This window comes from Streptomyces sp. NPDC054794 (genome assembly GCF_053611585.1).
The window spans coordinates 16,068-73,475 of the sequence record NZ_JBSHAQ010000006.1; the positions used below are offsets into that span (position 1 = coordinate 16,068).

Below are 57,408 nucleotides of genomic sequence, written 5' to 3' on the forward strand. Positions count from 1 at the left end.
CACCGCCTCCCTCTTGTGTTTCCTCACCCCTCAGCCATGGGGGGGGTCCCCCGCCACCACCCCCCCCCCCCCGCCACCGTCCTGTCCGCATACCTTCGTCCCGCTGCGAGCCGCCGGGCAACGGTGGCTCCCCATATGGGAGATCGGGGGTGCACTCGTGCGCATCGGACTGCTTACGGAGGGTGGCTATCCGCATGTGAGCGGTGACGCCAGGCTCTGGTGCGACCGGCTCGTGCGCGGGCTCGGGCAGCACGATTTCGACATCTACGCGCTCAGCCGCAGCCGGCAGCAGGAGGACGAGGGCTGGATCCCGCTCCCGCCGCAGGTCAGCCGGGTGCGTACGGCCCCGCTGTGGACGGCCGAGGACGACGCCGTGGTGTACGGGCGGCACACACGCCGGCGCTTCGCCGACTGCTACGGGGAACTCGCCGGGGCGGTGTGCTCCAGGTCGGACGATCAGGCGGACCGTTTCACCTCCGCGGTGTACGGACTCGCGGAACTGGCCCGCGAGGAGGGCGGCCTGGTCGGCGCGCTCCGCTCCGACACCGCCGTACGCGCGCTGGAGCGCGCCTGCCGTGCGCCGGGAGCGCTCCGCGCGGCGCGAGAGGCACGGGTGCCCGAACTGCTCACCGTGGCCGCGCACCTCGAACGCACCCTGCGCCCCCTCTCCCTCGACTGGTACACGGAAGAGGGCCTCGGTTCGGCCGACCTGTGCCACGCGGCGGCCGGCGGACCGGCGGCCCTGCCCGGACTGCTGGCCCGTCACTTCTTCGGCGTACCGCTGCTGGTGACCGAGTACGGCGTGCAACTGCGCGCCCACTACCTGGCCTCCGGGGACGCCGCCCCCGCCGTGCGGGCCCTGCTCGCCTCCTTCCACGGCAGGCTCGCCGCCGAGGTCTACGCCCGTGCCGCCGCCGTCACGCCCGGCAACGCGCACGCCCGCCGCTGGCAGGAGCGCTGCGGTGCGGATCGCGCCAAGATCCGCACGGTCTACCCGGGCATGGAGGCCTCCCGCTTCGCGGAAGTGGGCGAGTCCGAGGACCGGGCCGACCTGGACACCCTCGTGTGGGTCGGCCGGGTCGAGCCCGCCAAGGACCTGGTGTCCCTGCTGCACGCCTTCGCGGAGGTCCGCAAGGACGAACCCAAGGCGCGCCTGCGGGTCGTCGGCGCGCCGGCGGGCCCCGAGGGCGAGGTGTATCTGGGGCACTGCAGAGCCCTCGCCGCGCAGCTCTTCCCGGACGAGGCCGACGGCGTGCACGCCGTCGGTGACAACCCGGTGTCCTTCGAGGAGATCGGCGGCCCGGAGTGCCCGAGCCTCGCCGACGCCTATGCCTCCGGCGCCGTGATCGTCCTCTCCAGCGTCGTCGAGGGGTTCCCGATCAGCCTGGTCGAGGCCATGTTCTGCGGCCGCGCGACCGTGTCCACGGACGTCGGCGCGGTGGTGGAGGTCATCGGCGGCACGGGACTGGTCGTGCCGCCGCGCAATCCACGGGCGCTCGCCGAGGCGTGCGTGGCGCTGCTGCGCAGTCCCGAGCGCCGTGAGCGCCTCGGCGCCGCCGCGCGCGCCCGAGCGCTCGAACTGTTCACCGTCGAGCAGAACATCGCGGCATTTCACGGCATTTACCTGGAGATCGTCGTGCACTGCCCCGTCCTCTACGCGGTCGACGACGCCCGCGAGCCCCGCCCCTTCGCCGTCCCGGCCGAGGCCCACATCCCCGGCCGCTGGACCGGCCCCGCCTCCCGCGTCCTCGCCCGCGGCGGACCCGGCTGGGCCACCACCACACCGGCATGCGCCACACCCGTCACAGCCCCGGAGGCGGCCCGATGAGCGACCTGGGTGAACTGGACCGTCCCGGCACCCCCAGCAGCCCCGGCGCCTGGGACGCCCCGTCGGAGGGGTGGCGCCGACGGGGGACGGAGGACGTGGGAGAGCCGGAGGCGGACGACGCTGACGCATGGGGCGCCGACGCCTCCGGCCGACGGGACGCGTACGGCTCCATCGAGGCGGAGCCGGAACGCTCCGGCGCGCGCGAGCCGGACGGCTTCGACATGGGCGAGGCGGACGACTTCGGCACGGGCGACTCCGGTGCTCCGGACCGGAGCGGCGCCGCTCCCGTCGAGGTACCCGAGTGGGACTCCCCGCGTGCGGTCGCCTCGTCGTCGACGGCGGCGGCGGGCGGGAGCCGAGTCGGGGCCGAGGCGGGCAGGGGGCGCAGACCCGCCGCCCGCAGGGGTGCCGCCGACCCCGTGAAGGCGCTGATGCACCGTCACCGCGAGTTGTGCGAGCGGGCTGTCGACCCGCTGGAGATCGCGGCGGGCCTGGAGGCGCACGGCATCACCGACCGCACCGCCGCCCGCTTCCGGCACCGCGACGTGTTCTCGCTCGCCGAGGAGATGTACGCGCGCGTGTCCCGCGACGGCGACGGCCTCCCGCACGCCGAGACCGCCACCACTGTCAGGGCCCGCGCCGACTGGGCCCTGCTCACCCTCCTCCCCGGAGCCCTGAGCGCGGCGGTCGTCGCCGCCCTGCATCTCACCCACGGCCGCACACGACTCCTGGCGGCCGCCGTCGGCGTCCTCGCCGTGGTCCTCGCCCTGCGCGCGGCACTCCGCCGGGGCCCGCTGAGCACGCCGCCCGGCACGCACGCGTGGGCGACCGCGGCACGCACCCGCGCATGCGTCCACTGGCTCCTCGCCTACGCCCTCCTCGGCGACGGCCTCCTCCTCGCCGTCCTGCGCGGCGGCCCCGACAGCCCGCCCACCGGCGCACCGGACGGATCCTGGCCCCTGTCCACGGCTCCCGTCCTCGCGCTCGTCCTGGCCTGCGCCCCGGCGGCCTGGACGGCCCACCTCTTCGCCGCACGCGCCCGCCGCCGGCTCGCGGCCAGCCGCGGCCTGGAGGAGTTCACCGCCGCGGCACGGCCCCTGCTGTTCGGCGCCGTGACCCTGTTCCTGGGCGCGCTCACCGTCCTGGCCGTCCTGTGCGGCACGGCGCTGCACGAGCCCGCCGCCTACCCCGAGGTCCTCACCCTGGGCGCCCTCCTCCTGGTGGCCCGCCTCCTCGCCGTCCACCACCACCCGCACGCCGCCGCCCACGCCCTCGCCGCGGCGGTCGCGACCGAGGCGGCGGCCCCGGCCCTGGTCCTCGGCGGGCGCCTCCCGGGGTGCGCCTTCCTGTCGACACCCGTCGAAACGCTCGTGGACGCCTGGGGCGTGGGCAGCGTCCCGGCCCTCGCCTGCGGAGCGGCCGCCCTCGCCCTGCTGGGCCACGCCACCCGCACGCTGACCCGCGCGTCGGCACACGCGGCGACGGGGGAGGCCCAGTGACCGACGCGACCCACCTCCCCGCGCGGCACATCCGCCCGCGCGACCACGGATCAGCCCCCGCCGCAGGTGCCGGGCCGGGCCACCAGAGGCAACCGCATCATCCCTTCGAAGGAGAACACCAGATGACCACCTCCCGACCCGGAGCGTCCGGAGCCACCGGAACAGCCGGAGCGCACACCCCGGGAGCCGAACGATGAGGGTCCTGCTGATCGGAGCCAACGGCTACCTCGGCCGCTTCGTCGCCGACCGTCTGCTCGCCGACCCGGCCGTCCAGCTCACCGCACTCGGCCGCGGCGACGACGCCGACGTCCGCTTCGACCTCGCCACCGGCAGCCCCGGGGCGCTCACCCGCTTCCTCGACGCGGTCCACCCCGGCGTCGTCGTCAACTGCGCCGGCGCGACCCGCGGCGGAGCCCGCGAACTCACCCGGCACAACACCGTCGCCGTCGCGACCATCTGCGAAGCCCTGCGCCGCAGCGGCTGCGGCGCCCGCCTGGTGCAGGTCGGCTGCAGCTCCGAGTACGGCCCGAGCCAGCCCGGCTCCTCCACGGCCGAGGACGCGGTCCCGCGCCCCGGCGGCCCGTACGGCGTCAGCAAACTCGCCGCCACCGAACTGGTCCTGGGCTCCGGCCTGGACGCCGTGGTCCTGCGCGTCTTCTCGCCCGCCGGACCCGGCACCCCGGCCGGCTCCCCGCTCGGCCGCCTCGCCGAGGCCATGCGCCGCGCCATGCAGTCCGGCGACGGCGAACTCAAGCTCGGCGGGCTGGGCGCCCAGCGCGACTTCATCGACGTCCGCGATGTGGCACGCGCCGTCCACGCCGCCTCGCTCTCCGCGGCCCAGGGCGTCATCAACATCGGTTCCGGCCGCGCCGTCCGCCTCCGTGACGCCGCCGCCGTCCTCGCCCGGGTCGCCGGGTACGGCGGCGCCCTGCACGAACTCGACGGCCCGCCCGGCCCCCTGCGGATGGCCATCGGCCACCCCCGCTCCGAAGCCGACCACGCGGGCCCGGTCGCGTACCCGTACCCGGACGGCTGCGGCAGTTGGCAGCAGGCCGACGTGCGCACCGCACGCGACCGGCTCGGCTGGCGGCCACGGATCAACCTCGAAGAGTCCCTGGCCGACATCTGGATGGAGGCGGCATGCCGCATCTGACCAGCGCCGCGGTCGGTACGGCGCACACCGGCGTCCGTACCGGCTTCGGCGTCCCCGGCTATGCGCACCCGCTCGTCGCCCCGGCCGAGTGGGCCGAACTCACCCGGCCGGGCACGCCCCTGCACTGGGTCGTCCTCAACGTCGCGGGCGGCCCCGGCACTCGCCCCGATCCGCACTGCCTGGCGGCGGTGGCCCGGCTGCGCACCGCGGGCGTCCGCGTCCTCGGCCACCTGGACACCACCTTCGGCGCCCGGGCCCGCGCCGACCTGCTCGGCGACGCGCACCGCTATCGCGACTGGTACCGGGTGGACGGCTTCCTCCTCGACCGCTGCCCGACCGAGCGCACCGCGCTCCCCGACATCCGCCACACCGTCACCGCGCTCCGCGCGAGCGGTGACGATCCCCACATCGTCCTCGGCCACGGCACCCATCCCCACCCGGGCTACGCCGAGAACGCCGACCAACTGGTGACCTTCTCCGGCTCCTGGTCGGACTACCGCTGGTCGCAGGTCGCCGAGTGGACCGCCGACTATCCGCCCGACCGCTTCTGCCACTGCGTGCACAGCGTGCCCCGCGGTCACCTCGACGAGGCGCTGCGCATCGCCCGCTGGCAGGGCGCGGCGACGATCTACTTCACGGACCGCACCGACCAGGGCGGCCGCGCCGACCCGTGGGAGACCATGCCCGGTTACTGGGACGAAATCGTCTCGCGGATCGGAACAGGTGTCTCGGAATGAAGGAGCCCATGGCAGTGTTACAGCGAGAACAACCGTAGTGATCGACCGACCAACGGAGTCCCCGTGTCGCTGCCACCCCTGGTCGAGCCGGCTTCCGAGCTCACCGTAGACGAGGTCCGCAGGTACTCCCGCCACCTGATCATCCCCGACGTCGGGATGGACGGGCAGAAGCGGCTGAAGAACGCCAAGGTGCTCTGTGTGGGCGCCGGCGGCCTGGGCTCGCCGGCGCTGATGTACCTGGCCGCCGCGGGCGTCGGCACGCTCGGCATCGTGGAGTTCGACGAGGTCGACGAGTCGAACCTGCAGCGCCAGATCATCCACAGCCAGTCGGACATCGGCCGCTCCAAGGCCGAGTCCGCCCGTGACTCCGTCAAGGGCATCAACCCGTACGTGAACGTGATCCTTCACGAGGAGCGGCTCGAAGCCGACAACGTGATGGACATCTTCAGCCAGTACGACCTGATCGTCGACGGCACGGACAACTTCGCGACCCGCTACCTGGTCAACGACGCCTGCGTGCTGCTGAACAAGCCGTACGTGTGGGGCTCGATCTACCGCTTCGACGGTCAGGCCTCGGTCTTCTGGTCCGAGCACGGTCCCTGCTACCGCTGCCTGTACCCGGAGCCCCCGCCGCCCGGCATGGTTCCGTCCTGCGCCGAGGGCGGTGTGCTCGGCGTGCTGTGCGCCTCCATCGGCTCCATCCAGGTCACCGAGGCCATCAAGGTCCTCACCGGCACCGGTGAGCCCCTGGTCGGCCGACTGATGATCTACGACGCCCTGGAGATGCAGTACCGCCAGGTCAAGGTCCGCAAGGACCCCGACTGCGCGCTCTGCGGCGAGAACCCGACCGTCACCGAGCTCATCGACTACGAGGCCTTCTGCGGCGTCGTGTCCGAGGAGGCCCAGGAGGCGGCGCTCGGCTCGACGATCACTCCGAAGCAGCTCAAGGAGTGGATCGACGACGGCGAGAACATCGAGATCATCGACGTCCGCGAGATCAACGAGTACGAGATCGTCTCGATCCCCGGCGCCAAGCTGATCCCGAAGAACGAGTTCCTCATGGGCACCGCCCTGGCGACACTCCCGCAGGACAAGAAGATCGTCCTGCACTGCAAGACGGGTGTCCGCAGCGCCGAGGTCCTCGCCGTGCTGAAGTCCGCGGGCTTCGCGGACGCCGTGCACGTCGGCGGCGGCGTGATCGGCTGGGTCAACCAGATCGAGCCGGACAAGCCGATCTACTAGGCCCGCGCCCTTCAGGCCCGCGCCTTCCCCGGTCCCGGAGGGGCTCGGCACCACGAGTGCCGGGCCCCTTTCCGGTGTCCGGGGCGCTGCGTCCGGCGCCGGCGCTACGAGCAGACCTTGCCGTCCTTCGGCACCGTGCCCTTGAGCAGGTACGCGTTCACCGTGGAGTCCACGCAGTCACTCCCGTTGCCGTACGCGCCGTGCCCCTCTCCCTTCCAGGTGAGCTCCACACCGACACCCTTGCCCAGTTCGTCCGCCATCCTGCGGGCGCCCTCGTAGGGAGTCGCCGGGTCGCCGGTGTTGCCGACCAGCAGGATCGGTGCCGCGCCCGGCGCGCCGACCTCCGGGCTGTCGTACTGCCCGGCCACCGGCCAGTCGTGGCACCAGCCGGCCGTGTCCCAGCCCAGGAAGTCGCCGAACACCGGCGAGATCTTCTCGAACTTCGGCAGCCGCTTCTTCGTCTCCTCCAGCGTCGGTCGCTGCTTGTCGTCCAGGCACGATATGACCCGTTGGGCGTGGGTCGTCGTGCCGTAGTGGCCGGAGGAATCCCGCTCGTTGTAGTTGTCGGCGAGCGAGAGCAGCTGCGAACCGTCGCCCCGCTCCGCCGACTTCAGGGCGTTGGTCAGCGTCGGCCAGCTGGCCTCGCTGTACAGCGGCAGGACGATGCCGGTGACCGCGAGCGTCTGCGTGAGCTTGCGCCCGGAGGAGGCCGGGAGGGGCTTGGCGTCGATCCGCTTCAGCAGGTCCGTGATCTTCTGCGACCCCTGCTTCGGGTCCTGGCCGGTGGACTTCAGGTAGTCGTCCAGGGCCCGCTGGAAGCCCCGCGCCTGGTTCTCGGCGTGGCCCATCGCGTCCGCGCTCGGATCGACCACCGCGTCGAGGATGAGCCGCCCCACGTTCTTCGGGAACAGATGGGCGTACACACCGCCGAGTTCGGTGCCGTACGAGATGCCGAAGTAGTGCATCTTCCTGTCACCGAGGACCTGGCGCATCAGGTCCATGTCCCGGGCGGTGTCGGTCGTCGACACGTGCGCGATCAGCTTCCCGGCGGCCTTCTCGCAGCCCTTGCCGAAGTCGGCGGCGTCCTGGAAGTAGGCCTTTTCCTCGGCCGGGGTGTCAGGGGTGGCGTCCACCGTCTCGGCGGCCCGGATCTCGCGGTCGCCGCGGCAGCGGATGCCCTCGCTCGCCCCGACCCCGCGCGGGTCCCAGCTCACCAGGTCGTACCGCTCGCGGAGCTTGGCGGCCGTGGCCGCGTAGTACGGCATCATCGAGACGCCCGAGCCGCCCGGTCCGCCGAAGTTGAACAGCAGCGAACCGATCCGCTGGTCGGCGTCGCCACTGGACTTGGCCCGGATCAGCGCGAGGCCGATCGTCGAGCCGTCCGGCTTCGCCCAGTCCAGCGGCGCCTTGAGGGTGGCGCACTGCCAGTCGGCGCCGGGCGCGGCCGAGTCCCCCGTGGCCTTGCAGCGGCCCCAGTCGGGCTTCTGCCCCGTGAGCGAGGCGGGCAGGTCGGCTGCTGCCGTGGTGGCCGGCGACGCCGACGGCGGGCCGGACCTTCCGCCCTCGTCCGAGGATCCGCTGCTGCAACCGGCCACCAGCGCGGCCGCGGCGACCGTGGCCGCCCAGCGTGGAAAACGCGACATGTGCACCCCCTCAAGAGCTCTCCGCATCGAGCAGCGGGGAGCGGTCAGGCCATCGTAGGCGGATCAAGCAAAGCGCGCTTCGGCCTGTGGATAACCATCTGACCTGCGGTTTTTCTGGAGTGCATGTGAGGAGAGCGCGTGCGTCAGGCGCAGACCGTGCCGGCCCGAGGCACTTTCCCGTCCAGCAGGTAGCCGTTCACCGTGTCCTGCACGCACTTGTTCTTGCTGTCGTAGGCCCCGTGCCCCTGTCCCTTGTAGGTCAGCTGGACACCGACGCCCTTGCCCAGCGCCTCCACCATCTTCCGCGCGCCCTCGTACGGCGTCGCCGGGTCGCCGGTGTTGCCCACGACGAGGATCGGCGCCGATCCGGGCGCGCTCACGTCGGGATGGTAGGCGGCGCCCGGCACCGCCCAGTTGGTGCAGCTGATCATGCCCCAGGCCAGGAAGTCCCCGAACAGCGGGGACGCGGCGCGGAACACCGGCAGCCTCTCCTGGACGTAGTCGGCGGTGTACCGCGGCTTGTCGTCGGCGCAGTTGATGGCGACGTTGGCCGCGGTGATGTTGCTGTACTCGCCGTTCTCGTTGCGCCCGTTCATCGAGTCGGAGAGCAGCAGCAGGATCCTGCCGTCACCGTCGTACGCCTCCTCCAGTCCCTCGGTGAGGTACTCCCAGAAGTCCTTGGAGTACAGGGACTGCGCGATGCCGTTCGTCGCGGCGGTCTGGGTCAGCTCGCGCGGGAAGATGCCCGGGATCGGCTTCTTCTCAAGGTCGTTGAGCAGCTTGGCGATCCGGTCCTTGACGTCCTGGGCGGTGTCGCCGATCGGGCACTCGGTCGCCTTCGACACACAGTCCTGGGCGAAGTTCTCGAGCGCCAGCTGGAAGCCCTTGGCCTGCCCGAGGGAGCCCTGTTCGGGGTTCTGCGTGGGGTCGACGACCCCGTCGAAGACGGCCCTGCCCACGTGCTTGGGGAACAGATGGGCGTAGACACCGCCGAGTTCGGTGCCGTAGGAGATGCCGAAGTAGTGGAGCTTCTTGTCGCCGAGGACCTGGCGCATCAGGTCCATGTCACGGGCGGCATCTGTGGTGCGGACATGCGGCAGGACCTTCTTGGAGCGCTTTTCGCAGGCCCCGTTGAACTGCTTGGTGCGGTCGACGAGCTGGGCGCGCTCGGCCGCGTCGTCGGGCGTCGCGTCCTGCTGGAAGAACTCGTCGAGCTGGGCGTCGTCCTCGCACTCGACGGGGGCGCTGCGGCCGACCCCGCGCGGGTCGAAGCTCACCAGGTCGTAGCGGGTGCGCAGTTTCGCGTAGTCCTCGCCGAAGGCCGGCAGGGTGGTGACGCCGGAGCCGCCGGGGCCGCCGAAGTTGAAGATCAGCGAGCTGATCCGCTTGCTCGGGTCGCCGCTGGCCTTGGCCCGGATCAGCGCGAGGTCGATGGTGGGGCCCTTGGGATCGTTCCAGTCGAGGGGCGCCTTCATGGTGGCGCACTGCCAGGTGCCGCCGTTCGGCAGCGGTGACGGGGCGCTGCCGCCGCCCTCCGCCTCGGAGGGGGCGGGGCAGTCCTTCCATTGCAGTTTCTGTGCCGTCAGATCCCGGTTCGCGGAGTCGCCGCCGCAGCCCGCGAGCAGGGCAGGCAGCAGGACGGCTGCGGAGAGGGCGACGAGGATCCGGGAGGGGTGCATACGTCCATCCTGGATCCGTGGACGCCGGAGCGCTCGGGGCGCGGGCCGTAAGAGGTACGCCCCGGCCGGTGCCCACGGGGCGCCCCCGCAGGTCAGGTCGCCCCGCGTCTAGAGAGCGCCCTTGCGTGACAGGTGGTTGAACGCCAGCCAGCCGGGCAGCACCGGCAGCCACAGGGTCAGCAGCCGGAACAGCAGGACGGCGGGGGCGGCGACCTCCTTGGGGAGGCCCACGGCGATCAGGCCGACCGTCAGGGTCGCCTCGACCGCGCCGACGCCGCCCGGGGTCGGCGCCGCGGAGCCGAGCGCGTTTCCGGCGAGGAAGACGACGGCGACGCTGGCGATGCTGAGCGAGGTCGAGCTGTCGCCGAACGCCCGGATCGACGCGTCCAGGCACATCACGAAGCAGGCGGTCAGCAGCAGCATGCCGCCGATGCCGGTGACCAGCTTCTGGGGCCGCTGCAGCACGTCGAGCATGCGCGGCACGACACCCGCGAACAGCGTCTTCACGCGCGTGACGACGAATTTCCGCAGGAAGGGCACCGACGTCACCACGAGCACCAGGACCGCCACCGTCAGCAGACCCGCGATGACCGTCCGGGACGGCGACAGCGACGGGGTCTTCTCGGTGCCGGTCAGATAGCCGAAGGACAGCAGCATCAAGATGTGGCAGCCGAGCCCGAACAGCTGCGAGGCGCCGACACTGGCCACCGCGAGCCCGGGCCGGACACCCGCGCGCTGCAGGAACCGGGTGTTCAGGGCGACACCGCCGACCGCGGCCGGTGCCACGATCTTCACGAAGGACCCGGCGACCTGCGCAGCCACGGTCCGCACGAACGGGACCCGCTCCGGCACGAAGCCGAGCAGGGCCATGGCCGCGGCGACGTAGCTGAGCGCCGAGAACAGCACCGCGGCGGCCACCCAGCCCCACTGGGCCTGCGCGAAGAGGGTGCCGAACTCGATGTGGGTGAGCTGCGTCAGCAGGTAGTAGGCGCCGATGGCCCCCGCGATGAAACTGATCAGCGTGCGCGGCCGCACCCGCTCCAGACGGGCCGGCTCCACGGGCGCCTGCGGCCGGATCCGCAGGACCTCGTGCCGGATCTGGGTGAGCAGATCCTCCTCGCGGGCCTCTTCCAGAGCCTCGTCGATGGCCCGCTTCTCGGCCCGCTGCTCGGCGCGCACCGTCTTCTTGTCGGGCTTTTCGAGTTCGGGTCTGGTGTCTTCCGAGGCTGCCTCCAGGCGGGCCAGCTTGTCCTGCCGGGAGGCCTCCAGGACCGCCTCGCGTTCTCGCTCCGCCCGTTCGCGGGCCAGTTTGCGCAGCGTCGCGCGCGTGGAGCGGGTCAGCGCGATCGGCTGGAGCATCGGAAGGCAGTCCGCGACCGCGTCCGGGCCGAGGACGCCGACCGCCGAGGCCACCGCCCGCTCGGCGCCCACCCGCAGGCCGAGCGTGGTGACCAGCTGGGCGACGTCCATGCGCAGCAGCAGGTCACCGGCCGCGATCTCGCCGCCGCGCAGGTCGGTGAGGATCACCTTGCCGGAACGATCCACCAGGATCGCGTCGCCCGCCAGCCTGCGGTGCGCGATACGCCGCGACTGCAGCGCCCGCACCTGGTGCCAGGTGTGGCGCAGCAGTTCGTCGGTGATCTCCTCGTCGGCCAGTGTGTCGAGCGTGCGGCCGCCGGTGTGCTCATAGACGAGCATGACGGCGTCGGGGCCGAGCTCGGAGGTCGCGATCAGCTTGGGCGCGTTGGCGCCGGCCGCGATGGCCGCGTACGCGAGCAGCGCCTCCTGCTCCAGTGCCTGGCGCAGCGACTGGAGGCTGGAGCGGGTGGCGAAGCCGCGTAGGGTCAGGTTGCGCCAGGCGCGGTAGAAGAAGCCCTGCGCCTGCTGCTCCCGGTCGACCACCGTGACGTCCAGGGGCCGACCGTCCTCCAGGGTGACGAAGTAGCGTCGGCCGCGGTCGCCGTTCTCGGTGTCCGCGGCCTCCTCGCGGGCCGCTCCGACGGGGTGGAAACCGACGTGCCGCAGGCCGGCCATCAGGGTCTGTCCCGTGGGGCGGACGTTGGGGGAGCCGACCGCGTACAGCGTCCCGTAGGCCACGGTCCAGCCGATCAGCACCGTCAGGATGATCGAGAACGGTGTGGTGTAGCCGGTGACCAGCATCGAGAAGGCGTCGAGCAGCAGCACGATCCACAGCACGGCACGCCATCGTGGCCGCCGGGACATGCCGACCGCCGTCATGTACGCGATGACCGGCGCGAGGTAGCCGTGCACCGGGTCGGTCAGGGCGTGGATGTCACCGGGGGAGGGCTGGGTGAGCGCCTCCTGGATCGAGTCGGGGGCGGCCCTGGCGACCCACAGGTCCGTGGCGAGGGTCACTCCGTGCGCGAGGACCGCCGCGAGCACGCCGTCGGCGATGCGCAGCCCGTCCCGTTTGATCAGCCGCTCGATCGCGAACGCGACCGGTACCAGGAGGATCGCGATGCTGGACGCCAGCCCCGCGATCTTGATCAGCAGGTCGGGTGCCTGGCCGGTGCCCTTGTTGATGTCCTGTTCGAGCCCCGAGGTCGTTCCGTGCGCGAACGCGGCGATCGCGAGCAGGACGGCGATGGCGAGCACGCCCACCAGGAGCCGCATGAGGTCGGAGGGACGGTGCACGCGCGCGGGGAGCAGCGGTTCGTCGCCCTCGACCTCGTCGATGTGCGCGTCGTCCGGGCAGTCCCCGTCGTCCGCGCGTACTCTCCCGCGTACGTCCTGGTCAGGGCCCTTCTTCGGAGTGTCGGCGGGGTCCGGGCGCGACGGATCGTCAGAGGTGCCCTCCGCGCCTTCGGGGTGCACGCCCTGCTGCTTCATCGTCTCTTCTTGATCTCGTATCACCAGTCACCGCCCGCACGATGGTGGCATGCTCCACCGACACACGGGGGCCTCAGGGTGCAAATGCGGGGCCGCACAGTCTGCCGGACCCGCCGCTTCGGGGCGAGGGATGCGCTCGGTACCGATCGCGTCACGTTGTCGGTGCGGTGGGGCAGGATGGGACGAATGAGCGAGGAGAGCCTTCCAGGGGCCCGGGCGGAGGACGCGCTGCCGGAGTACGCGGAGCGGGTCCTCGATGTCGCCGAGCGGATTCCTCCGGGGCGCGTCATGACGTACGGCGACGTGGCCGAATGGCTGGAAGCGGGAGGCCCCCGCCAGGTCGGCCGGGTGATGGCTCTCTACGGGGGAGCCGTTCCGTGGTGGCGCGTCGTGCGCTCCGACGGGGCCCTGCTCCCGGGGCACGAGCTGCGGGCGCTCGATCACTATCGCGCGGAGGGCACCCCGCTGAAGGAGGCGAGCAGGGCCGCCGAGGGCCACCTGCCGCGGCTCGACATGAAGCGGGCGCGGTGGGACGGCGGCGAGGACGCGGACGGTCACACCTGACAGCTTCCGCCATCGGACGCCCTCGGGGGGAACCTGTGGCCCGTACGAGGGACACGGGGGACGCCCGCGGCATGCCGTACGTTCGTGAGGCATGGGGTGCGCGTGTCGCGAGAGCCGGGAGGGAAGAAGCGGAAGCCCTGCTTCCGTCCTGATGCCCGGCGTAGCGTCGGCTGCACGTGTCCCTCTCACCCCGCGGCCACCGCCCCGCACGCGCGGCGGCCTGCCAACCAGCACAGACACCAGGACCGGCGAACCACGTGAGCTCCTCTTCCTCCACCAGGCGCCTGTCGCACCCCCAGGTGCGACAGGGGAACCGTGGCGCTTACCGACTGGTGCGTACCCCGCCGACCGAACAGGATCCCCCTCGACTGGACGCGGCGCAGCGCGCCGTGGTTGACCACCGGGCCGGTCCGCTGCTCGTGCTCGCGGGTCCCGGCACGGGCAAGACCACCACGCTGGTCGAGTCCGTGGCGGCACGGATCGAGCGAGGTGGGGACCCAGCGAGGATCCTCGTCCTGACGTTCAGCCGCAAGGCCGCCGTCGAACTGCGCGACCGCATGGCCCTGCGCATGGGGGCGGCCCGCGCGCCCCGGGCGACCACCTTCCACTCGTACTGCTACGCGCTGGTCCGCGCCCATCAGGACAACGACCTGTTCGTGGAGCCGTTGCGTCTGCTCTCCGGCCCCGAGCAGGACGTCACCGTCCGTGAGCTGCTCGCGGGGCAGCCGGAACTGGAGCGGCTCGGCCTCCAGCACGTGCGCTGGCCGGACGAGCTGCGTGCCTGCCTGACCACCCGGGGCTTCGCCGACGAGGTCCGCGCCGTCCTCGCCCGCAGCCGTGAACTGGGCCTCGGCCCCGGCGCCCTGGACGCCTTCGCGCGCCGCACAGGCCGCCCCGACTGGCGGGCCGCGGCCGCCTTCCTCGCCGAGTACCTGGACGTGCTCGACATGCAGGGCGTGCTCGATTACGCGGAACTCGTCCACCGCGCCGTGCTGTTGGCCCGCCGCCCCGAGGTCGCGGCCCGGCTCGCCACCCAGTACGACGCCGTGTACGTCGACGAGTACCAGGACACCGACCCCGCCCAGGTGCGCCTGCTGCACGCGCTGGCCGGCGGCGGCCGCACCCTGGTCGCCTTCGGCGACCCCGACCAGTCGATCTACGCGTTCCGGGGCGCCGACGTGAACGGCATCCTGGAATTCCCGGCGGCCTTCCCGCGCGCGGACGGCCGCCCGGCCCCCGTCGAAGTGCTGCGGACCTCCCGCCGCTCCGCCTCCGGGCTGCTGACCGCGACCCGCCTGCTGACCCAGCGCATGCCGCTGACCCGCCTGCCGGCCGACAAGGTCCGCGCCCATCGCGAGCTCGCCGCGGTACGGGACGGCGGCCGCGTCGAGGTCTACACGTACCCGACGTCCGGTACGGAACTCGACAACATCGCCGACATCCTGCGCAGAGCGCACCTCGAGGACGGGGTCGCCTGGAGCGACATGGCCGTCCTGGTGCGCGCCGGCTCCCGCTCCATCCCGACGGTCCGCCGCGCCCTCACGGCGGCCGGCGTTCCCCTGGACATCGACGGCGACGACCTCCCCCTGCGCCACGAGCCGGCGGTGGCACCCCTGCTGACGGCACTCAGGGCGGTGGCCATGGCGGAGGCCGCGGATCGGTCTCAGGGTGCGGCTGATCGGTCCGGGGATGCCGCGGGCCGGTCTGAGGGTGCGGTGGATCGGTCCGGGGATGCCGCGGGCCGGTCTGAGGGTGCGGTGGATCGGTCCGGGGATGCCGCGGGCCGGTCTGAGGGTGCGGTGGATCGGTCCGAGGATGCCGCGGACCGGCCTCAGGACGTCGCGGACTTGCCTCAGGGGCCGGCGGACCGGCCCGAGGACATCGCGGATCGGCCCGAGGACGTCTGCTGGCTCGACACCGAGACCGCCCTGACGCTGCTCGCCTCTCCGCTCGCCGGCATGGACACGTCCGACCTGCGCCGTCTCGGGCGGGCGTTGCGCGAGGAGGAGCGGGCGGGCGGCAACCCGGTGCCGCCGCCCTCGGACGAACTGCTCGCGCGGGCCCTCGCCGAGCCGGAACGCCTGGTCGCGCACGACCCGGCGTACGCCCGGGGAGCCCAGCGCCTCGGCGCGCTGCTCAGGAAGGCCCGGCAGCGCCTGGCCGACGGCGGAACCGCCGAGGAGGCGCTGTGGGACCTGTGGGAGGGCACACCGTGGCCCGGACGTCTGGAGCGGGCCGCCCGGCGTGGCGGCGCGGCCGGCCGTAACGCCGACCGTGACCTGGACGCCGTGTGCGCGCTGTTCGCGACCTCCGCGCGCGCGGAGGAGCGCACCGGTGGCCGGGGCGCCCTGAACTTCCTGGAGGAGATCGAGGCCGAGGACATCGCCGCCGACACGCTCACCCGGCGTGCCGTACGCCCCGACGCCGTCCGCCTGATGACCGCGCACCGCGCCAAGGGCCTTCAGTGGCGCCTGGTCGTCGTCGCCGGCGTCCAAGAGGGACTGTGGCCGGACCTGCGCCGCCGCGGCTCCCTGCTGGAGGCCGACCGCATCGGCCGCGACGGACTCGCCGAACCGCTCACCCCGGGCGCGCTGCTGGCCGAGGAGCGCCGCCTGTTCTACGTCGCCGCCACGCGCGCGCGTGAACGCCTCGTCGTCACCGCGGTGAAGGCACCCGCCGACGACGGCGACCAGCCCTCCCGGTTCCTCACGGAACTCGGCGTCGAGGCCCAGGACGTCACGGGCCGCCCGCGTCGCCCGCTGTCCGTGGCCGCGCTCGTCGCCGAACTGCGCGCCACCACCGTCGACCCGCGCGTCTCGGGCACCCTGCGGGAGGCCGCCGCCCGCCGACTGGCCCGGCTCGCCGCGCTCGCCGACGAGGAGGGCCGCCCGCTGGTCCCCTCGGCGCACCCCTACCGCTGGTGGGGCATGTTCGAGCCGACCGAGAGCAAGGTGCCGCTGCGCAACCGCGACCAGCCCGTCGTGCTGTCCGGCAGCGCCCTGGACCAGCTCGCCAACACCTGCTCCCTGCAGTGGTTCCTGGGCCGCGAGGTGAAGGCCGACGCGCCCGCCACCGCCGCCCAGGGCTTCGGCAACGTCGTGCACGTCCTCGCCGACGAGGTGGCCTCCGGCCGCACCCCCGCCGACCTCGCCGTCCTCATGGAGCGCCTGGAGTCGGTGTGGAACGCGCTCGCCTTCGACGCGCCCTGGAAGTCGACGCAGGAGAAGCAGAACGCGCGCGTGGCGCTCGAACGGTTCCTGAAGTGGCATGTCCTGGAGCGCACCGGGCGTACACCGGTGGCCAGCGAGCACGACTTCGACGTCACCCTCGAAGCGGGCGACTACGAAGTGCGCATCCGCGGCCAGCTGGACCGTGTCGAGGCGGACGGCGAGGGACGCGCGTACGTCGTCGACTTCAAGACCGGCAAGCAGGCACCCAGCGCCGCGGAGGTGGCCCGCCATCCCCAGCTCGCCGTCTACCAGCTCGCCGTCCGCGAGGGCGCCGTCGACGACGCCTTCGACGGCGTACGCCCCGAGTCGGGCGGTGCCGAACTGGTGCACCTCAGGCAGGGCGCCGCCCAGCGGAACGGCGGCGAGACGCTGCCCAAGGTGCAGGCGCAGCAGCCGCTGGAGGGGGAGTGGGCCGGCGAGCTGCTGGCCACCGCCGCCGGGAAGGTCCTCGACGAGCGGTTCACGCCGACCGCGGGGCAGCACTGCGCGCACTGCGCGTTCCGGGCGTCGTGCAGCGCGCGGCCGGAGGGGCGTCACGTGGTCGAGTGACGCGCGTGACGCATCGCACCACAGGCGCTGACCTGCGCTTCCTCCCGCCCGACGGGCAATCTGGCCGCCACTGTCAGTGCCCGCCGCTAGCCTCTGCGACATGCCCGCCCGTATCACCGACCCCGAGCAGCTCAAGGAGCTCCTCGGCATCCCGTTCACCCCGGAGCAGACGGCCTGCATCACCGCACCGCCCGCCCCGCAGGTGATCGTGGCCGGAGCCGGATCGGGCAAGACCACGGTGATGGCGGCCCGCGTGGTGTGGCTGGTCGGCACCGGACAGGTCGCCCCCGAACAGGTCCTCGGACTGACCTTCACCAACAAGGCCGCGGGCGAACTCGCCGAACGCGTCCGCAAGGCCCTGATCAAGGCCGGCGTCACCGACCCCGATGTCATCGACCCGGACAACCCGCCGGGCGAGCCGGTGATCTCCACGTACCACGCCTTCGCCGGCCGCCTCCTGACCGACCACGGCCTGCGCCTCGGCCTGGAGCCCACGTCCCGGCTGCTCGCCGACGCCACCCGCTACCAGCTCGCCGCGCGCGTGCTGCGCGAGGCGCCCGGCCCGTATCCGGCCCTGACCCGCTCCTTCGCCGACCTGGTCAGCGACCTGCTCACCCTCGACTCCGAGCTCGCCGAACACCTCGTGCGCCCCGAGGACCTGCGCGCCTGGGACGCCGGCCTGCTGCGCGACCTGGACGGCACCAGACTCACCAACGCCGACCTGCGCAAGGTCCCCGAGACGGCCGCCGCCCGCCGCCAACTCGCCGAGCTCGTCCTGCGCTACCGCTCCGCCAAGCGCGAGCGCGACCTGCTCGACTTCGGCGACCAGATCGCCCTGTCCGCGGCCCTCGCCGGCATCGCCGAGGTCGGCCGCGTCCTGCGTGACGAGTTTCGCGTCGTGCTCCTCGACGAGTACCAGGACACCTCGGTCGCCCAGCGCGTCCTGCTGGCGGGCCTGTTCGGCGCCGGGACGGGCCACCCGGTGACCGCCGTCGGCGACCCCTGCCAGGCGATCTACGGCTGGCGCGGCGCCTCCGTCGCCAACCTCGACGACTTCCCCGAGCACTTCGCGCACGCCGACGGCCGACCCGCCACCCGCCAGGCCCTCAGCGAGAACCGCCGCAGCGGCGGCCGCCTCCTCGACCTCGCCAACGGCCTCGCCGAACCGCTGCGCGCCATGCACGCGGGCGTGGAGGCCCTCCGCCCGGCCCCCGGCGCCGAACGCGACGGCATGGTCCGCTGCGCCCTGCTGAGCACCCACGCCGAGGAGATCGACTGGATCGCCGACTCCATCGCCCACCTCGTGCGCACCGGGAAGGCACCCGCCGAGATCGCCGTCCTGTGCCGTACGGCCACCGACTTCGCCGAGATCCAGGGCGCCCTCGTCGCCCGGGACATCCCCGTCGAGGTGGTCGGGCTCTCCGGGCTGCTGCACCTGCCCGAGGTCGCCGACCTCGTCGCCGTCTGCGAGGTCCTCCAGGACCCGGGCGCCAACGCGTCCCTGGTGCGCCTGCTGAGCGGCCCGCGCTGGCGCATCGGCCCGCGCGACCTCGCCCTGCTGGGCCGGCGCGCCCGGCTGCTCGTGGCCCACGCGCGCGTGGGCGCCGACGACGACCCCGACCGGCGGCTCGCCGAAGCGGTGGAGGGCGTCGACCCGTCCGAGGTGATCTCGCTCGCGGACGCCCTCGACACGTTCCTGGAGACGCCGCTGGGCGGCACCGAGGGCGACGTCGACGACGGACTGCCGTTCTCCCCCGACGCGCGCGTGCGCTTCGCCCGCCTGGCCACCGAACTGCGCGATCTGCGCCGTTCGCTGGCCGACCCGCTGATGGACGTCCTGCACCGCGTCCTGGCCGTCACCGGCCTGGAGGTGGAGCTGTCGGCGTCCCCGCACGCCCTGGCCGCCCGCCGCCGCGAGACCCTGTCGAACTTCCTGGACATCGCCGCCTCCTTCGCCGCGAACGACGGGGAGGCCACCCTGCTGGCCTTCCTCGGCTTCCTGCGCACCGCCGCCCAGTACGAGAAGGGCCTCGACAACGCCCTCCCCGGCGGCGAGAACACCGTCAAGGTGCTCACCGCGCACAAGTCCAAGGGCCTGGAATGGGACGTCGTCGCCGTCCCCGGCCTGGTCACGGGCACCTTCCCCAGCACCCAGGGCCGCGAGAAGTGGACCTCCCAGGCCAAGGTGCTGCCGCACGCCCTGCGCGGCGACGCCGCCACCCTGCCCGACATCGAGGCCTGGGACTCCCGCGGCATGAAGGCCTTCCACGAGGCCATGAAGGAGCACCAGCACACCGAGGAACTCCGCCTCGGCTACGTCACCTTCACCCGCCCCCGCTCCCTGCTCCTCGGCTCCGGCCACTGGTGGGGCCCCGCCCAGAAGAAGCCCCGCGGACCGTCCGACTTCCTGCTGGCTCTGCACGACCACTGCGCCGCCGGGTACGGCGAGATCGAGGCCTGGGCGGACGAGCCCGGGGAGGACGAGGAGAACCCGGCCCTGCACCAGGCGTCCGCCGAACAGGCCTGGCCGCTGCCCCTGGACACCGCCGCCCTGGCCCGCCGCCGCGCGGCCGCCGAGACCGTCCTCGCCCACCTGGACGCCCTCGCCTCCCACGAGGACGACCACCCGGCGGCCGGCCACGACCCCGACACCTTCGACGACCCGGACTGGCCCGCACCGCCGGACGAGGACGAGGCGCTCCCGGGGGACGGCGACCCGTTCTTCGGCCCGGCCCGCGACGAGGACGAGGACTTCCCCGACGAGGACGCCGACGACTGGGACTCCTGGAGCACCGACCGCCCGACCGTCCCGCACCAGGCGGCCGCCCCGACCGTGCGCGCCCACGCCCGCCCGCACCCCACCGATCCGGAGCGCGAGCCCCTGACGCCCGAGGAGGCCCGCACCATCGCCTCCTGGGACCGCGACCTCGACGCGCTCACCGGAGAGCTCCTGCGCACCCGGCAGAGCGTCACGGACGTACCCCTGCCGACCTCGCTCACCGCCACCCAGCTGCTGCGCCTCGCCGCCGACCCGGACGGGCTGGCGCAGGAACTCGCGCGCCCCCTGCCGCACCCTCCGCAACCCGCCGCACGTCGAGGCACCCGGTTCCACGCCTGGGTGGAGACCCGCTTCGAAGCGCTGACGCTCCCCATGCTGGAGCCGGACGAGCTGCCCGGCCGCGAGGCCGAGATCGCCGACGAGCGCGACCTCGACGCCCTGAAGGAGGCCTTCGAACGCACCGAGTACGCGCACCGCACGCCCTACCGCGTCGAGGTCCCCTTCCAGCTCGCCCTCGCCGGCCGCGTCGTACGGGGCCGTATCGACGCCGTCTACAAGAACGGCGACGGGGACGGGGCGACGTACGAGATCCTCGACTGGAAGACCAGTCGCGGTCGCGCCGCCGATCCGCTCCAGCTCGCGATCTACCGGCTCGGCTGGGCCGAGCAGCAGGGCGTGCCGCCGGAGTCGGTCACGGCCGCCTTCCTGTACGTCCGCAGCGGCGAGGTGGTACGGCCCGTCGACCTTCCCGACCGGCCGGCCCTGGAGAGACTGCTCACCGGAGAAGGAGAAGCGGGACCGGGGTGACCGGGGCACTCGTGCGACCCCTGACAGGGGGCCATACCTGATAGCCCGGGGAAGCGGAGTGTGACGAACGCCCGACGAGGATGTCGGCGCGGGCCGATAGGCTCGTGACCATGAGCCAGACCCCGGACAGCGCCGTCCGCGCGTACATCGAGCAGCACCGCGCCGCCTTCCTCGACGACCTCGCCGCATGGCTGCGCATCCCCTCGGTGTCCGCCCAGCCCGACCACGCGCCCGACGTGCGGCGCAGCGCCGACTGGCTCGCCGCCAAACTCCGGGAGACCGGCTTCCCGACCGCCGAGGTCTGGGAGACTCCGGGCGCCCCCGCCGTCTTCGCGGAGTGGCCCGCCGACGACCCCGAGGCCCCCACCGTCCTCGTCTACGGCCACCACGACGTCCAGCCCGCCGCCCGCGAGGACGGCTGGGACAGCGAGCCCTTCGAGCCCGTCGTCCGCGGGAACCGCCTCTACGCGCGCGGGGCGGCCGACGACAAGGGCCAGGTGTTCTTCCACACACTCGGCGTCCGCGCCCACCTCGCCGCCACCGGCCGCGGCGCCCCGGCCGTCCACCTGAAGCTGCTCATCGAGGGCGAGGAGGAGTCCGGCTCCCCGCATTTCAGGGCCCTCGTCGAAGAGCGCGCCGCCCGGCTGACCGCCGACGGCGTGATCGTCTCCGACACCGGCATGTGGTCCGAGGACACCCCCACCGTGTGCACCGGCATGCGCGGCCTCGCCGAGTGCGAGATCCGGCTGTACGGTCCGGACCAGGACATCCACTCCGGCTCGTTCGGCGGCGCCGTGCCCAACCCCGCGACCGCCGTCGCCCGCCTCGTCGCCGCCCTGCACGACGAGCACGCGCGCGTGGCGATCCCCGGCTTCTACGACGACATCGTCGAGCTCACCGACCGCGAGCGCGAGCTCTTCGCCGAACTGCCCTTCGACGAGCGGCAGTGGCTGCGCACCGCCAAGTCCCGCGCCACCCACGGCGAGGCCGGACACACCACCCTGGAGCGCGTCTGGGCCCGCCCCACCGCCGAGGTCAACGGCATCGGCGGCGGCTACCAGGGCGCCGGCAGCAAGACGATCATCCCGTCGTCGGCGATGGTGAAGCTCTCCTTCCGGCTGGTCGCCGGACAGGACCCCGACCACATCGAGAAGGCCGTCCGCTCCTGGGCCGCCGAACAGGTGCCCGCCGGGATCCGTCAGGAGATCACGTTCGGCTCGGCCACGCGCCCGTGCCTGACCCCGCTCGACCACCCCGCACTCCAATCGGTCGCCCGCGCCATGGGTCGCGCCTTCGAGGGCCCGGTCCGCTTCACCCGCGAGGGTGGATCCGGACCGGCCGCCGATCTCCAGGAGGTCCTCGGCGCGCCCGTCCTCTTCCTGGGCATCTCCGTCCCCTCAGACGGCTGGCACGCCCCGAACGAGAAGGTCGAGCTCGACCTCCTCCTCAAGGGCGTCGAGACCAGCGCGTACCTGTGGGGCGACCTCGCGGAGAACTGGCGCCATGCGCCCTGACGAATCCGGGATGTCCGGAACGGCATCGCGCGCGGGGCACACTGGAGGGACCGCCCCGCATGCCGCACACGCGCCGGGCCCGGTTCCCTCCCGCCCTACCTCCTGCTGAACCGCCCGCCGAAACGAACCGTTGTACTGGGGGAGTTGGAAGCACCCGTGACCACCTGGACCGACCACACCGCCGACCGACCCATCTCGCTCACCGCCCCGAGCGGCATCGACCGCGCCGCCCACCACCGGCTCGACGAGGCCTGGCTCGCGGCGGCATGGAGCCACCCCACGACCCGCTGCTTCGTGGTCTCCGGCGGCCAGGTCCTCATCGACGAGACGTCGGACGGCCGGACCGAACTCGTCATGACGCCCTCCTTCGAGGCCCCCCTCACCGAGGCGCACCGCTACTTCCTGGGCACCGACGCGGACGGCGTCAGCTACTTCGCGCTCCAGAAGGACGCCCTGCCCGGTCGCATCGACCAGTCCGCCCGCCCGGCGGGCCTGCGCGAGGCCGGCCTGCTGCTGTCGCCGCGTGACGCGGGGCTGATGGTGCACGCGGTCGGCCTGGAGAACTGGCAGCGCACCCACCGCTTCTGCTCGCGCTGCGGCGAGCGCACGGTCATCGCCGCGGCCGGTCATATCCGCCGCTGCCCGGCCTGCGGCGCCGAGCACTACCCGCGCACCGACCCCGCCGTGATCATGGCCGTGACGGACGAGGACGACCGCATCCTGCTGGGCCGCCAGGTCCACTGGCCGGAGGGCCGCTTCTCGACGCTCGCCGGCTTCGTCGAGCCCGGCGAGTCCATCGAGCAGGCGGTGCGCCGCGAGGTCTACGAGGAGGCGGGCATCACCGTCGGCCAGGTCGAGTACGTCGCCAGTCAGCCCTGGCCGTTCCCGTCCAGCCTCATGCTGGGCTTCATGGCCCGCGCCACCTCGACCGACATCAACGTCGACGGCGACGAGATCAGCGAGGCCCGCTGGTTCTCCCGCGAAGAACTGCGCGTCGCGTTCGAGACCGAGGAGGTCCTGCCTCCGTACGGCATCTCGATCGCGGCCCGGCTGATCGAGCTCTGGTACGGCAAGCCGCTGCCCACCCGGAGCTTCGTCTGAGTACGGCCCGATGACGGCCGACCCGTACTGGAACCACAACGTCCACTACCACCCCGTGGTGCTCGCCGCCGTCCCCGACGGCTGCCGTACCGCCTTGGACGTCGGCTGCGGCGACGGCCTGCTCGCCCGCAAGCTCGCGGCCAGGGCAGAGACGGTGACCGGCGTGGACCGCTCGGTGGAGATGATCCGGCTCGCCCGCGAGACGGCGAGCGGGAACGCCACCTTCCTGGAAGCGGACTACCTCGGCGAGGCGGCGCTGAAAGGCGGCACGGCGCTGAAAGAGGGCGGATACGACTTCGTCAGCGCCGTTGCCGTCGTCCACCACACCCGGTTCGAGGACGCGGTCGCCCGCCTCACGGCGTTGCTCGCCCCCGGCGGCCGACTGGTGATCGTCGGCCTGGCCCGCGACCGGACCGTGCTGGACTTGATGATCAGCGTCTGCGCCCTGCTGCCGAACCGGCTGCGCGGGCTACTGCGCGGCGGCGAGGGAGGCCCGGCCGACGTTCCTGTTGAGGACCCGGCCATGCCGTGGGGAGAGGTCCGGCGGGCCGCACTCCGCCTGCTCCCTGGATGCCGGTACCGGCGTCGGCTGCTGTGGCGGTACACGGTGGTGTGGGACAAACCGCCGGTGCGGTGAGGCACGCCGTGCCCGAGGCGGGACGAACCGCGGAAGACCGGCGGGGACGAACCCCAAAGAGAGGCAACCGCAGAAAAAAGGTGGCCCCCGACCGAAGTCGGGGACCACCTCGTGCAAGCCCGAGTCGGCGTCCGCCTACGCGCCGATCTTCTGCTTCACCTGGGCCAGCGAAGGGTTCGTGAGCGTCGAGCCGTCGGCGAAGAGGACGGTCGGGACCGTCTGGTTTCCGCCATTCGCCTTCTCCACGAACGCCGCGGAGGCCGGGTCCTGCTCGATGTTGATCTCGGTGTACGCGATGCCCTCGCGGTCCATCTGGCTCTTCAGCCGGCGGCAGTAGCCGCACCACGTGGTGCTGTACATCGTCACAGTGCCCTGCATCTCGCTCGCGCTCCTTAGGCAGCTCGGGAAGCTCGTCCAGGGGAGGAACATATGCGATCCGGCCGCCATTCCCACCCGGGGTATCCGGCGGCACGTGACCCGCGCCGCACGGGCGGCACACGGCCGACGTGACGCCTGCCGTATTAGTACGACTGCAAGGGCCTCCCTGTGGACAACCGGCACAGCCGTCTCCGGCGACCTGGCAGCATGGCCGTGTGACAGCAGCAACGCACTCCCCTCTCTTCCCGCGGGTACCGGACTCGGCCGACGCGGTGCTCGAAGGGCTCGACCCCGAGCAGCGCGAGGTGGCCACCGCCCTGCACGGGCCGGTGTGCGTGCTGGCGGGGGCGGGCACGGGCAAGACGCGGGCGATCACCCACCGCATCGCCTACGGCGTGCGCGCCGGGATACTCCAGCCCTCCAGCGTGCTCGCCGTCACCTTCACCAACCGCGCCGCCGGCGAGATGCGCGGCCGTCTCCGCCAGCTCGGAGCGCAGGGCGTCCAGGCCCGTACGTTCCACTCCGCCGCGCTGCGTCAGCTCCAGTACTTCTGGCCGAAAGCGATCGGTGGCTCCATGCCCCGGCTCGTCGACCGCAAGATCCAGCTCGTCGCGGACGCGGCCGCAGCCTGTGGCACCCGACTCGACCGCAACGAGCTGCGTGACGTCACCGGCGAGATCGAGTGGTCGAAGGTCACCCAGACCGTCCCCGCCGACTACACGCTCGCCGCCAAGCGGGCCGGCCGCGAGGCCCCTCGCGACCCGGTGGAGATCGCCCACCTCTACGCGGCCTACGAAGACCTCAAACGCGACCGGAACGTCATCGACTTCGAGGACGTCCTGCTGCTGACCGTCGCCGTCCTCCAGGACCGGCACGACATCGCCGAGCAGGTCCGCTCCCAGTACCAGCACTTCGTCGTCGACGAGTACCAGGACGTCAGCCCGCTCCAGCAGCGCCTGCTGGACCTGTGGCTCGGTGAGCGGAACAACCTGTGCGTCGTCGGCGACGCCAGCCAGACGATCTACTCGTTCACGGGAGCGACCCCCGACCACCTCCTCGACTTCCGCACCCGCCACCCCGGCGCGACGGTCGTCAAACTCGTCCGCGACTACCGCTCGACGCCCCAGGTCGTCCACCTCGCGAACGGTCTGCTCGCCCAGGCCCGCGGCCGCGCCGCCGACCACCGCCTGGAACTGCTCTCCCAGCGGGCCCCGGGCCCCGAACCCGTCTACAGCGAGTACACCGACGAACCCGCCGAGGCCGAAGGAGCCGCCCGCCGGATCCGCGAGCTCATCGACGCCGGCGTCCCCGCCGCCGAGATCGCCGTCCTGTTCCGCACGAACTCCCAGTCCGAGACCTACGAACAGGCCCTCGCCGACGTGGGCGTCCCCTACCAGCTGCGCGGCGCCGAGCGGTTCTTCGACCGGCCCGAGGTGCGCAAGGCCGGCGTCGCCCTGCGCGGCGCGGCTCGCTTCGGCGGCAACGACTCCCTCCTCGACGACGCCGTCACCCTGCCCTCCCAGGTGCGCGCGGTCCTGTCGGGGGAGGGCTGGACCACCGAGCCGCCGGCCGGCTCCGGCGCCGTCAGAGAGCGCTGGGAATCCCTGGCCGCCCTGGTCGGCCTCGCCCACGACTTCGCGGCCGCCCGACCCGACGCCACCCTCGGGGACTTCGTCGCCGAGCTCGACGAACGCGCCAACGCCCAGCACGCCCCCACCATTCAGGGCGTCACGCTCGCCTCCCTGCACTCGGCCAAGGGTCTGGAATGGGACGTCGTCTTCCTGGTCGGCGTCGCCGAGGGCATGATGCCGATCACCTACGCGAAGACCGACGAACAGGTCGAGGAGGAACGCCGGCTCCTCTATGTCGGCGTGACCCGCGCCAGAGAACGGCTCCATGTCTCCTGGGCTCTGGCTCGATCGCCCGGCGGCCGCCCCAACCGCCGCCCCAGCCGGTTCCTCGACGGCCTGCGCCCCGGCTCCACCGCCACCGTCGGCCGCGCCGCCGCGGGTGCTTCCGGGGGTGTCGAGCGAGGCTTCGTGAGTGAGGCCCCGGCCGCCGTCCCACGACGCGGCCGGCGTACCCCCGCACGCTGCCGCGTCTGCGGCCGCACCCTCACCGACGCGGGTGAGATGAAGTTGATGCGCTGTGAGGAGTGCCCCTCCGACATGGACGAGGGGCTGTACGAGCGGTTGCGCGACTGGCGTGCGGAGCGGGCCCGGCGAAGCGGCCAGCCCGACTTCTGTGTCTTCACCGACAAGACGCTGATGGCCATCGCCGAGGCCGTGCCCGACGATGTCGGCGAACTGGCCCGCATCCCGGGCGTCCGCGCGCGTAAACTCACCCTGTACGGGGCCGATGTGCTGGCCCTTTGCGCGGGCCGGGAGGCCGGGGGAGACGACGAGCGGGACTGATACGAACTCGTCGAAAAAATAGTTTGCGCATGCCCCAGCAATCCCCATAGGTTCTAGGCACGAGAACAGCGGCCTTCTCGGAGGCCCTGATTCCGTGTTGTACTTGCATACCCGAACGGACTGGCTCACCCCAGTCCCAGAGACGCCGAGAGGAGGCGAGTCCAGTGATCAGCATCAACACCAGCACCATCAGCACGGCCAAACTGACCGATCGCTCGACCGTCTCCCTGTGCATGCTCGGCGCCTCGACCCTGGGCACCGGTCTGTCCGGCATTCGTGCCGAGCGTCCGGCGTCCTCCGTTTCTCTCGCGGGTCTTCCCGTCAGTGAGCGGAATGAGCGACCGACCAAGGCACTGGAAGCAGTAGTGGCACAGGCCCATGCCTATGCCTTTGCGGCCGGTGCCGGATTCCGGAAGCAGACAAAGCAGCACGACCTGATGTGGGCCTTCCGTGGGCCAGAACCCTGGAGTGATCCAGCCTGATCGACGATCAGGCCGGCGCCTTCAGGGCCGCGGAACCCCACCCGGGATCCGCGGCCCTTCTGTTTGTCCAAGAACTCGGACGACGGAACGAAGGAGCCTCGGGACAAGAAAAGAACCCGGTACCTAGCCGACACCCGGTCAACAGGCCGGACCGACCAGACGAGGAAGACGAACCGTGCAACTCGAAGCGCACGCCCCGTCCGTACCGCCTTCCGAAACGATCCCCCCGCCCGGCCTCACGGAGGACTCCACCTTGACCCCGCTCACCGCGCTCACCGCGCTCGACGACGCCATCGAGAACCTCGGCGTACCCGTCCCCTGCCGTTCCTACGACCCGGAGGTCTTCTTCGCCGAGTCGCCGGCGGACGTCGAGTACGCCAAGTCCCTCTGCCGCACCTGTCCGCTGATCGAGGCCTGCCTCGCCGGCGCCAAGGAGCGGCGTGAGCCCTGGGGCGTCTGGGGTGGCGAGCTGTTCGTGCAGGGCGTCGTCGTCGCCCGGAAGCGGCCGCGTGGTCGCCCGCGCAAGAACCCGGTCACGGCATGAACACCGCAGGAACGATCGATCGCCCCCTCACGCACGACCCCAAGAAGCAGGCCCCGATGAAGCCGTCCACCAGCGAGCCCACTGTCTCCGCGACCCCAGACTTCACCACCACCGGCGCGACCGACACGCGCCAGACGAGGACCCGAGAGATGCAACTCATCCCAGAAGCCCTGGCTCGTGCGCATATGCACGAGCGGCTGCATGAGGCCGAGCGGGAACGCCGGGCCGTGCGCCTGGCCACCGCTCGCCGGATGCAGCGCCGGGCGGAGCGCGCCTCGATGCGCGCCCGCCGTGCGCTCGCCATGGCGGTCATGCAGTAGCCGATCACACCTGAAGCGGTGGCCTCCCGGTCTCGGGAGGCGAAAACTCCCCACGGGGGCCGGTCCGTCCGAACGGACCGGCCCCCGCGGTGCGTTGTGACCGCCCAACCGCGGCCCGCGGAGTTATCGTCGCCTGGTGACGAGTCTTTCCGGAGACAGTGACCACGGCGGCCCCGGCGCGGAGCCGCAGCACTCCCTCGTGTGCGCCCGCTGCGGTGCCCCCGCCGACGGTCCCCCGCCCACCACCTGGACCTGTTCCGTGGAGAACGGCGTCCGTCAGTACTTCTGCGACCGCTGCTCGCGGGAGAACCTCAGATCCATCGAGGGTCGGTTGGACTCGGCCTGGTGGTGAGGCAGCCTCACGCCTCCGCGACCGAATCCTCCGCGTCCTCCTCCGGCACGAACCCCGGCAGCCACTCCTCCAGCTCCTCGCGCAGCCGCACCGTCGCTCCCAGCTGGCACAGGACGCCGATCGTGCTCAGGGTCACGCGATGGATCAGGAGGTACGCGGGCGGCAGGTTGAGCCGCTTGCCCAGCTGGTAGGCGGGGGAGCGGGGATCGGCCACGCGGCCCGCCTGGGTGCGCATCCAGCCGCGGGTGAAGGTGAAGTCGTCCGCCTGGGCCGGTTCGATGATCGGCAGGAGATAGTCGAGGACCGCGTCCGGGTCCAGCTCTATGGACTCCTTGACGAAGCCCTCGGCGCACAGCAGCTGGTAGACCGCCTCGGCGTCGCCGTCCAGGGTCATGCGCAGGGACTCGCCGATCGGCGTCGGCAGGCCTCCGGGGAGGCGGTCGACGGTGCCGAAGTCGAGGACGCCCAGGCGCCACTCGCCCTCGCCGTCCGGGTCGGCGGGGAGCAGGCGGAAGTTGCCCGGGTGCGGGTCGGCGTGCAGCAGACCGGTGCGGGCCGGGCCGGAGAACAGGAAACGGGCCAGGAGCTGGCCGGCGCGGTCGCGCTGCTCGGTGGTGCCGTCGGAGATGACCTCGGAGAGCGGGATTCCGTCGATCCACTCGGTGACCAGCACCTGGTCGCACTGGTGCACCACCGCCGGGACGACCACGTCGGGATCGTCCGTGAACTCCTCCGCGTGCACCTGCTGGGCCTGCGCCTCCAGGCCGTAGTCCAGCTCCTCGGAGACGCGGTCGCGCAGCTCGGCGATCAGCGGCTTGATGTCCATGCCCGGGATCAGCGGACCCAACAGGCGGGCGAACCGGCTCAGTTGGTTCAGGTCGGACAGGAGGGCCTCGCCCGCTCCCGGGTACTGCACCTTGACCGCCACCTCGCGACCGTCGTGCCACACGCCCCGGTGCACCTGCCCGATCGAGGCCGCCGCGGCGGGCTTGTCCTCGAACTCCAGGAACAGCTCCCGCCAGTCCGCGCCCAGCCGCTCCGCGAGCACGGTGTGCACGGTGCGGGTCGGCATCGGGGGCGCTGCGTCCTGCAGCTTGGTCAGGGCCGCCCGGTAGGGGCCGGCGACCTCCTCGGGCAGCGCCGACTCGAAGACGGACAGGGCTTGCCCGAACTTCATCGCACCGCCCTTCAGCTCCCCGAGGACCTTGAACAACTGCTCGGCCGTGCGCTGTTGCAACTCGCGGCCGACGATCTCCGCGGACTCGCCCACGATCCGCTTGCCCAGCCCCCAGGTCGCCCGGCCGGCGAAGCCGAGCGGGAGCGCGGCGAGCTTGGCGGTCCGGGTGACCGCCTTCCGGGGAAGATCAGACATGCGCCCTCCAAGTCCCAGCCGGCCGTGCCGCGTCCGCCGTGCGTGGTCGCTGCGTCGACGGCCGTTGCCCCGCCATTGTCTCGTGTGCCGCCCCGTCCGTTGAGGAGTGTTCCCTGTTTCCTTTCTCCGCAGCTGCGCAGGGGCATGCCGGATGTGGCCGGACAGGCCGCGCGTGCCAGTGGAGAGTGGGCAGGGACACCTCCCAACGGTTTCCCGCGCTGGACGGCGTCTGCCCGTCCAGGAAGGCGAGCGCGTGCGCGGCCGCGAGCCCGGCGACCACCGTCGCCAGTGTCACGTCACACGCTCCCACCTGCCGTGCTCTGCCGGAGCGCCACTGCGCGATCAGGCGGGGCCAGGCCGGGTCCCGGTCGGTGCGGTCCTGGTGCAGACAGCCGGCGCAGCCGGTGCCGCCCGGTAGGACGAGGGGACCGACGATGCCCGTTCCCTCCACCACGCCCGCGTAGAGGTGGGGCGTACCGGAGGCCATGAGCGGTTCGGCGGCGGCCGGGTCGGGTGCGTGCACGACGACGTCGTCCCTCGGGGCGAGGATCACCAGCGAGAAGCCGGGGTCACCGGTGACGGGTGGTGCGGAAGGGGTGCGGCGCGGTGGGCGGCCGGGCGCCGCCCGGCGGGCCGCCCGGCGTGCGGCCTCGTCGCGGCGCTCGCCGATCGACTCGGCGGGCGGCCCGCCCGGTGTCACGTCCCAGGGCTCGACGTGGCCGACGTCCCGCACGTCGACCTCGCCGACCCCCGCGGCCGCCAGGAGCGAGGCCAGTGCGGCACCGACCCGGCCCGCGCCTCTGATCTGCACGCGCAGGGAGCGGCGGGCCGCCAGGCGGCCGATCGCGTCGCCGGGCTCGGAGGTGATCAGGGAGAGCGACGCGAGGTCGGGGCGCAGCCGGTCGAGCACCTCCTTGTTCTGTCGCAGGACGTCGGCCGCCGTGCCCCCTCCCCGTGCGTCGTCGAGCAGCCCCGCCCGTGACAGCCGCCCCACGAGCGCGTCCACCTGGCCGTCCGGCAGGTCCATGCGGCGTCCCTCCTCGCGCAGGAGCGGAAGCCCGCGGGTGCCGTTGAGCAGCTCCAGGAAGCTGCCCGTAGCCGTGTCCATCGGACCGAGGGTCAACGCGTGTGCCGGAGTCATCCCGAACTGCACGGTGTTGAGGTCGCGCCAGCCGCGCCGGAGCGCGGGTTTCACCATCGGATGCATGTCAGGCCCCCGTAGCCTCAGAAAAGTCCCGGAACATCCTGGTTCATCAGTGGAGTGCGTCGGAGGAACCGGTAACGCTCCGCCGACGACTGCCAGCATGCCCGGCGAGGCGCGCGGCCGCCGAAAGTTATCCACAGGCGGTGGGTATCGGTCGTATAAATCAAACGCATGGCGGGGGATCGGCATCGAACCGTCCCGGACCCGGGACTTCCCGCGTGTGCAGCGGGTAACGTCGGGGCGTGCCCGCCGACCCACTGCACCGCGCCGGAAAGTCACAGCGCAGCACGACGAGCCAGCCGCCGAGCGGCTCGGGGGTGAGCGCGATCGAGGTCCGCAGAAGCGCCCGGCGACGCCGGACGGTCTCCGCGTACCGCGAGGGCGATCGCACCGTCGTGCTGATCCCTGCCCGGATGTCCGAGGCGGAGGAGCAACGCTGGGTGAACCTCATGCTCGACAAGTTGGCCGCCCAGGAGAGCAAGCGGGTGCTGGGCGACGCCGAGCTCGCCGAGCGTGCCGAGCGGCTGTCGGCCCAGTACTTCGGCGGCCGGGCCCGGCCCGCCTCCGTGCGCTGGGTCACCAACCAGAACACGCGCTGGGGTTCGTGCACCCCGGCCGAGGGCAGCATCCGGCTCTCGCACCGGTTGCAGGGGATGCCCGAATACGTCGTCGACTACGTTCTGTGCCACGAGCTCGCGCATCTGCTGGTGCCGGGGCACGGGACCGACTTCTGGCAGCTCCTGGAGGCGTACCCGCGGACCGAGCGGGCGCGCGGCTACCTCGAAGGGGTGGTTGCCGCAGGCCGTTTGCCCCATTCGCCCGGTGCGCGCGGTGAGTAACCTCTCCCCCCGGCCCCGGCTGCAGCGTCCCTGAAGGCGGTTGTGTACCGGGTCTGTACCGACTTCAGCCGGTGGCCGGTTTTGCCGTTAGCCTGGCGCGACGCACTCACATTCGGGATGGGGGACGGTCGTTACGCATGGCCAGGGAATTCCAACGCGGCCACAAGGCCAGGATCAGTGACCTCACCGCGGGCACGGATCTGTACGTAGGCGTGCAGATCACCGCTCCGGGACTGACCTTCGACATCAGCTGCTTCGGCCTCGACGCCGACGAACGCCTCTCGGACGACCGGTACTTCGTCTTCTTCAACCAGCCGAAGTCCCCCGAGGAGGCCATCCAGCTGCTGGGTACGCAGTCCGGCGACACCGAGTCCTTCCGGATCACGCTGGACCGGATCCCGCCGCAGATCCAGAAGCTGTCGTTCACGGCGACCCTCGACGGCGCCGGGCAGATGTCACAGATCAACCCCGGCTACATCCGTATCGTGGCCGGCGGTGAGGAGGTGGCCCGGTACTCCTTCAACGGCTCGGAGTTCTCCACCGAACGGGCCGTGATGCTGGGCGACTTCTACCTGAAGGACGTCTGGCGGTTCGCCGCCGTCGGCCAGGGATTCGACGGCGGCCTCGAAGCGCTGCTGAAGAACTTCGGCGGTGAGGTCCTGGAGGAGGAGGCCCCGGCCGCCCCGCAGCAGCCGCAGGCCGGTGCCGCCCCGGGCTTCGCCCCGCCCGCGTTCGGCGCGCCGTCGGCCCCCGCACCGGCGCCTGCTCCGGCCCCCGCTCCGGCCCCGGCCCCCGCTCCGCAGCCCGCCGCGCAGGGCTTCGCGCCGCCGCCGGGCGCCACGCCGCCGCCCGCTCCGGCCCCGGCGCCCAATATGCACGGCGCGCCGACCGTCATCGCCCCCCTCGCTCCGCCCGTCGGCGGCACCGTGCCGCCTCCGTCGCCGGCCCCCGCGCCCTACGGCCAGCCCCCCGCCCCGAACGCCCCCATGCCGCCCGGTTACGGCCAGCCGCAGGCGCCGCAGGCCCCCATGCCGCCCGGTTACGGACAGCAGCCGCCCGCGCCGCCCGGATACGGCCAGCCGACCCCGCCCCCGGGCTACGGCCAGCAGCCGCCGTTCGGGCAGGTCCCCGGTCAGCAGGCCGCCGCCTACGGAGTGCCGCAGGGCGCTCCCCAGGGCGGTGCGGGTGTCACCGCGGCGCTCCAGCAGTTCAAGGAGACGCCCACGGGGCAGCGCTGGACGCAGCAGAACAAGAAGCTCGTCCGCGTCGACCTCGGCATCGGCGGCCAGCCCGTCCTGGCCCGCCAGGGCAGCATGGTGCTCTACCAGGGCAAGGTCGACTTCAGCTACAAGGGCGCCGGATTCTCGGGCCGGATCGTGGGCAACGCGACCGGCCAGGAGATGCAGCTGATGCGCTGCACCGGCCAGGGCCAGGTGTTCCTCGCCGAGGACGCCACGCACCTGCACCCCGTCGAGCTCCAGGGCGACGCGATCTGCGTCTCCGCCGAGAACGTCCTCGCCTTCGACGAGAGCCTCCAGTACGAGGTCCGTCGCATCGAGGGACACGGCATCCCCGGAGGCGCGCTGTTCACGATGCAGTTCCAGGGCACCGGCACGATCGTCGTGAAGACGCACGGCACGCCCGTCGTGCTGCCCGTCACGCCCACCACGTTCGCCGACTGCAACGCGGTGGTCGCCTGGTCGGCCGCCTCGCAGGTGATCGTCTCCAGCCAGGTCCGGATGCGCCGCAACGCCTACCCGGGCGACACCGGGGAGAGCATCAACCTGCAGTTCCGGGGCGCACCCGGCAACTTCATCGTCGTCCAGCCGTACGAGGTCTGAGGGAGCCCGTCATGAACCAGCCACTCGCGGGCTTCGCTCCCGCCCCCGTCACCTCTCGCATGGAGAACCACGGCAACCACATGCTGAAGGTCGCCATGCAGAGCGGAAGCGACCTCCTCGCGCGCGTAGGCTCGATGGTCGCCTACGAAGGCTTCATCCAGTACGAGCCCAACCCGCCCGCCGTGCGGCAGATCGCCCGCGACTGGATCACCGGCGAGGGCGCGCCCCTGATGAAGTGCTCCGGCGACGGCCTGCTGTACCTCGCCGACTACGGCGCGAACGTCGTCGTGATCAACCTCAACGGCGACGGCATCTCCGTCAACGCCACCAACCTGCTCGCCTTCGACGCGCACCTCTCCTGGGGTGTGGAGCGGGTCAAGGGGCTGGCGAAGTTCGCCGGACAGGGCCTGTGGAACACCAAGATCTCCGGGCAGGGCTGGGTGGCCCTGACCTCCCGGGGCAAGCCGATCGTCGTCGACTGCGGCGGCGGAGAGGACGAGACGTACGTCGACCCCGACGCGCTCGTCGCCTGGTCCCCGAACCTCAAGGTGAAGGGCAAGCGCAGCTTCAAGGCGCAGTCACTGATCGGCCGGGGCAGCGGAGAGGCCTACCAGATGGCCTTCTCCGGCCAGGGCATCGTCGTCGTCCAGCCCAGCGAGGACAGCACCGACCGCCTCCGGGTCCGGGGCTGAGGGGGAGCCAGAGTCACCATGCAGAGCCCGCTTTTCGCCTTCAACGACACGCAGAACCAGGAGCGCTACAGCCTGCAGAACAAGCAGATGCTGCGCGTCGTCCTGGAGGGCCACGACGACATCCTCGCCCGCAAGGGGACGATGGTCGCCTACCAGGGCCTCGTCGACTTCGACGCCGAGTACCGCAGCAACAACCAGGCACGCACGCGTGCGTACACCGGCGAGGGCCTGGACCTGATGCGCTGCCACGGGCAGGGCACGGTCTACCTCGCCAACCTCGCCCAGCACATCCACGTGATGGACGTGGAGCAGGACGGGCTGACGGTCGACAGCAGCTACGTCCTCGCCATGGACTCCTCGCTGCACCACGAGGTCATCGCCGTCGACAGCCTCTACGGCATCTCCGGGTCCGGGAAGTACCAGCTCAACATCACCGGCCGCGGCAAGGTCGCTCTGATGACCTCGGGCGCGCCGCTGCTGATGCAGGTCACGCCGGACAAGTACGTCAACTGCGACGCCGACGCGATCGTCGCCTGGTCCACCGGGCTGCGGGTGCAGATGCAGGCCCAGACGCACTCCTCCGGTGTGTGGCGGCGCCGCGGCAACACCGGTGAGGGCTGGGAGCTCAGCTTCATGGGCAGCGGCTTCGCGCTCGTCCAGCCCAGCGAGCTGCTGCCGCCGCAGCACGCCCAGATCGGCCAGGGCCTGGCCGCCCAGTTCGGCATGGGCCAGCACGGGGCGCGAGCGCAGAACCAGGGCAACGTCTGGAGCTGAGCGTCCAGTAAGTCGACGTAAGGGGCGGCCGCCCATGTGGCCGCCCCTTACACGTGGCTCAGGCTCCGAGCCTGGCGCGCGTCTGCTCCAGCAGCCGTACGACCGAGTCGTCGGCGACCTGCGCCACCTCGTCGTAGCCGAACCAGCGCACGTCGAGCGACTCGTCGCTGATGGCGTGCTCGGCGTCGCTCGGGGCGAGGACCGCGTACTGGACGTCGAAGTGCCAGTGGCACGGCGCGGGAATCGGATGCCGGTCCAGGCGGACCGGGCCGCCCGCAAGCAGCGTCAGCCCGCGGATGCCGGACTCCTCGGTCGTCTCACGCAGCGCCGCCGCCTCCAGCGTGGCGTCGCCCGGTTCGCAGTGGCCGCCCATCTGCAGCCACATGCGCAGCTTCCGGTGCAGCGTGAGCAGCACACGGCCGCGCTCCGGGTCGATCACCAGGGCGCTCGCCGTGATGTGGCCCGCGTGGCAGGCCTTCCACATGCCGTCCGGATGTGCCGTCAAGTGGTCCAGGTAGGACTGGCGCAGCTCTTCCTGGCCCTCGAAGCCCTTCAGCACGAGGACCGTGTCGTCGTACAGGCTCACTCGGTGTCGTCGCCCTTGCCGTCCTCGGTGTCCTTGTGCAGGTTCGGCTTCTCGCCGGAGCCGCTCGCCGCCTCGCCGAGCATCTTGTCCAGCTCGGAGAAGTCCAGCTGCTCGCGGTGCACGAAACCGTCCGGGTCGTCCAGGTCGGTGGCCGTCGGCAGCATGTCCGGGTGGGCCCACAGGGCGTCCCGGCCGTCGACCCCGCGCGCGTCCGTGAGCGAGGCCCACAGGCGCGAGGCGTCACGCAGGCGGCGCGGCCGCAGTTCGAGACCGATCAGCGTGGCGAACGTCTGCTCCGCGGGGCCACCCGTGGCACGGCGGCGGCGCAGCGTCTCGCGAAGGGCGTCGGCGGACGACAGACGCGGCTTCGCGGCCGCGTGGACCACCGCGTCCACCCAGCCCTCCACGAGCGCCAGAGCCGTCTCCAGGCGGGCCAGGGCGGTCTTCTGCTCCGGCGTGTCCTCCGGCTGGAACATGCCCTGCTGCAGCGCGTCCTGAAGCTGCTCGGGGTTCTGCGGGTCGAACTGGCCGACCACGTCCTCCAGCTTGGCGGTGTCGACCTTGATCCCGCGCGCGTATCCGTCGACGGCGCCGAACAGGTGCGAGCGCAGCCACGGCACGTGCGCGAAGAGACGCTGGTGGGCCGCCTCGCGCAGGGCGAGGTAGAGCCGCACCTCGTCCTTCGGCACGCCCAGGTCCTTGCCGAACGCGTCGACGTTCACCGGCAGGAGCGCGGCCTTGCCGGCCGGGCCGAGCGGCAGGCCGATGTCGGTCGAACCGACGACCTCGCCCGCGAGCACGCCCACGGCCTGGCCGATCTGCGTGCCGAACATGGCGCCGCCCATCGAGCGCATCATGCCGATCAGCGGGCCCGCCATGGCCTGCATCTCCTCCGGCAGGACGTCGCCCATGGCCGCGCCGACGCGCTCGGCGACCGGGTCGACCAGTTCCTGCCACGCGGGCAGGGTCGCCTCGACCCACTCCGCGCGGGACCACGCCACGGCGGTGCCGGAGCCGGACGGCAGGGACGTCGCGTCGTCCAGCCACAGGTCGGCCAGGCGGACGGCCTCCTGGACCGCGGTGCGCTCGGCGGGGCCGACGCTCGCGTCCTTGACGCCGTCGGACGTGCCCTGGGAGACCGTCTGGCGGGCGATCTGCTTGGCCATGTCCCAGTTCACCGGGCCGCCCTCGTACGAGAGCATCTGGCCCAGCTGCTGGAACGCGGCGCCCAGGTCGGTGGGGTTCAGTGAACCGAACATGGCAGCGAGCGGATTGTCCGCGCCGGGGCCACCGAAGCCCCCTGCTCCGGGCAGTCCGAAAGCGAACGGGTTGGCCGGTCCCTGCTCACCACCGCTCTGCTGGTCCTTCTTCTTGCCCTCGTCGCCGTCTTCCGGCTCCTCCGGCGGAAGGCCGAATCCGAATGGGGTGTCACTCACGGGATTCCTCGGCTGGTAAGGCCGCCGGTCTCTTCCGGCGGCGCGGCTGCCCGACAACACCACCCAGCGTAGACACCCGGACCCGATCGGGCCTCGGTGCTTCGCCGACTCTTGGCCTGCGGCAGGATGGATGCCACCTGGTACGTACGCGGCGCTCGCGCTCGTACTGAAGACAACCGCTGGAGACGCCCGGTGAGTTCCCCAGATCCGCAGGTTCGCGCAGCGCGAAACCATTCAACCCCGCCCGCTCTGCGCGGGCCCGTCGTGGCCGTGACCGGCGCCGCGAGCGGGGTCGGCGCGCTGCTCACCGAGCGGCTGGCCGCGTCCGAGGGGATCAAGCAGGTCGTCGCCATCGACGAGCGGCGCGGGGAGTGCGCACAGGCGCAGTGGCACATCCTCGATGTGCGGGATCCGGCGATCGCGGACAAGCTGCGGGGCGCGGACGTGGTGGTGCATCTGGCCCTCGACCTCGACCTGGGGAGTGACGCCGCCGCCCGGACGGCCTACAACGTGCGGGGGACGCAGACGGTGCTGACCGCCGCGGCGGCCGCCGGGGTGCACCGGGTGGTGCTGTGCACCTCGGCGATGGTCTACGGAGCGCTGCCGGACAACGAGCTGCCGCTCTCGGAGGACGCGGAGCTGCGGGCGACGGCGGAGGCCACGGGGGTCGGGGACCTGCTGGAGATCGAGCGGCTCGCGCGGCGGGCTCCGCGGGCGCATCCGGGGCTCAATGTCACCGTGGTGCGGCCCGCTGTCCTGGTCGGGGGTACGGACACCGCGCTGACCAGGTACTTCGAGTCGCCTCGGCTGCTGGTGGTGGCCGGGTCCCGGCCCGCCTGGCAGTTCTGTCACGTCGAGGATCTGGTCGGTGCTCTGGAGTACGCCGTCCTGGAGAAGGTCGAGGGTGAGCTGGCCGTCGGGTGTGACGGGTGGCTGGAGCAGGAGGAGGTCGAGGAGCTCAGCGGGATCCGGCGGATGGAGCTGCCGTCGGCGGTCGCGCTGGGGGCGGCGGCACGGCTGCACCGGATCGGGCTCACTCCGTCGCCGGCCGGGGATCTCGCGTACACGATGTACCCCTGGGTGGTGAGCGGGAGCCGGCTGCACGACGCCGGGTGGCGGCCGCGGTGGACCAACGAGGAGGTGCTCGCGGAGCTGCTGGAGGAGGTGTCCGGGCGGCATACGGTCGCCGGGCGGCGGCTCGGGCGCAAGGACGCGACGGCTGCGGGGGCCGCGGGGGCGACGGTCGCTCTGCTGGGCGCGGCGGCGGTCGTACGGCGCGCCCGCAAGGCGCGGCGCCGGATCTGAGGCGAGGGGCGCCGGCCTTCGGACCCCGCCCGGGGAGTCGCCCTTGTAGGACACTCCAAACCACCACGCGCGCGTGCCTGGTGAAAGTCGCATTCCGGGTTGTCGGAGGCGTGCGGCACGATGGGGGTATGGCAGTTACGAACGATCACCCCGGTGAGCAGGCGGCGCAGGACCCCATCAAGCTGATCGCCATACGTGAGACCGCGCTCTCCGTGGACGAGGTCTTCCGGGCGGTCGGGGACGACGCGGCCGGGGGAATCGCGCTGTTCGTGGGCACCGTGCGGAATCACGACGGCGGGGCCGACGTCGACGCGCTCGGGTACTCGTGCCATCCCAGTGCCGAGGCCGAGATGCGCCGGATCGCCGAGAAGGTGGTCGCGGAGTACCCGGTGCGGGCGCTGGCCGCCGTGCACCGGGTGGGGGACCTGGGGGTCGGGGACCTGGCCGTGGTCGTGGCGGTCTCCTGCCCGCACCGGGGAGAGGCCTTCGAGGCCTGCCGCAAGCTCATCGACGACCTCAAGCACGAGGTGCCGATCTGGAAGCACCAGAGGTTCTCCGACGGCGCCGAGGAGTGGGTCGGGGCCTGCTGATTCCCCCCGGGGTGTCCGGTTGCGTAACCGCCCCCCTGGCATGAGCGTTGTCACTGCGAATGGTTAATCTGTTGATCAGTCAGTCGCGGATGCTCATGGGGTTGGGAGGTCGGCATGGCAGCACTCGCCTGGTTGCTCATTCCGCTCGTTGCTGCGATCGGCGCCGGTCTGTGGGGCAGTTGGGCCAATCGGACGCGCAGGGTGCGCGGCGACGGCCCGGAGCTCGACGGGTACGCCCGTTTCAGGGAGGCCATGGAGAGGTCCCACACCAGTACCTGAGGCGCCCGACCGGGTGCCCTGACGGTGTGCTGACAGAAGCGTCCCGTACTGTCGTGACATGCCACGCCGCACCGCGACGATGCTCGCCTCCACCCTGATGCTGATCGCGCTCCTGTGCGCGGGGGTGCTCATCCCCGTGCCGTACGCGGTGATGTCCCCGGGGCCGACCGTGAACACGCTCGGGGAGCACGACGGCGAGCCGGTGCTGCAGATCGCCGGGCACAAGACGTACGGCACCTCCGGGCATCTGAACATGACCACCGTCCGGGTCACCAGCGCCGACTACCGGATGAACCTCGTCGAGGCGGTCTACGGCTGGCTCGCCCATGACAACAAGGTCGTGCCGCACGACACGCTGTACCCGGACGGCAAGACCGAGGAGCAGTCCACCCAGGAGAACGCCGAGGAGTTCAACCAGTCCCAGGAGAGCGCCAAGGTCGCGGCGCTCAAGGAACTCGGCGTCCCGGTGAAGTCCTGGGTGATCGTCGCGACGGTCCTCAGGGACTCCCCGGCCGAGGGCAGGCTGCACGCCGGAGACGTGATCAAGACCGTGGACGGCACGGCCGTGAAGCAGCCGGCCGATGTCGCCAAGCTGGTCACCAAGCACAAGCCCGGCGAGAGCGTGACGTTCACCATCGTCCCGGCCAAGGAGCAGGCAGCCGCCGAGAAGGCGAACCGGACGCCGACCAAGACCCAGGACGTCACGATCACGACGAAGGCCTCGAACGACAGCGGTGCCAAGCGCGCCATCGTCGGGATCTCCGCCGGGACCGACCACACCTTCCCGTTCAGCATCGACATCAAGCTCGCCGACGTCGGCGGGCCGAGTGCCGGTCTGATGTTCGCGCTCGGCATCTACGACAAGCTCACCCCGGGCAGCCTCACCGGCGGCAAGTTCGTCGCCGGTACGGGCACGATCGACGACGCCGGCACCGTCGGGCCGATCGGCGGCATCGAGCTCAAGACCGTCGGCGCGCGCAGCAAGGGCGCCCAGTACTTCCTGACGCCCGCCGAGAACTGCGCGTCCGCGGCCAAGGACACCCCGGGCGGACTCACCCTCGTCAAGGTGAAGACGATCAACGACGCGCTCGCCGCCCTCAAGGACATCCGCAGCGGCGACACCGCCGACCTGCCGAAGTGCACCACCAAGGGCTGACCCGGAGCGTCCGACGGCGCGTAAACGGCTGGGGGCGCCCCCCGATGCAGGGGGCGCCCCCAGTGCCGTACTGGAAAGGGTCAGTCCTCGAAGGTCGCCTTCAGCGCCTCCGCCAGGCCCGGCACCAGGTCGGGGCCCGTGAGGACCTCCGTCGGGGTGTCCTTCTCGCGCAGGCGCAGGGCCGAGTCGCGGGTGCCGTCGCGCAGGACCGCGACCGTCATACGGACCTCCTGGCGCTCGGGGTGGTTCGCCACCCACTTCGCCAGCTTCGCCTCGCCGAGACCCTGCGGGACCTGGGCCTCGGCGGACGGGGGAAGCATCAGGCGCTCCACGGTGAGCGCGCATCCGGCCACCGCGCCGGGCCAGGCGATGGTGCCGAGGAACTCGTCGAGCGGCCTGTCCGTTGGAACCTCGTCCTGCTCGATCGGGGTGAGACCGGTGGTCTCGGGCTCGTCCTGCAGGCCGAGCTGGGCCGCGAGGGCAGGTTCCTGGGCCCGCAGCCGCGCGGTGTCTACAAGGGCGAAGAGGCGAGCGGGCTGGTCCCAGCCGAGGCCGGAGGCGTACTCGTCGATTTCGAGTACCGCCCGGGTGAGCGGGTTCGCTGCCATGGGAGTGTTGGACATGGTCACAATCCTGCCTCGTTCCCCACCTGAATCGGGAACCGAGTAAACCGTGAGTAAGTTGCATAGGTGTGGGCCCACGATCACGGGGGGCCACGGACGGTCCACGAACACGAGGGCCTGACGGAACAACAGCGAACTTCGAGGGGCGCACCTTGGCTTTCCAGATGCCGGACCGCGGCGGAGGCCCGACGGGGCCGCGTATCAGAGCGGGCCGCCCGTCCCGACGTGTCCGGACCCTGCTCATGACACTGGGCGTCCTTGCCGTCCTCGGCATGGCGTTCACCATGTTCGCGGGGTTCTGGACGGACTGGCTGTGGTACCGGTCGGTGCACTACTCGTCCGTGTTCACCACGACGCTGTGGACCAAGATCGGGCTGTTCTTCGTCTTCGGTCTGCTGATGGCGGCCGCGGTCGGCTTCAACATCTGGCTGGCCCACCGGATGCGGCCCCCGCTGAGCGCCATGTCCGTGGAGCAGCAGAGCCTCGACCGCTACCGCATGGGCATCGCGCCGTACAAGAAGTGGCTGCTGCTCGGCGTCACCGCCCTGGTGGGCCTGATCGCCGGCGCGTCCGCGGCGGGCCAGTGGCGGACCTGGCTGATGTGGGTCAACGGCGTGCCCTTCCACCAGAAGGACCCGCAGTTCCACCTCGACGTCTCCTTCTACGCCTTCGACCTGCCCTGGTACCGGTTCCTGCTCGGCTTCGGCTTCGCCACCGCGATCCTGTCCCTGATCGCCGCCGCGCTCACCCACTACCTGTACGGCGGGCTGCGCGTCACCAGCCCGGGCGCGCGCGCCACCGCCGCGGCCACCGGGCACCTGTCCGTGCTGCTCGGCGTCTTCGTCGCCCTGAAGGCGGTGGCCTACTGGCTCGACCGGTACGGACTCGCCGTCAAGTCCAGCGACTTCAAGGCGACGGGCAACTGGACCGGCCTCAGGTACGTCGACGCCAACGCCTATCTGCCGGCCAAGACGATCCTGTTCTGCATCGCCGTGATCTGCGCGCTGCTGTTCTTCGCCACCCTGTGGCGGCGCACCTGGCAGCTGCCCGTCATCGGCTTCGGCCTGATGGTCCTGTCGGCCATCCTGATCGGCGGCCTGTACCCGGCGATCGTGCAGAAGTTCCAGGTCCAGCCGAACGAGCAGGCCAAGGAGGCGCCGTACGTCGCGAAGAACATCAAGGCGACGCGTGAGGCCTACGGCATCGACGACGCCAACGTCAGCGAGTACGCGGGCAAGAGCAGCACCAAGGACAGGACCAAGCTCCGCGAGACCGTCGCCGACGCCGCGAGCATCCGCATCCTGGACCCGAACATCGTCTCGCCGACGTTCCAGCAGCTCCAGCAGATGCGCAACTACTACGCCTTCCCGAACAACCTCGACGTCGACCGGTACGGCAAGGGCGGCAAGGAGCAGGACACGGTCGTCGGCCTGCGCGAGCTGAACCTCAACGGCATCCCGAAGAACAACTGGATCAACGACCACTTCCGCTACACCCACGGTTACGGCGTGGTCGCCGCCAAGGGCACCGAGGCCGACGACGAGGGCCGCCCGGTCTTCTCCGAGTACGACCTGCCGTCCTCCGGTGACCTCGGGACGTACCAGCAGCGGATCTACTACGGCGAGAAGACGTCCACGTACTCGATCGTCGGCGGTCCCCAGAAGGAGATCGACTACTCCGACGACACGGGTGAGAAGACCACCAGCTACAAGGCGAAGAGCGGCGTCAACCTCTCCAACCCGATCAACCGTGCCGCGTACGCGGTGGCGTTCAACGAGCCGCAGATCCTGTACTCCGGCGCGATCGGCGAGGGCTCGCGGATCCTGTACAACCGCACGCCCAAGGAGCGCGTCGAGGCGGTCGCGCCCTGGCTGACCATCGACGGCGACGCCTACCCGGCGGTCGTGGACGGCCACATCCAGTGGATCATCGACGCCTACACGACGACGAACGGGTACCCGTACGCCTCCCGTACGACCCTCGGCGACACGACGGCCGACTCACTGACCGCGGCGAACAACTCCCGCGCGGTGGTGGCCCAGCAGAACCAGGTCAACTACATCCGCAACTCGGTGAAGGCGACGGTCGACGCGTACACCGGTGAGGTCAAGCTGTACCAGTGGGACACCCAGGACCCGGTCCTGAAGACCTGGATGAAGGCGTTCCCGGGCACGGTGAAGCCGAGGGCGGACATCTCGCCCGCGCTGCTGGCCCATCTGCGGTATCCGCAGGACCTGTTCAAGGTCCAGCGCGAGCTGCTCACCCGCTACCACGTGACGGACGCGCAGACCTTCCTCAGCGGCAGCGAGGTGTGGCAGGTGCCGGACGACCCGACCAACAAGTCGGGCAACGCGGTGCCGCCGTACTACCTGAGCATGAAGATGCCCGACCAGCAGGGGCAGGCGTTCTCCCTCACCTCGACGTTCACGCCGAACGGCAGGGACAACCTCAGCGCCTTCATGGCGGTCGACTCCGAGGCCGGCACGAGCGACTACGGCAAGATCAGAGTGCTGAAACTGCCGACGAGCACGACGGTCGACGGGCCCAAGCAGGTGCAGAGCCAGTTCAACTCCAACTCCCAGCAGAACATCGCCGAGTTCGTCCGGCTCAACAGCGGTGGTGACTCGGAGATCGAGTACGGCAACCTGCTGACCGTGCCGCTCGACGGCGGACTGCTCTACGTGGAGCCGGTGTACGTGCGCGGTGGCGGGCTCAAGTACCCGCTGCTGCGGAAGGTGTTGGTGACCTACGGCGGCACCACCGCCTTCGAGGACACCCTCGGCCAGGCGCTCGACAAGATCTTCGGAACGTCGACCACCGCGCCACCGGACACCGGTACGAACAACCCGCCGACGTCCGGCAACGCCACGGTCCGTGACGCGCTGAGCGACGCCCAGAAGGCCTTCGAGGACGGGCAGAAGGCCCTGAAGGAGAGCGACTGGGGGGCGTACGGCCAGGCGCAGAAGGACCTGCAGAGCGCGCTGAAGCGGGCCGAGGAGGCGCAGGCGAAGGCCGACAAGGCCGGCGGCAGCGGCCAGAACGCCGGCCGGAACACGGGCGGCGACTCGGCCACGGGCGGAGGCGGGAAGACGAGCAGCAGTCCCAGCCCGAGCGGCAGTCCGAGTGCCAGCCCGAGTCCGAGCGGAAGTCCCGGCAGTGGTTGATCGACAGCGCTGAGCAACAGGGGCTGATCAAGAGCCACTCCGCGCCGTGATACGGTTGCACCACAACGGCGCGGGGTGGAGCAGCTCGGTAGCTCGCTGGGCTCATAACCCAGAGGTCGCAGGTTCAAATCCTGTCCCCGCTACTGCAATCGAAGGCCCGGATCCTCAGGGATCCGGGCCTTCGTGGTGTGCGAACGCATGTGCCGGTGCGCGGTCCCGCCGTGCCGCCGTGGGGAGTTGGGGGATGTGTGTTTGACTTGTCTCTCTGTGGGCATGTCGACAAAACGCTGAAGTGACCTCCCGGGCTGCGGTATACCGGGTGTACCGAGGTTGCAGGTGGTGCGACGATGGACGTTATGGGGGACAAGGCAACTCTGTTGGAGACAGGGCGTTTTGCGCAGCATGCCGACTTTGTGCAGTCGGCCGAACGCGTGCAGGCCGCTGAGCTCGTGCAGTCCGCGGACCTTGTACAGACCGCCGAACTCGTGCGGGCCACGGATCTTGCGCGGACAGGGGACTTCGAGCGGGGCACCGACCTCGCGCGGACAGGTGACTGCGGGCCGGGCGTCGACCTCGCGCGGACCGGGGACTTCGAGCGGGCCAGCGACCTCGCGCAGTCCGCGGACCTGGTGCCGGCCTCCGGCCGGGACGAGGCCGGCGAGGCGGCCGAGGAGGCGCGTCAGCGGCTCGCCGCGGAAACCGGCGACGTCGAGGCGATGAGCGTCCTCGGGGCCATGCTGCTGCGCCGCGGCGACCTCGACGGAGCCGAGCCCCCGCTGCGCGGAGCCACGGCCGCCGGTGACCGTGCGGCCGCCAACAACCTCGGCGTCCTCCTGCACCAGCGCGGCTACCCGGAGGAGGCCGCCGGATGGTGGCGGATCGCCGCCGTCGCCGGTTCCGCGGCCGCCGCGCACGCGCTGGGCCGCCACCACCGTGAGCGCGGCGACGAGCCCGCCGCCGAGTACTGGCTGCGCCAGTCCGCCGAACAGGGACACGTGCTGGGCGCCTACGCGCTCGCCGACCTGCTGGAGCACCGCGGGGAAGCCGGCGCCGGCCAGTGGATGCGGGCCGCCGCCGAGCGGGGGCACCGGGAGGCGGCGTACCGGCTGGCGCGCGCGCTCGACCGCAAGGCCGCGTGCGAGGACGAGGCCGGGTCTGACAACGCTGTCGAAGAGGCCGAGCAGTGGTACCGGCAGGCCGCCGCGCGCGGACACCGCCGGGCCGCGCTGCACCTCGGGGCGATCCTGGAGAAGCGCGGTGAGCTCAAGGAGGCCGGGCGCTGGTACCTGACCTCCGCCAAGGACGGGGAGGCCCGCGCCGCCTGCGCGCTCGGCTTCCTGCTGCGCGACGCCGGGGACACCGAGAGCGCCGCCGTGTGGTGGCTGCGGGCCGCCCAGGACGGCGACGGCAACGCGGCCAACGCGCTCGGCGCGCTGCACGCCGAGCGCGGGGAGACGCAGACCGCCGAGCGGTGGTACCGGGCGGCGATGGACGCCGGGGACGACAACGGCGCGTACAACCTCGGGCTGCTCTGCGCCGAGCAGGGGCGGACCGGGCCGGCCGAGCAGTGGTACCGGCGCGCGGCCTACGCCGGGCACCGGGAGGCCGCGAACGCGCTCGCGATCCTGCTGCTGCAGGGCGGCGACACGACCGGGGCCGAGCCGTGGTTCTCCAAGGCGGCGGAGGCGGGCAGCGTGGACGCGGCCTTCAACCTGGGGATCCTGTACGCCGGACGGGACACCGACGAGGACGCCACGGCCGCGCTGCGGTGGTACGAGCGGGCGGCCTCCGCCGGTCACACGGAGGCGGCGCTGCAGGTCGGCATCGCGCGGCTGCGCGAGGGCGACGAGCAGGAGGCCGAGCGGCATCTGCGGTGTGCGGCGGGCGGCGGCAGCGCCGAGGCCGCGTACCGGCTGGCCGCCGTGCTGGACGCGCGGCGCCCCGCCGTCTCCGAGCACGAGCTGGGCGAGTCGGCGCACGAGAAGACCGAGTGCGAGGAGTGGTACGAGCGGGCCGCGTCCCAGGGCCATCGCCGGGCGCAGGTTCGGGTCGGGATGCTCGCCGCCGCGCGCGGCGACGTGGTGGAGGCGGCGCGGTGGTACCGGGCGGCCGCCGAGGCGGGGTCGCGCAACGGCGCGTTCAACCTCGGGCTGCTGCTGGCTCGGGAGGGGAGCGAGCCGGAGGCGGCCGTGTGGTGGACGCGGGCGGCCGACGCGGGGCATGGACGGGCGGCGCTCCGGCTGGCTCTCGTCTACGCGCGTCGTGGCGAGCTGGCGGAGGGCCAGCGCTGGGCCGACCGCGCGGTGTCCCTGGGGCCGGCGGAGGTCTCGGAGCGGGCGACGCGGCTGCGGGACGCGCTGCGGGAGGAGCTGTCCGCGTAGGCGGACCCCCGGCCGGGGAGCCTGCCGGGGGCGCTCCCACAAGCGATTTGCTTCCCCGCGCGTCCTTCACGTAATGTTGCGTTCACCGACGCGGGGTGGAGCAGCTCGGTAGCTCGCTGGGCTCATAACCCAGAGGTCGCAGGTTCAAATCCTGTCCCCGCTACTGAAGACCAGGGCCGGAATCCAGAAATGGGTTCCGGCCCTGGTCGTTGTGTGCCCTGGTCGTTGTGTGCCCTGTGCGGCGTGTGTTCCGCGGGGACGGCCGTACGCAGCACAAAGCCCCGGCGCCGTGTCCGGCGGCCGGGGCTGAGCAGGCTTTCCGCTACGCGCTCGCGCAGTCCGGGCAGAGCCCGCGGTACGTCATCTCCACGTCCGAGACCGTGAAGCCGAAGCGCTCCGAGTCGGGCAGGTCGGCGAGCGGGTTGCCGATCGGGCGGACGTCGCGGATCGCGCCGCACCGGGCGCACACCAGGTGGTGGTGCGGGCGGTGGGCGTTCGGGTCGTACCGCTTGGCGCGTTTGTCCGTGCTGACTTCGAGCACCTCGCCGAGCGAGACCAGCTCACCGAGCGTGTTGTAGACGGTCGCCCGGGAGATCTCGGGCAGCTTGGCGACGGCCCGCGCGTGGACCTCGTCGGCCGTCAGGTGGACGTGCTCGCCGTCGAGGACCTCGGCCACGACGCGCCGCTGCGCGGTCATCCGCCATCCACGTCCGCGCAGCCGTTCCAGAAGGTCACTCATGCGCCCAAGCCTAACAGCAGGAGGACCATTTTCCGAATGGGTGTGACTTTAGATCTCTGCTTGACCTGGACTAAGTCCAATGTAGGATCGAGGCTGACTTTGGCGTAGCGACAGGAATGCTCGGACATGCCCCAGGAGGCGCACGTGACGCAGGGACCGCTCACCACGGAGGCCGGTGCCCCGGTGGCCGACAACCAGAACAGCGAGACCGCGGGCGTCGGCGGGCCGGTGCTCGTCCAGGACCAGCTCCTGCTGGAGAAGCTCGCCCACTTCAACCGCGAGCGCATCCCGGAGCGCGTGGTGCACGCGCGCGGAGCCGGCGCCTACGGCACCTTCACGGTCACCGCTGACGTCACCCCGTACACCCGCGCGGCGTTCCTCTCCGAGGTCGGCAAGCAGACGGAGACGTTTCTGCGCTTCTCGACCGTGGCCGGCAACCTGGGTGCCGCGGACGCCGTCCGCGACCCGCGCGGCTTCGCGCTGAAGTTCTACACCGAGGAGGGCAATTACGACCTCGTCGGCAACAACACCCCGGTGTTCTTCATCAAGGACGCCATCAAGTTCCGGGACTTCATCCACACCCAGAAGCGCGACCCGTACACGGGCTCGCAGGAGGCGGACAACGTCTGGGACTTCTGGGGGCTGTCGCCCGAGGCCACGCACCAGGTGACCTGGCTGTTCGGCGACCGCGGCATCCCGGCGTCGTACCGCCACATGAACGGCTACGGCTCGCACACCTACCAGTGGAGCAACGAGGTCGGCGAGCTCTTCTGGGTCAAGTACCACTTCAAGACTGACCAGGGCATCAAGAACCTCACCCAGGAGGAGGCCGGCAGGCTCGCCGGTGAGGACCCCGACTCGCACCAGCGCGACCTGCGCGAGGCGATCGAGCGCGGTGAGTTCCCGACCTGGACCGTGCAGGTGCAGATCATGCCGGCGGCGGACGCGGCGACGTACCGCTTCAACCCGTTCGACCTCACCAAGGTCTGGCCGCACGAGGACTACCCGCCGATCGAGATCGGCAGGCTGGAGCTCAACCGCAACCCGCGGAACATCTTCGCCGAGGTCGAGCAGTCGATCTTCTCCCCGGCGCACTTCGTGCCCGGCATCGGTCCCTCGCCCGACAAGATGCTCCAGGGCCGCCTGTTCGCCTACGGCGACGCCCACCGCTACCGGGTCGGCATCAACGCCGACCACCTGCCGGTGAACCGGCCGCACGCCACCGAGGCGCGCACCAACGCGCGGGACGGCTTCCTGTACGACGGCCGCCACGAGGGCGCGAAGAACTACGAACCGAACAGCTTCGGCGGCCCGTTCCAGACGGACCGTCCGCTGTGGCAGTCGACCGTGGTGACCGGCGACACGGGCAACCACCCGGCGCCGGTGCACGCCGAGGACGACGACTTCGTGCAGGCGGGCAACCTCTACCGGCTGATGTCCGAGGACGAGAAGGAGCGGCTGATCGCCAATCTGGCGGGCTTCATCGCCAAGGTCTCGCGCGACGACATCGCCGAGCGCGCGATCGCCAACTTCCGTCAGGCGGACGGTGACTTCGGCAAGCGGCTGGAGGCCTCGGTCCAGGCCCTGCGCGGCTGACACACCGGCAGTGGACCGCTTGCCGCGGTCGGGGGGCCGGTCCCTTCGGGGGCCGGCCCGTCGGCACGCTCAGGCGGGTACCTGCTGCCGGGCCGGTGCCCAGCAGCGGATGATGTCGCGCACCGAGACGATCCCTACGGGCTCGCCGCGGTCGAGAACGATCAGATGCCGGAAGCCGCCGTGCGCCATGGCGCGGGCCGCCTCCTCCAGGGTCCAGGTCGGGGCGGCGAACACGACGTCGTTGGTGGTGTGGGCGTGGGTGCGTTCCGTGTCCGGACTCTGCCCGAGCCCAACGGAGTTGAGGATGTCGCGTTCGGTGAGGATGCCGATGCCGCCGGCGTCCGGGTCGAGAACGACCGCGGCGCCGACACGGCGGGCGGACATCAGGGCGGCGGCTTGGCGGAGGGTGTGTGCGGGGCCGATGGTGAGGACCACCGTGCTCATGGCGTCGCGGACGAGCATGGGACGGGCCACCTCCTCTTGAATCCGTGGGGCTAGTTCACGGATTCACAAATTCACAAGTGGGGGTCCTTTTAGAGTGGCAGGTAAAGCACAGGTCAACAAGAGGGCGTGCGTGGCTGACTGAGGGCGTACGCGATCACCTCGTGCTGCTCAGTGGCGCTGGTATTGAACCGGCGCACCAGGGGGTGCGGTGTCGTTCAGCGTCCCACTGGGCTTGCTCGGCTTCCAGGAGCAGGTGGATGGACAGCGTGTCCTTGGTCCGCCATGCTGCCTTGGCGGTGACGGGCCGGCGTCGGTCGCGTCGTGGGAGGGGCGGGGATCGATGGAGCAGTCGCAGGTCGAGGCCGGGTCGCCGGAGAGCGTCCGTTACCGGTTGACGCGCCGCCAACGCCTGCTGTCCATGCTGCCCGCCGTCGTCGTCACGCCCTTCCAGGTTCTGCTCTGGTTGGACGGCGGACCGACCGGTCCCCTGTTTGTCTCGCTCCTCACGTGGGGCGTGCTGGCGCCCGTGGCGCTGATCATCTCGCGGCCCTTCGGGGTCACTCTCACGCCGTCGGCGGCCGTCGTGCACAACCTCCGCCGCAGGACCATCCCGTGGTCGAACGTCCAGGGCATCCGGATCGAGTCTCTCTTCGGAAGCCGGATTGTCGCGATCTACGAAGCGGGCGGCCGCCGTACCCGCCTGCGGGCGCCGATCACCGGGTTCCTCAGCTGGGATCGCAGCTTCGAGGAGAAGTTCCACACCATCGGCAGGTGGTGGCTGGATCACCGGGGCCCGGACTGGGCTCCCGTGCCGCCGCCGGGGGCGTGGTGGGGCGGCCCACTGGCGCCCGACGGGAACCCTTACGCCCCTCCCGCGTAGTCAGGAACTGATCTACGCACCCTCCAGGCGGCGGACTTCCGATGACCGGGGCAGCCGCGGGGGCTCCGGGCGCTGGGCGCGAAAGGGGCGGAAGCTCACGTTCTATGACGTCGGTCACAGCACTTCGTCAAATAACCGGCGCACTTAGTAGACGCGGCATGGCAGACATCTGAGGATATGTCCGTCTTGGCCCGGATGTGGATCCCGATGTGCGTCCCGGGATTGCGTCCGGCCGGCGCCCACGCCTGTTGCCGTGTGAGGCAAGGCTTCTGACGCAGCGACAGATTCCCCTCCTGTCGCGATGTGCGGACCGGAGACCCGTGCACTGCCCTGGCGAGGTCCCGGGACCTACGAAGCGACGTAGTGGCGGGACCCCTTTGCGCTCCCTGTCGAGCCGTTCTAAGAATGTCGACCCACAGGACGTCGCCGCAGTTCGGAACCGGTGTTCAAGCAGATTCGACCCCGCACCGGGCGTGGCGTCACCGAGTGAGTAGGAGCCCCCCCACATGAAGTCGTCCCGAACGTCCGCGAGACTCCTCGCCCTCGCTCTCGGTCTGACCTCCGGCGCGCTGGGCGCGGCGGTGCCGGCGAGCGCCCAGCCGGCCGCCCGGACGGCCGCCACCCCGTCCGCCGCCGCCGGTACCTCCGTGGCACGGTACGGCGGGTCGGTTGAGGAGGCCGCGAACAACAAGGCGTTCTTCGAGGCCGTGCTCAAGTCGGTCGCCGCGAAGCGCGCCGCCCAGCCGAACGCGCAGGCGGTGACCATCCACTACAACGCCTCCCGGGCGCCGAGCTTCCGTTCGCAGATAGCGAGCGCGGCCTCGATCTGGAACGGCTCCGAGACCCACGTCAAGCTCCAGGAGGCGTCGAGCGGTGCCGACTTCTCCTACGTCGAGGGCAATGACTCGCGCGGGTCCTACGCCTCCACCAACGGCCACGGAAGCGGCTACGTCTTCATCGACTACACCCAGAGCCGGCAGTACGACTCGATCCGCGTCGTCACCCACGAGACCGGGCACGTGCTGGGCCTGTCGGACGACTACAGCGGGCCGTGCAGTGAGCTGATGTCGGGCGGCGGCGCCGGCCCGTCCTGCACCAACCGCTACCCGAACGCCGCCGAACGCTCGCGTGTCGACCAGCTGTGGGCCGGCGGATCCGCGCAGGCCCCGGGCACGGCGAACCAGCCCGCCGGCCGGCCGAGCTCCGCACCGTCGGCACCGACCGGGGGCCCGGGCACGGTGAACCAGCCCTCCGGCGACCCGAACACCGCACCGCGGGTACGGATCGTGGTGCCGGGCCAGGGTCCCTGGAATCCGCTCCACAGCACGCCCTGGAGCAGATTGCGTTCCCAGGCGGGAAGCGGCTTGCTGTCGGGGATGGCTTCAGCCACCGGCTGATGACGGTCGTCCGAGCACTCTCGCAGGCGGGCCGACCCGTGGGTCGGCCCGCCGGTTGCGTCAGTAGCGCTGGTTGAGATACCCCAGCAACTCGTCGTGCAGCAGGCCGTTCGAGGCTGCCGCGTTGCCGCTGTGCGGGCCCGGGCGGCCGTCGAGGCCGGTGAAGGTGCCGCCGGCCTCCGTGACGATGATGGCGGTGGCGGCCATGTCCCACAGGGACAGCTCGGGTTCGGCGCAGAGGTCCACCGAGCCCTCGGCGACCATCATGTAGGGCCAGAAGTCGCCGTACGCGCGCGTGCGCCACACCTCGCGGGTCAGGTCGAGGAAGCCGTTCAGGCGGCCCTGCTCCTCCCAGCCGGACAGCGAGGAGTACGCGAACGAGGCGTCCGACAGCCGGGAGACGCTGGAGGCGTGGATACGGGTCGCGGAGGACAGGCTGCGGCCCGTGAACGCGCCGTGTCCCTTCGCGGCCCACCACCGGCGGTTCAGCGCCGGGGCCGAGACCACGCCCACGACGGGCTGGTAGCCGCCCTCGCCCGCCTCCATCAGGGAGATGAGGGTCGCCCACACGGGGACGCCGCGTACGTAGTTCTTGGTGCCGTCGATCGGATCGATCACCCAGCGCCGCGGGCCCGTGCCCTCGACGCCGTACTCCTCGCCCAGGACCGCGTCCCGGGGCCGGGCGCGCTGGAGCTGGCCGCGGATGAGTTCCTCGGCGGCCTTGTCCGCTTCGCTCACCGGGGTCATGTCCGGCTTCGTCTCGACCTTCAGGTCGAGCGCCTTGAAGCGGGCCGTCGTGGCGGCGTCGGCCGCGTCCGCGAGGACGTGGGCGAGGCGGAGGTCGTCGAGGTAGTCGGCCATGCAACGAACGGTATCCGGCGAGGTCGGTACGGGGCTACAGGGGACCGAGGGGTGGAAACACCGGCGGCGGCCGGTGTCGTGGGGGCGTAGCCCCCGGGCGTCGTCGGCTCGTGGCGGCCGAAAGGCGCCCCCGCGTGCCTTCGCGAACCCTTGACAGTGCATTCATGCGCGTCAAATCTGGGCGCAGAGCCGCTCGCCCGAGGGAGGCGATGATGCCTGCAGCGCGGGAATCCCTACTGGATGCCGCCTTTACGGCGCTCGCGCGTCGGCCGTGGTCCGCCGTGCGGATGGTGGACGTGGCCGCGGCGGCCGGGGTGTCCCGGCAGACGTTGTACAACGAGTTCGGCAGCAAGGAGGGCCTGGCCAGGGCGCTGGTCAGGAGGGAGGCCGACAGGTATCTCGCCGGCGTGGAGAGGGCGCTGACCGCCCATGCCGAGCCGCGCGACCGGCTCACCGCCACCGCCGAGTGGACCACTTCGGCCGCCCGCGAGAACGACCTGGTCCGCGCCATGCTCACCGGCTGCTGGAGCGAGCGCCTGCCCTCGCCGACGCTCGCCGCCGTGCCCTCCTCCTCCGTCGTACCGGCACAGCGCCGAGCGGACGGACCGCTGCCGTCGCCCGGCGACTTCGTGCAGATCGTGCGGGACCGGGCGGTGATCGCCCTCGGCGGGCACGGCGTCTCCCACGCCGACAGCACGGAGCTCGCCCGGTCCTGCGAACTCGCCGTACGGCTGGCCCTGTCCTGCGTGGCCGCTCCGCCGGGGGAGGGCGGGGTCGCCGAGCTGGTGCGCTGCGCCCTGTACCGGCAGCTGGTCTGAACGGGCTTCAGGTCGGGCGCGATGCTCGAAGTGGCCGATCCGGGCGCCGACTTCGGACGGCGGCGGATGCCGGCGGCAAGGCGCGCTACTGCGACGACCCCGACAACTGCAGCCCGATGATCCCGACGATCACGAAGCTGATCGAGACGATCTTCAGCGTGGACACCACGTCGCCGAGGAAGGCCATGCCGTAGATCGCGGTGCCCGTCGCGCCGATGCCGGTCCACACCGCGTAGGCGGGGCCGACGTCGAGCTTGCGCAGGGACAGGGTCAGCAGACCGAAGCTGCCCAGGGCGAACGCGCAGAAGGCGACGGTCGGCCAGAGCCGGGTGAAGCCGTGTGACAGTTTCAGGGAGACGGCGAAGCCGGTTTCGAGCAACCCGGCCACGATCACCAGCAGCCACGCCATGTGCTGTCCTCCCGTAAGTCTGGCTGGGTGCGATTATGCACTTACCGGACTCACGTGAACACAAACAACGCGGTGGTCACAGGCGTACGAACAGTGCGGTGCTCAGTCGCCTTCCTTGCGTTCCCGCGTCGCCAGCAGCCGGCGCAGCGAGTGCAGCCGCGCCGGGCCCGCGTGCCCCTCGGCCACCCATGCGTCCAGCGCGCAGTCCGGCTCGTCGTGGCTGCACGCGCGCGGGCAGCCCTCCGTGCCGGGCTCCAGGTCGGGGAAGGCGTGGATGACCCGGGACGGGTCGACGTGCGCGAGGCCGAAGGACCGTACCCCCGGGGTGTCGACGACCCAGCCGTCCCCGTCCCCGTCGCCGAGCGGCAGCGCGAGCGCGGACGTGGTCGTGTGGCGGCCGCGGCCCGTCACCGCGTTGACGTGTCCCGTCGTACGCCGCTGGTCCTTCGGGACCAGCGCGTTGACCAGCGTCGTCTTGCCCACGCCGGAGTGGCCCACGAAGGCGGTGACCCGGCCGTCGAGGTGGTCGCGCACCCGGTCGGCCGCGCCGCCGTTCTCCAGCTCCTCGCGGCTGGTGACGACGTACGGGATGTCGAGGTCGCCGTACAGCTCCAGCAGCTTGTCCGGCGGGGCCAGGTCCGACTTGGTCATGACCAGGAGCGGGTCCAGGCCGCCGTCGTACGCCGCGACCAGACAGCGGTCGATCAGCCGGGGGCGGGGCTCCGGGTCGGCCAGGGCGGTGACGATGGCCAGCTGGTCGGCGTTGGCGACGACCACGCGCTCGAACGGATCGTCGTCGTCGGCGGTCCGCCGCAGCACCGAGGTGCGCTCCTCGATGCGCACGATGCGGGCGAGGGAGTCCTTCTTGCCGGACAGATCACCGACGAGGGCGACCCGGTCGCCGACCACCGCGGCCTTGCGGCCCAGCTCGCGGGCCTTCATCGCCAGGATCGTGCGGTCCTCGACGAGGCAGGTCAGACGGCCCCGGTCGACGGTGAGGACCATGCCCTCGGCGGCGTCCTCGTGCTTAGGCCGGATGTTCGTCCGCGGCCGGTTGCCCTTGCGGTTGGGACGGGTGCGGATGTCGTCCTCGTCGGTGTGCTTGCCGTAGCGGCGCATGGCGGAAGTCCCTACGCCCCGAGCATCCCGGTCCACAGCTCGGGGAAGTCCGGCAGGGTTTTCGCCGTCGTCGCCACGTTCTCGATCAGTACTCCCTCGACCGCCAGGCCGATGATCGCTCCGGCCGTCGCCATGCGGTGGTCCTCGTAGGTGTGGAAGGTCCCGCCGTGCAGCGGGCGCGGGCGGATGTGCAGGCCGTCGGCGGTCTCGGTGACGTCGCCGCCCAGCTCGTTGATCTCCTTGGTGAGCGCGGCCAGCCGGTCCGTCTCGTGCAGCCGCAGATGGGCCACGCCCCGCAGGGTCGAGGGGGAGTCCGCGAGCGCGGCGACCGCCGCGATGCCCGGGGTCAGCTCGCCGACGTCACCGAGGTCCACGTCGATGCCGTGGACGGCGCCGGAGCCGGTGAACACCAAGCCGTAATCGGTCAGTTCGCAGGAACCGCCCATCTCGGTGAAGATCTCGCGCAGCCGGTCACCCGGCTGGGTGGTCCTGGCCGGCCAGTCCGGGATCAGCACCTTGCCGCCGGTCACCAGGGCCGCCGCCAGGAACGGCTGGGCGTTCGACAGGTCCGGCTCGACGGTCAGGTCGCGGCCGAGCAGGGCACCCGGCGTGACCCGCCAGACGTTCGGCTCGCCGCCCGACTCCGGGGTGTCGACCTGGGCGCCGACCGCGCGCAGCATGTCCACCGTCATCCGGATGTGCGGCATCGAGGGCAGCGAGGCGCCGATGTGACGGACCTCGACGCCCTGGTTGAAGCGCGGGCCGGACAGCAGCAGCGCCGACACGAACTGGGACGAGGACGAGGCGTCGATCGACACCGGGCCGCCGTCCAGCGCACCGCCGCCGTGCACGGTCAGCGGCAGCGCGCCCCGGCCGTCGTCGTCGATCCGGGCGCCGAGCACGCGCAGCGCGTCGATCACGCCGTTCAGGGGACGCTCGTACGACCTGGGGTCGCCGTCGAAGCGGACCGGGCCGTCGGCCAGCGCGGCGACCGGCGGCAGGAAGCGCATGACCGTGCCGGCGTTGCCGACGTCGACCGTGGCCGGGCCCTGCAGACCCGCCGGGAGGATGCGCCAGGCCTCGCCCGAGCCGTTCGGGGCGCCCGCGGCGGAGGAGCTGGAGGACACGGTCTCCTCGATGCCGACACCCATGGCACGCAGGGCGCCCGCCATCAGCAGCGTGTCGCGGGAGCGCAGCGGGCGGCGCAGCCAGCCGGGCTCGGAGGCGAGGGCGGCGAGTACCAGCGCGCGGTTGGTGACCGACTTGGACCCGGGCACGTGGACCGTCGCGTCGACGGCTCCGCTCGCGTGCGGGGCGGGCCAAAGGGCGGTGTGTGCATCGTTCGGGGCCATGGCCCCACTTTAGTGGGCGGTCGTCCCCCGGGTGCTGCTGCGTCGTGGCTGGTCGCGCCCGCACGGCGGAGCCGCGGAGAGCGGCTCCCGCGTCCTCACACGCCCAGCAGCCAGCTGCCCCCGCCCATCAGGGCGCACAGCGACACCGTGTGGAACAGGAACAGCCACAGGCCCGCCGGGACATGGGTGAGGCGGGACAGTTGGTCCGCGTCCGAGTCGCCGGCGCCGCCACGGGCCCGCTTCGCCTGGAGTTCGAAGGCCGGGCGCACGCCGCCGAGCAGCAGGAACCACACCACCGCGTAGGCGAAGGCCGCCTGCACCTGGGATCCGGCCAGCCAGGACACCAGCAGGAAGGCGCCGCCGGAGACGATCACGGTCAGCGCCCCGTAGGCGTTGCGGATCATGACGAGCATCGCGACCAGCAGCGCCGTCGCCGCCCACAGGAGCAGGGTGATGTGCCCGGCGGCCAGCAGCGCGGCGCCGCCCAGGCCCAGCAGCGGGGGAGCGGTGTAGCCGGCGGCCGCGGTGAGGATCATGCCCAGGCCGGTCGGCTTGCCCCGGCTGACCGTGAGGCCGCTGGTGTCGGAGTGCAGGCGTATGCCAGTGAGCTGTCGGCCGGTGAGCAGCGCCACGAGGCCGTGGCCGCCCTCGTGGGCGATGGTGATGGCGTTGCGGGAGACGCGCCACGCGCCGTAGGGGACGACCACGGCGAGCGCGGCGGCGAAGGTGGCGATCACGACCCACAGGTCGGGGTCGGACTGGGTGCCGAGGAGCCGGTCCCAGAGGTCGGGCAGCGCGGTGGCGGCGGTGCTGTCCATGTGCGGCGGGTGCTCCCTCTGGTGGATTCGAACGGGGTGGGCGCGGAGCGCCGTCGTTGAGGGGTGGTGGTCGGGCGACGGGTGGGCCTGGCAGTGTGGCACGTATGTGCGGACGGTATGCATCGAGTCGTAGGCCCGAGGATCTCGCAGGAATCTTTGAGATCGAGAAGTGGGAACCCGAAGAGACCTTGGAGCCCGACTACAACGTGGCTCCGACCAAGGAGGTCTACGCGGTCCTCGACCGTGCTGTGAAGGACGCCGATGATCCCCGGCCGGTTCGCCAGCTGCGCAGGCTCAAGTGGGGGCTGGTCCCCTCCTGGTCCAAGACCCCCGAGGGCGGCGCCCGGATGATCAACGCGCGCGCGGAGACCGTGCACGAGAAGCCGTCCTACCGCCGCGCCTTCGCCGCCCGGCGCTGCATCGTCCCCGCC

Annotated in this window: 46 protein-coding genes, 2 tRNA genes and 1 pseudogene (1 of these 49 cut by a window edge); 33 read left to right on the top strand and 16 right to left on the bottom strand. The window is 71.8% G+C overall.

Annotated elements, in window-relative coordinates; genetic code table 11:
• Positions 1-157 precede the first annotated feature (157 nt).
• The 5 genes from ACWGKT_RS07795 to moeZ all read left to right on the top strand — a co-directional run bounded on the left by ACWGKT_RS07795 (position 158) and on the right by moeZ (position 6,459).
• Positions 158-1,828, top strand: coding sequence for a DUF3492 domain-containing protein (locus ACWGKT_RS07795; RefSeq protein ID WP_453272904.1), 1,671 nt, complete (start codon positions 158-160; stop codon positions 1,826-1,828).
• Positions 1,825-3,327 (top strand): hypothetical protein, encoded by a 1,503-nt coding sequence (locus tag ACWGKT_RS07800; RefSeq protein WP_453272905.1) that lies wholly within the window; start codon positions 1,825-1,827, stop codon positions 3,325-3,327. The genes ACWGKT_RS07795 and ACWGKT_RS07800 overlap by 4 nt, the downstream gene beginning before the upstream one ends.
• Before the next feature lie 193 nt (positions 3,328-3,520).
• Positions 3,521-4,480 (top strand): NAD-dependent epimerase/dehydratase family protein, encoded by a 960-nt coding sequence (locus tag ACWGKT_RS07805; RefSeq protein WP_235458072.1) that lies wholly within the window; start codon positions 3,521-3,523, stop codon positions 4,478-4,480.
• Positions 4,468-5,217 (top strand): spherulation-specific family 4 protein, encoded by a 750-nt coding sequence (locus ACWGKT_RS07810; protein ID WP_453272906.1) that lies wholly within the window; start codon positions 4,468-4,470, stop codon positions 5,215-5,217. Before ACWGKT_RS07805 ends, ACWGKT_RS07810 begins: the two co-directional genes overlap by 13 nt.
• Positions 5,218-5,280: 63 nt before the next feature.
• Positions 5,281-6,459, top strand: a complete 1,179-nt coding sequence (moeZ, locus tag ACWGKT_RS07815; RefSeq protein WP_453272907.1) for an adenylyltransferase/sulfurtransferase MoeZ — start codon at positions 5,281-5,283, stop codon at positions 6,457-6,459.
• Positions 6,460-6,563: 104 nt separating this feature from the next.
• Here the strand turns inward: moeZ and ACWGKT_RS07820 are convergent, their stop codons facing one another.
• The 3 genes from ACWGKT_RS07820 to ACWGKT_RS07830 form a co-directional block, all read right to left on the bottom strand.
• A complete protein-coding gene (locus ACWGKT_RS07820) occupies positions 6,564-8,102 on the bottom strand; it encodes an alpha/beta fold hydrolase (protein WP_453272908.1) in 1,539 nt (512 codons plus the stop codon).
• 143 nt (positions 8,103-8,245) lie between these two features.
• Positions 8,246-9,781: an alpha/beta hydrolase gene (locus tag ACWGKT_RS07825; protein WP_453272909.1), complete on the bottom strand. Its 1,536-nt coding sequence runs from the start codon at positions 9,779-9,781 to the stop codon at positions 8,246-8,248.
• Between the two features lie 108 nt (positions 9,782-9,889).
• A complete protein-coding gene (locus ACWGKT_RS07830) occupies positions 9,890-12,631 on the bottom strand; it encodes a lysylphosphatidylglycerol synthase transmembrane domain-containing protein (protein ID WP_356148153.1) in 2,742 nt (913 codons plus the stop codon).
• A 186-nt stretch (positions 12,632-12,817) separates the two neighbouring features.
• Here ACWGKT_RS07830 and ACWGKT_RS07835 point away from each other — a divergent pair, with 186 nt between their 5' ends.
• The 6 genes from ACWGKT_RS07835 to ACWGKT_RS07860 all read left to right on the top strand — a co-directional run bounded on the left by ACWGKT_RS07835 (position 12,818) and on the right by ACWGKT_RS07860 (position 23,812).
• The gene (locus ACWGKT_RS07835) at positions 12,818-13,195 is read left to right on the top strand and encodes an MGMT family protein (RefSeq protein WP_235458066.1); all 378 of its coding nucleotides are present in this window, start codon (positions 12,818-12,820) and stop codon (positions 13,193-13,195) included.
• 257 nt (positions 13,196-13,452) lie between these two features.
• Positions 13,453-16,974 carry an ATP-dependent helicase gene (locus ACWGKT_RS07840; RefSeq protein ID WP_453272910.1) on the top strand — a complete coding sequence of 1,174 codons (3,522 nt, stop codon included), beginning with the start codon at positions 13,453-13,455 and terminating at the stop codon, positions 16,972-16,974.
• Positions 16,975-17,074: 100 nt separating this feature from the next.
• Positions 17,075-20,560 (top strand): UvrD-helicase domain-containing protein, encoded by a 3,486-nt coding sequence (locus ACWGKT_RS07845; protein WP_453272911.1) that lies wholly within the window; start codon positions 17,075-17,077, stop codon positions 20,558-20,560.
• Between the two features lie 110 nt (positions 20,561-20,670).
• On the top strand, positions 20,671-22,074 hold the full coding sequence (locus ACWGKT_RS07850) for a dipeptidase (RefSeq protein WP_453272912.1): 1,404 nt from the start codon (positions 20,671-20,673) through the stop codon (positions 22,072-22,074).
• Positions 22,075-22,230: 156 nt separating this feature from the next.
• Positions 22,231-23,175 carry an NAD(+) diphosphatase gene (gene nudC, locus ACWGKT_RS07855; protein WP_356148168.1) on the top strand — a complete coding sequence of 315 codons (945 nt, stop codon included), beginning with the start codon at positions 22,231-22,233 and terminating at the stop codon, positions 23,173-23,175.
• Positions 23,176-23,185: 10 nt separating this feature from the next.
• The gene (locus ACWGKT_RS07860) at positions 23,186-23,812 is read left to right on the top strand and encodes a class I SAM-dependent methyltransferase (RefSeq protein ID WP_453272913.1); all 627 of its coding nucleotides are present in this window, start codon (positions 23,186-23,188) and stop codon (positions 23,810-23,812) included.
• Between the two features lie 135 nt (positions 23,813-23,947).
• On the opposite strand, the gene ACWGKT_RS07865 is transcribed toward ACWGKT_RS07860, so the two are convergent.
• Positions 23,948-24,190 carry a mycoredoxin gene (locus ACWGKT_RS07865; protein ID WP_356148173.1) on the bottom strand — a complete coding sequence of 81 codons (243 nt, stop codon included), beginning with the start codon at positions 24,188-24,190 and terminating at the stop codon, positions 23,948-23,950.
• Between the two features lie 215 nt (positions 24,191-24,405).
• Here ACWGKT_RS07865 and ACWGKT_RS07870 point away from each other — a divergent pair, with 215 nt between their 5' ends.
• The 5 genes from ACWGKT_RS07870 (at position 24,406) to ACWGKT_RS07890 (ending at position 28,302) form a co-directional block, all read left to right on the top strand.
• Entirely contained in the window at positions 24,406-26,604 is a 2,199-nt protein-coding gene (locus ACWGKT_RS07870) for an ATP-dependent DNA helicase UvrD2 (protein WP_453272914.1), read from the top strand.
• Between the two features lie 164 nt (positions 26,605-26,768).
• A complete protein-coding gene (locus tag ACWGKT_RS07875) occupies positions 26,769-27,086 on the top strand; it encodes a hypothetical protein (protein WP_453272915.1) in 318 nt (105 codons plus the stop codon).
• 175 nt (positions 27,087-27,261) lie between these two features.
• Positions 27,262-27,630 (top strand): WhiB family transcriptional regulator, encoded by a 369-nt coding sequence (locus ACWGKT_RS07880; protein WP_019072119.1) that lies wholly within the window; start codon positions 27,262-27,264, stop codon positions 27,628-27,630.
• On the top strand, positions 27,627-27,950 hold the full coding sequence (locus ACWGKT_RS07885; protein ID WP_356148182.1) for a hypothetical protein: 324 nt from the start codon (positions 27,627-27,629) through the stop codon (positions 27,948-27,950). The genes ACWGKT_RS07880 and ACWGKT_RS07885 overlap by 4 nt, the downstream gene beginning before the upstream one ends.
• 136 nt (positions 27,951-28,086) lie before the next feature.
• Positions 28,087-28,302: a hypothetical protein gene (locus ACWGKT_RS07890; RefSeq protein WP_356148185.1), complete on the top strand. Its 216-nt coding sequence runs from the start codon at positions 28,087-28,089 to the stop codon at positions 28,300-28,302.
• A gap of 7 nt (positions 28,303-28,309) precedes the next feature.
• Here ACWGKT_RS07890 and ACWGKT_RS07895 read toward each other — a convergent pair whose 3' ends face one another.
• Both ACWGKT_RS07895 and ACWGKT_RS07900 read right to left on the bottom strand, forming a co-directional pair.
• Complete coding sequence (locus tag ACWGKT_RS07895; protein ID WP_453272916.1) at positions 28,310-29,674, bottom strand: ABC1 kinase family protein; 1,365 nt, start codon at positions 29,672-29,674, stop codon at positions 28,310-28,312.
• Positions 29,667-30,881: a TOMM precursor leader peptide-binding protein gene (locus ACWGKT_RS07900; RefSeq protein WP_453272917.1), complete on the bottom strand. Its 1,215-nt coding sequence runs from the start codon at positions 30,879-30,881 to the stop codon at positions 29,667-29,669. The genes ACWGKT_RS07895 and ACWGKT_RS07900 overlap by 8 nt, the downstream gene beginning before the upstream one ends.
• Before the next feature lie 239 nt (positions 30,882-31,120).
• Between ACWGKT_RS07900 and ACWGKT_RS07905 the strand changes: the two genes are divergently transcribed.
• From ACWGKT_RS07905 to ACWGKT_RS07920, 4 genes are all read left to right on the top strand, one after another.
• Positions 31,121-31,717 (top strand): M48 metallopeptidase family protein, encoded by a 597-nt coding sequence (locus tag ACWGKT_RS07905; RefSeq protein WP_453272918.1) that lies wholly within the window; start codon positions 31,121-31,123, stop codon positions 31,715-31,717.
• A gap of 137 nt (positions 31,718-31,854) precedes the next feature.
• A complete protein-coding gene (locus ACWGKT_RS07910) occupies positions 31,855-33,558 on the top strand; it encodes a TerD family protein (protein ID WP_356148195.1) in 1,704 nt (567 codons plus the stop codon).
• An 11-nt stretch (positions 33,559-33,569) separates the two neighbouring features.
• Positions 33,570-34,250 carry an AIM24 family protein gene (locus ACWGKT_RS07915; protein WP_453272919.1) on the top strand — a complete coding sequence of 227 codons (681 nt, stop codon included), beginning with the start codon at positions 33,570-33,572 and terminating at the stop codon, positions 34,248-34,250.
• Between the two features lie 18 nt (positions 34,251-34,268).
• Complete coding sequence (locus ACWGKT_RS07920) at positions 34,269-35,024, top strand: AIM24 family protein (protein WP_453272920.1); 756 nt, start codon at positions 34,269-34,271, stop codon at positions 35,022-35,024.
• 58 nt (positions 35,025-35,082) lie between these two features.
• Here the strand turns inward: ACWGKT_RS07920 and ACWGKT_RS07925 are convergent, their stop codons facing one another.
• Both ACWGKT_RS07925 and ACWGKT_RS07930 read right to left on the bottom strand, forming a co-directional pair.
• Positions 35,083-35,610: an NUDIX hydrolase gene (locus ACWGKT_RS07925; RefSeq protein WP_453272921.1), complete on the bottom strand. Its 528-nt coding sequence runs from the start codon at positions 35,608-35,610 to the stop codon at positions 35,083-35,085.
• The gene (locus tag ACWGKT_RS07930; RefSeq protein WP_453272922.1) at positions 35,607-37,046 is read right to left on the bottom strand and encodes a zinc-dependent metalloprotease; all 1,440 of its coding nucleotides are present in this window, start codon (positions 37,044-37,046) and stop codon (positions 35,607-35,609) included. The genes ACWGKT_RS07925 and ACWGKT_RS07930 overlap by 4 nt, the downstream gene beginning before the upstream one ends.
• A gap of 192 nt (positions 37,047-37,238) precedes the next feature.
• Here ACWGKT_RS07930 and ACWGKT_RS07935 point away from each other — a divergent pair, with 192 nt between their 5' ends.
• The 4 genes from ACWGKT_RS07935 to ACWGKT_RS07950 all read left to right on the top strand — a co-directional run bounded on the left by ACWGKT_RS07935 (position 37,239) and on the right by ACWGKT_RS07950 (position 40,376).
• Entirely contained in the window at positions 37,239-38,351 is a 1,113-nt protein-coding gene (locus tag ACWGKT_RS07935) for an SDR family oxidoreductase (RefSeq protein WP_453272923.1), read from the top strand.
• 128 nt (positions 38,352-38,479) lie between these two features.
• The gene (locus ACWGKT_RS07940; RefSeq protein WP_453272924.1) at positions 38,480-38,941 is read left to right on the top strand and encodes a molybdenum cofactor biosynthesis protein MoaE; all 462 of its coding nucleotides are present in this window, start codon (positions 38,480-38,482) and stop codon (positions 38,939-38,941) included.
• Between the two features lie 114 nt (positions 38,942-39,055).
• Complete coding sequence (locus tag ACWGKT_RS07945; protein WP_453272925.1) at positions 39,056-39,220, top strand: hypothetical protein; 165 nt, start codon at positions 39,056-39,058, stop codon at positions 39,218-39,220.
• Positions 39,221-39,278: 58 nt separating this feature from the next.
• Positions 39,279-40,376, top strand: a complete 1,098-nt coding sequence (locus tag ACWGKT_RS07950) for a YlbL family protein (RefSeq protein WP_453272926.1) — start codon at positions 39,279-39,281, stop codon at positions 40,374-40,376.
• An 80-nt stretch (positions 40,377-40,456) separates the two neighbouring features.
• Here ACWGKT_RS07950 and ACWGKT_RS07955 read toward each other — a convergent pair whose 3' ends face one another.
• Entirely contained in the window at positions 40,457-40,999 is a 543-nt protein-coding gene (locus tag ACWGKT_RS07955) for a PPA1309 family protein (protein WP_356148212.1), read from the bottom strand.
• A 164-nt stretch (positions 41,000-41,163) separates the two neighbouring features.
• Here ACWGKT_RS07955 and ACWGKT_RS07960 point away from each other — a divergent pair, with 164 nt between their 5' ends.
• From ACWGKT_RS07960 to ACWGKT_RS07975, 4 genes are all read left to right on the top strand, one after another.
• Positions 41,164-44,163, top strand: a complete 3,000-nt coding sequence (locus ACWGKT_RS07960; RefSeq protein WP_356148225.1) for a UPF0182 family membrane protein — start codon at positions 41,164-41,166, stop codon at positions 44,161-44,163.
• A 69-nt stretch (positions 44,164-44,232) separates the two neighbouring features.
• Positions 44,233-44,306 (top strand) — tRNA-Met (locus tag ACWGKT_RS07965).
• Positions 44,307-44,510: 204 nt separating this feature from the next.
• Positions 44,511-46,544, top strand: coding sequence for a sel1 repeat family protein (locus tag ACWGKT_RS07970; RefSeq protein ID WP_453272927.1), 2,034 nt, complete (start codon positions 44,511-44,513; stop codon positions 46,542-46,544).
• A gap of 89 nt (positions 46,545-46,633) precedes the next feature.
• A tRNA-Met gene (locus ACWGKT_RS07975) sits at positions 46,634-46,707 on the top strand.
• Between the two features lie 159 nt (positions 46,708-46,866).
• Here ACWGKT_RS07975 and ACWGKT_RS07980 read toward each other — a convergent pair.
• Positions 46,867-47,283 carry a Fur family transcriptional regulator gene (locus ACWGKT_RS07980; protein WP_235456744.1) on the bottom strand — a complete coding sequence of 139 codons (417 nt, stop codon included), beginning with the start codon at positions 47,281-47,283 and terminating at the stop codon, positions 46,867-46,869.
• Between the two features lie 126 nt (positions 47,284-47,409).
• On the opposite strand from ACWGKT_RS07980, the gene ACWGKT_RS07985 reads away from it, so the two are divergent.
• Complete coding sequence (locus ACWGKT_RS07985) at positions 47,410-48,879, top strand: catalase (RefSeq protein ID WP_453272928.1); 1,470 nt, start codon at positions 47,410-47,412, stop codon at positions 48,877-48,879.
• A 69-nt stretch (positions 48,880-48,948) separates the two neighbouring features.
• Here the strand turns inward: ACWGKT_RS07985 and ACWGKT_RS07990 are convergent, their stop codons facing one another.
• Positions 48,949-49,341, bottom strand: a complete 393-nt coding sequence (locus ACWGKT_RS07990; RefSeq protein WP_235456742.1) for a CBS domain-containing protein — start codon at positions 49,339-49,341, stop codon at positions 48,949-48,951.
• A 322-nt stretch (positions 49,342-49,663) separates the two neighbouring features.
• On the opposite strand from ACWGKT_RS07990, the gene ACWGKT_RS07995 reads away from it, so the two are divergent.
• Both ACWGKT_RS07995 and snpA read left to right on the top strand, forming a co-directional pair.
• The gene (locus tag ACWGKT_RS07995; RefSeq protein WP_453272929.1) at positions 49,664-50,203 is read left to right on the top strand and encodes a hypothetical protein; all 540 of its coding nucleotides are present in this window, start codon (positions 49,664-49,666) and stop codon (positions 50,201-50,203) included.
• 506 nt (positions 50,204-50,709) lie between these two features.
• Positions 50,710-51,375, top strand: a pseudogene (gene snpA, locus ACWGKT_RS08000) (snapalysin); the annotation flags it as partial.
• Positions 51,376-51,660: 285 nt separating this feature from the next.
• On the opposite strand, the gene hisN reads toward snpA, so the two are convergent.
• Complete coding sequence (hisN, locus tag ACWGKT_RS08005) at positions 51,661-52,461, bottom strand: histidinol-phosphatase (protein WP_453272930.1); 801 nt, start codon at positions 52,459-52,461, stop codon at positions 51,661-51,663.
• Between the two features lie 209 nt (positions 52,462-52,670).
• On the opposite strand from hisN, the gene ACWGKT_RS08010 reads away from it, so the two are divergent.
• Positions 52,671-53,279 carry a TetR/AcrR family transcriptional regulator gene (locus ACWGKT_RS08010; protein WP_356142243.1) on the top strand — a complete coding sequence of 203 codons (609 nt, stop codon included), beginning with the start codon at positions 52,671-52,673 and terminating at the stop codon, positions 53,277-53,279.
• An 85-nt stretch (positions 53,280-53,364) separates the two neighbouring features.
• Here the strand turns inward: ACWGKT_RS08010 and ACWGKT_RS08015 are convergent, their stop codons facing one another.
• The 4 genes from ACWGKT_RS08015 to ACWGKT_RS08030 form a co-directional block, all read right to left on the bottom strand.
• Positions 53,365-53,688, bottom strand: coding sequence for a DMT family transporter (locus ACWGKT_RS08015; RefSeq protein WP_356142241.1), 324 nt, complete (start codon positions 53,686-53,688; stop codon positions 53,365-53,367).
• Between the two features lie 102 nt (positions 53,689-53,790).
• Positions 53,791-54,807, bottom strand: a complete 1,017-nt coding sequence (gene rsgA / locus ACWGKT_RS08020) for a ribosome small subunit-dependent GTPase A (RefSeq protein ID WP_453272931.1) — start codon at positions 54,805-54,807, stop codon at positions 53,791-53,793.
• 11 nt (positions 54,808-54,818) lie between these two features.
• Positions 54,819-56,159, bottom strand: a complete 1,341-nt coding sequence (aroA, locus tag ACWGKT_RS08025; protein ID WP_453272932.1) for a 3-phosphoshikimate 1-carboxyvinyltransferase — start codon at positions 56,157-56,159, stop codon at positions 54,819-54,821.
• A 95-nt stretch (positions 56,160-56,254) separates the two neighbouring features.
• Complete coding sequence (locus ACWGKT_RS08030; protein WP_453272933.1) at positions 56,255-56,977, bottom strand: M50 family metallopeptidase; 723 nt, start codon at positions 56,975-56,977, stop codon at positions 56,255-56,257.
• 104 nt (positions 56,978-57,081) lie between these two features.
• Here ACWGKT_RS08030 and ACWGKT_RS08035 point away from each other — a divergent pair, with 104 nt between their 5' ends.
• A protein-coding gene (locus ACWGKT_RS08035; RefSeq protein ID WP_453272934.1) for an SOS response-associated peptidase crosses the window boundary here: on the top strand, positions 57,082-57,408 show its beginning. Its footprint extends 489 nt past the window's final position; only the first 327 of its 816 coding nucleotides appear in the window; the start codon lies at positions 57,082-57,084; its stop codon lies beyond the right edge, outside the window.

Excerpts from the sequence above, each read along its gene's own strand:
- ACWGKT_RS08010 (WP_356142243.1), top strand. The coding sequence starts at position 52,671 with ATGATGCCTGCAGCGCGGGAATCCCTACTGGATGCCGCCTTTACGGCG.
- ACWGKT_RS07820 (WP_453272908.1), bottom strand. The coding sequence starts at position 8,102 with ATGTCGCGTTTTCCACGCTGGGCGGCCACGGTCGCCGCGGCCGCGCTG.
- ACWGKT_RS07920 (WP_453272920.1), top strand. The coding sequence starts at position 34,269 with ATGCAGAGCCCGCTTTTCGCCTTCAACGACACGCAGAACCAGGAGCGC.
- ACWGKT_RS08030 (WP_453272933.1), bottom strand. The coding sequence starts at position 56,977 with ATGGACAGCACCGCCGCCACCGCGCTGCCCGACCTCTGGGACCGGCTC.
- ACWGKT_RS07995 (WP_453272929.1), top strand. The coding sequence starts at position 49,664 with ATGGAGCAGTCGCAGGTCGAGGCCGGGTCGCCGGAGAGCGTCCGTTAC.
- ACWGKT_RS07805 (WP_235458072.1), top strand. The coding sequence starts at position 3,521 with ATGAGGGTCCTGCTGATCGGAGCCAACGGCTACCTCGGCCGCTTCGTC.
- ACWGKT_RS07940 (WP_453272924.1), top strand. The coding sequence starts at position 38,480 with ATGGCAGTTACGAACGATCACCCCGGTGAGCAGGCGGCGCAGGACCCC.
- ACWGKT_RS07955 (WP_356148212.1), bottom strand. The coding sequence starts at position 40,999 with ATGTCCAACACTCCCATGGCAGCGAACCCGCTCACCCGGGCGGTACTC.
- ACWGKT_RS07895 (WP_453272916.1), bottom strand. The coding sequence starts at position 29,674 with ATGTCTGATCTTCCCCGGAAGGCGGTCACCCGGACCGCCAAGCTCGCC.
- ACWGKT_RS07885 (WP_356148182.1), top strand. The coding sequence starts at position 27,627 with ATGAACACCGCAGGAACGATCGATCGCCCCCTCACGCACGACCCCAAG.
- ACWGKT_RS07825 (WP_453272909.1), bottom strand. The coding sequence starts at position 9,781 with ATGCACCCCTCCCGGATCCTCGTCGCCCTCTCCGCAGCCGTCCTGCTG.
- ACWGKT_RS07850 (WP_453272912.1), top strand. The coding sequence starts at position 20,671 with ATGAGCCAGACCCCGGACAGCGCCGTCCGCGCGTACATCGAGCAGCAC.
- hisN (WP_453272930.1), bottom strand. The coding sequence starts at position 52,461 with ATGGCCGACTACCTCGACGACCTCCGCCTCGCCCACGTCCTCGCGGAC.
- ACWGKT_RS07800 (WP_453272905.1), top strand. The coding sequence starts at position 1,825 with ATGAGCGACCTGGGTGAACTGGACCGTCCCGGCACCCCCAGCAGCCCC.
- ACWGKT_RS07835 (WP_235458066.1), top strand. The coding sequence starts at position 12,818 with ATGAGCGAGGAGAGCCTTCCAGGGGCCCGGGCGGAGGACGCGCTGCCG.
- ACWGKT_RS07810 (WP_453272906.1), top strand. The coding sequence starts at position 4,468 with ATGCCGCATCTGACCAGCGCCGCGGTCGGTACGGCGCACACCGGCGTC.
- ACWGKT_RS07950 (WP_453272926.1), top strand. The coding sequence starts at position 39,279 with ATGCCACGCCGCACCGCGACGATGCTCGCCTCCACCCTGATGCTGATC.
- aroA (WP_453272932.1), bottom strand. The coding sequence starts at position 56,159 with ATGGCCCCGAACGATGCACACACCGCCCTTTGGCCCGCCCCGCACGCG.
- ACWGKT_RS07915 (WP_453272919.1), top strand. The coding sequence starts at position 33,570 with ATGAACCAGCCACTCGCGGGCTTCGCTCCCGCCCCCGTCACCTCTCGC.
- ACWGKT_RS08015 (WP_356142241.1), bottom strand. The coding sequence starts at position 53,688 with ATGGCGTGGCTGCTGGTGATCGTGGCCGGGTTGCTCGAAACCGGCTTC.
- ACWGKT_RS07910 (WP_356148195.1), top strand. The coding sequence starts at position 31,855 with ATGGCCAGGGAATTCCAACGCGGCCACAAGGCCAGGATCAGTGACCTC.
- rsgA (WP_453272931.1), bottom strand. The coding sequence starts at position 54,807 with ATGCGCCGCTACGGCAAGCACACCGACGAGGACGACATCCGCACCCGT.
- ACWGKT_RS07960 (WP_356148225.1), top strand. The coding sequence starts at position 41,164 with ATGCCGGACCGCGGCGGAGGCCCGACGGGGCCGCGTATCAGAGCGGGC.
- ACWGKT_RS07865 (WP_356148173.1), bottom strand. The coding sequence starts at position 24,190 with ATGCAGGGCACTGTGACGATGTACAGCACCACGTGGTGCGGCTACTGC.
- ACWGKT_RS07990 (WP_235456742.1), bottom strand. The coding sequence starts at position 49,341 with ATGCTCGTCCGCGACGCCATGAGCACGGTGGTCCTCACCATCGGCCCC.
- ACWGKT_RS07980 (WP_235456744.1), bottom strand. The coding sequence starts at position 47,283 with ATGAGTGACCTTCTGGAACGGCTGCGCGGACGTGGATGGCGGATGACC.
- ACWGKT_RS07970 (WP_453272927.1), top strand. The coding sequence starts at position 44,511 with ATGGACGTTATGGGGGACAAGGCAACTCTGTTGGAGACAGGGCGTTTT.
- ACWGKT_RS07830 (WP_356148153.1), bottom strand. The coding sequence starts at position 12,631 with ATGAAGCAGCAGGGCGTGCACCCCGAAGGCGCGGAGGGCACCTCTGAC.
- ACWGKT_RS07900 (WP_453272917.1), bottom strand. The coding sequence starts at position 30,881 with ATGCATCCGATGGTGAAACCCGCGCTCCGGCGCGGCTGGCGCGACCTC.
- ACWGKT_RS07945 (WP_453272925.1), top strand. The coding sequence starts at position 39,056 with ATGGCAGCACTCGCCTGGTTGCTCATTCCGCTCGTTGCTGCGATCGGC.
- ACWGKT_RS07985 (WP_453272928.1), top strand. The coding sequence starts at position 47,410 with ATGCCCCAGGAGGCGCACGTGACGCAGGGACCGCTCACCACGGAGGCC.
- ACWGKT_RS07845 (WP_453272911.1), top strand. The coding sequence starts at position 17,075 with ATGCCCGCCCGTATCACCGACCCCGAGCAGCTCAAGGAGCTCCTCGGC.
- ACWGKT_RS07860 (WP_453272913.1), top strand. The coding sequence starts at position 23,186 with ATGACGGCCGACCCGTACTGGAACCACAACGTCCACTACCACCCCGTG.